The following is a 57671-nucleotide window of genomic DNA, read 5'->3' on the forward strand; positions in this document are numbered from 1 at the left end:
AAGAGATCGACCAGCTTGCGCGCCGCCACCTGGAAGCGTGCCGGGCTGCGCAGCATCAGACCGCGCTCGAAGCCGGCGGTCGCCATGCAGATGTTCCAGCCCTCGCCCTCGCCGCCGAGGCGGTTGAACGCAGGCACACGAACGTCGTCGAGGAAGATTTCGGCAAAACCGGTTTCGCCGTCGATCTGCGGGATCGCCTGAACCCGCACGCCAGGCGCGTTGAGCGGGAAGAAGATCAGCGACAAGCCCTTGTGGCGCTGCGAGGCCGGATCGGTGCGGAACAAGCCGAAAGCCCAGTCGGCGAAGACGGCGCGCGACGACCAGATCTTGTGGCCCTTGAGCACATATTCATCGCCTTCGAGCATGGCTGTGGCACGCACCGCGGCTAGATCTGAACCGGCCTGCGGCTCGGACCAGGCCTGCGCCCAAATCTCGTCGCCGGAAGCCATGGAGGTCAGGAAGCGCGCCTTCTGCGCGTCCGTGCCATATTCCATCAGCGTCGGGCCGAGCAGGAAAATGCCGTTCTGGTTGACACGCAAAGGTGCTGCGGCCCGGTAATATTCCTCCTCGAAGATCAGCCACTGGATCAGGTCGAGGCCACGTCCGCCATAGCTTTCGGGCCAGGTCACCATGCCCCAGCGGCCCTCGTTGAGGGTTCGCTCCCAGGCGCGATGCGCCTCAAAACCCTCGCGGCTGGCATCGAAGGACGGCAACGGCGTTGCCGGCACATGCGCTTCGAGCCAGGAGCGCACTTCCAGCCGGAAGGCCTTCTGCTCTTCGGTGTAGTTCAAATCCACGCTTGGAAATTCCCGTTGGTCGACAGTGGCGAAAGGCTCACGCCTCGCCGGCCTGCTTCTTGTTTGCCGCAGCCATGCTCTTTGCGTCCTGTCCGCCCAGCGTGTTGCCGGTGGTCAGGTCGTTCTGGGCATGGGCGAAATGGTGCATGTGGTAATGCGCGTCCATCGCGGTGCGCTTGCCGCGCAGCTCCTCGACATGGTTGATCGCCTGCTTGGACAGCCACAGGCCAAGGCGCGGATACTCGGCGAGCTTGCTTGCCATCGCTCGGCCGGCACCTTCAAGCTCCTCGCGCGACACGATCTTGTTGACCATGCCGTATTGTTCGGCGCGCGCCGCAGGCATGCGTTCGCCGAGCATCAGGAATTCCTTGGCGACACGCGGCGGCAGCTCGAAGGCATGAGCGAAATACTCGACGCCGGGAATGCCCATGCGCACGACCGGGTCCTGGAAGAACGCATCGTCGGTGGCGACGATGAAATCGCAGACCCAGGCCAGCATCAGCCCGCCGGCAACACAAGCGCCCTGCACCAGCGCGATGGTCGGCTTAGGGATATCCCGCCAGCGCCGGCACATGCCGAGATAGACCTCATGCTCGCGGGTATAGAGCATTTCGGCCGCCGGCTTGTTGGTATGGTCGGCCCACATCAGGCGGCGGTCGAAGGTCTTGTTGACGTCGCGGCCCGGCGTGCCGATGTCATGGCCGGCGGAAAAATGCTTGCCCGCGCCACGCAGGATGATGACCTTGACCGCATCGTCGTCGACGGCGCGCTTGAAGGCATCGTCAAGCGCATAGGTCATCTGCGAGTTCTGGGCATTATTGAACTGCGCCCGGTTCATCGTCACCCAGGCAATCGGCCCTTCGGTCTCGTAGAGAACCGGCTGGTCCGTCTCATAGGTGATATCGGCCGTGCGCGGCTCCACCAGATCGCTCATATCAAGGGTTTCCGCTGACAATTCAATTTCGTAGCTGACGGCAAACTAGGTCTCCCGCCAAGGGATGAAATCGTCCAAAGGGACTAACGGCATTGGCGGCGCGGTGCGCCGTCCGATCATTTGCAGATCGTGTCGATCTCGGCCAGATCCTCCGCCGAAAGCTTCCACGATGCGGCAGCGGCGTTGGCGACAACCTGTTCGGGACGCGTGGCGCCGGCGATGACGCTCGACACGATCGGTTGTGCCGCCAACCACGAAAATGCCAGCTGAAGGATGGTGCGTCCGCGCGCCTCACTAAAGGCGATCAGCTTTTCGACCTTGTCGAGATTTGCCTCGGTCAGGCCGGCCTTGAAGTAGGCCATATTCATGCGGGTGTCGGCGGGCATCTCCTGGCCCTTGCGGTATTTGCCGGTAAGCAGGCCGCTGGCGAGCGGGAAATAAGGCAGCAACGTCATGCCGGTCTTGCGCATGGCCGGGAACAGCTCTGTCTCGGCGCTGCGCGAAATCAGATTGTACTCGGCCTGCGTCGACAAAAGGCTGCTGAGCCCATGGTGGCGCGACGTCCAGCTGGCGTCGACCAGCTGCCATGCCGGCAGATTGGAGCAGCCGAGATAACGCACCTTGCCCTGCTTCACGAGATCGTCGAGCACGCGCAGTGTCTCTTCGATCGGCGTCAGCGGATCCGGGAAATGATACTGGTAGAGGTCGATGTAGTCGGTCTTGAGCCGGCGCAGGCTGTCTTCAACCGCGCCCATGATATAGCCGCGCGAGGCGTTGTAGCGCGTGCTCTTTTCACGGTTGAGCGGCGAGGCAAACTTGGTGGCGAGCACGACATCCTTGCGGCGGTCGCCGAGGATTTCGCCCAGCGCGCTTTCCGAACCGCCATTGACGCCATAGGAGTCGGAGGTATCGAGCAGCGTGATGCCGGCGTCGAGTGCGGCATGGACGACCTTGCGGGCGCCGTCGGTATCGAGGCTTTTGATCATGCCGCCGAAATTGTTGCAGCCGAGGCCGACAACCGAAACCTCAAGGCCGGAACGGCCCAGAACGCGCTTTTCCATCTCGCCTACTCCATCATCTCTAGTCGCTAAGCATATGTATTAGTTGATAGTCGCCTTGATCATATCAGCGGCCTTCTCGGCAATCATCATGGTCGCGGCATAGGTGTTGCCGTTGACCAGCACAGGCATGATCGACGCGTCCACCACCCTGAGCCGCTCGACGCCGCGCACGCGCAGTTGCGGATCGACCACCGAACCTTCATCGGCGCCCATCCGGCAGGTGCCGGCGGCATGGTAGTGGGTCACCGTCGTCGCCAGGATATCGGCGCACAGATCGTCCAGCGAACGGATCGGCCGGGCCGGCAGCAATTCCTTGCCCAGCGAACCCGCGAGCGCTGGCTGATGCACGATGGCCCGCGCTCGGTCTGCCCCCTCTGCCAGGATGCGGAGGTCGCGCGGATCGGAGAAATAGTTGGGCGAAATCGCCGCATGCGCCAGCGGATCGGCCGATTTCAGCGCCACCCGGCCACGGCTGTAGGGCGAGCCGTGATTGAGCAGCAATGTGAAGCCGTGCTCCTTGGGCAAGATGCCGAGCACGCCAGGTCCACGCCTGATCACCAATGCGGGTGCCATGCACACCTGGATTTCGCTGCCGCTGTCGCCGCCTTGAGAACGGAAATATCCACTCGTCGGAAACAGCCCCCGGCTCAACACACCACTGCGCCCGAACACATATTGCGCGCCGGCCTTGAGCGCGCCCCATGGACGGACGTGGCTGTAGGCACTCACCGGCTTGGTCGTCGTATACATCAGCCGATACATAGGGTGGTTCTGAAGGTTCTTGCCAACCTCTGGCCAGTCAGCCACCAGCTTGATGCCGAGTTTCCGCAGTGGTGCTGCTTGCCCAATGCCTGACAGCATCAGCAGTTGCGGCGAGTTGACCGCCCCGCCCGAAAGGATCACCTCCTTGCGCGCACGCGCCAGCTTCGCCCGTCCCGCCTGGACGAACTCCACGCCAGTGGCGATGCCGCGCTCAATGACGACACGCAGCACCGGAGCATCGACGATCAGCGTCAGGTTGGGTCGCTTCAGCGCCGGATGCAGGAACGCCGCCGACGCGCTCGACCGCTTGCCCTTGCCGATGGTCAGGTCGACATGGCCAAAGGCTTCGGGTGCATCCTTGTTAAGGTCGTCGGTGAGCGGCAGCCCCTCCTGCCTGGCGGCGTCGAGGAACATGTCGCAGACCGGAGCGGTGCCCTGCCCCTTGGCAACCTGCAAAGGCCCCTTGTCGCCATGGATGTCGTTGGCGCCACGCTCGTTGGTCTCCGACTTCTTGAAGTAGGGCAAGACGTCGTCATAGCCCCAGCCCTCGCAGCCAAGGGCCTTCCAGTTGTCGTAGTCGCTTCGGTGGCCGCGCATGTACATCATGCCGTTGATCGAGCTCGACCCGCCGACGATGCGCCCCTGCGCCCAATAGAGCCGCCGACCGCCCAATGCCTGCACCGGTTCGGTCTCGTAGCTCCAGTTGTAGGCCGGATGCGTGCCGGTCACCACATTGGCGCCGGGGATCTTGAGCAGCAGAGCCTTGTCTAGCCCGCCGGCCTCGATAACGGCCACACGCATGTTCGGATTCTCGGACAGTCTTGCGGCGAGCACGCAGCCGGCCGCGCCCGCGCCAACGATGACGTAGTCGAATTCGAGATCGACGATGGAATTCACCTCGATTTCCCGAAATCTCGGCGCGCCACGCCTTTTGGCCAAGGCAGGTGCGCATGCTTGGCGGCCAGAACCGACAGGCGGTCGGCGACGTCTGCCATGACGATCCTGGCAGCCTTGCGCACGCGCAGGTCGACATGGATCGACAGGCCCTCGACCGTCGCGGCGCGATAGTTCTGGTCGACGTTCCACAATTCGTGGAAATGATGCACGCGTTTGAGGTCCGTCCACAGCACCACGCTGCGCGCCTCGAGCTTCGCGTCCGGCATCAGTTCGCGCTCGTAGCGAACGCTCTTTTCCAGCCGGAAGAAACTGTAGCTGGTGCTTCTGATGTAGTCGTCATGAATGCCGAACATCTCGAACAGGTCGGTCTCGGCGAGGTCGAACACACGGTCGTACCACGACACGTTCATATGCCGGTTGACGTCGAGCCAATGCGGCTCGACGCTGCCCCGGAAGCTGATATGTGGGCGCGGCGTCTCGCTTGAGGGCGGGTCGAAAGTGCCCGCAGCCGCATCCTCGCCAGCCATTCGTCCCTACTCCGCCGCCGCTGGCGCCGGAGCGTTCAACTTCTCGTCGAGTTCCGAGGCCAGGCAGGAGAATTTCACCTTGCCACGCTCGATGATCATGGCGCGATCGGCGTAAGGTGCCGTCACGGCCAGATGCTGCTCGACGATGACCACCGCCGTGCCGGTCTGCGCCCAGCGGCGCAGGAAGGCGAGGATCGGCGGCAGCAGCGCCTGGGCGAGGCCCATCGACGGTTCATCGCAAAGCAGAACCTTCGGCTGGGCGATGAAGGCCTGGCCGAGCGCCAGCATCTGCTGCTGTCCGCCTGACAGGTCACGGGCGTAGAGCTTGTGCTTCTCCTTGAGGACCGGAAAAACCGCGTAGATTTCCTCGACGGCATTGTTGAAGCCGGCCCGGTCGCCGCGCCGCGCGGCAGCCCCCATGCGCAAATTGTCGAACACGCTGAGTTCGGGAAACACCCGGTGCCCGTCGAGCACCAGCCGCAGGCCCGACTGCGCCACCTTCTCTGGTGCCAACCCGCCGATCGGCCTGCCCTCCAGCAGCACCTGCCCGCTGTCGGGCTTGTTGAAACCGGCGATCGCCCGCATCAATGTCGACTTGCCAGCGCCGTTCTCGCCGCCGATGAGCAGGATTTCGCCTGCCTTGGCCGAAAGCGAGACATCGCGCAGCACCGGGATCGTGCCGTAGCCCGCAACCAGATTCTTGACCTCAAGCATGGCGCGACCCCACGAACATATGCTGCACCGCAGGGTCCTTGGCGACCACATCCGGCTTACCCGAGGAAACCACCCGGCCCTGTTCCAGGACCGTGATCGTATCGGCGATACCCCACACAAGGTCGAGATCGTGCTCGACAAGGATGACGGTCTTGCCCATCTGGCGGCTCAGGAATTTGACCAGATTGGCGAAGTTGGTGCGCTCGCCCTGCGACAGGCCGGCGGCCGGCTCGTCAAACAAAACGATCGTTGCCTCCTTGAGCACCGTGCGCATCACCTCCACCAACCGGCGCTGACCATGCGACAGGAGATTGGCGCTGTCCTGGCCGAACTCGCTCTCCATCGCATTGGCAAGTGCCGTAATGTCAGGGCTCGCAGCCCCCACGCGGGCGTCCATGCCGATCTTCAGATTGTCCCACAGCGACAGCTGGCTGAAGATGCGGGGCGCCTGGAAGGTGCGGCCAAGGCTCATATTGGCGATGCGGTCGGCGGCCATGTTGGTCGCGTCGACACCGTTGATCATGAACGAACCGGAGTTCAGGCGGCTGAGGCCGGTCAGAACGTTGAGCAGGCTGGTCTTGCCCGAACCATTGGCGCCGATCAGGCCATGAACCTCACCTTTACGTACCCTAAGGTTGACGCTGTCGACCGCCACCACCTGGCCGAACTTCTTGGTGCCGTTGATGACCTCCACGGCGATCTCTTCGCTCGGCTCGCGCGTGACCTTGCCCGACTGGAGATTGGCAAGGAAACCGTCGATGCGGAAAGCCTGTTCGCCGCCACCCGTCTGCTTGCGCTTGGCGCGCAGGCGCTCGATCGAGCCAACGATGCCGTCGGGGAAAATCAGCACCGCCGCCAGCGTCAGGCAGCCATACATCAGCAGGCGGTATTCGACGAACTGCGCCAGCAGGATGTTGGGCAGGATGAAGACGATCCAGATGCCGATGATGGGGCCGAGCATCTGCCCGCGCCCGCCGACGACAACGGCGAAGAAGAAGACAAACGACAGCTCGATGTTGAAGCCCTGCGGGCTGACGAATGCGACCGTCGGCAGATAGAGGATGCCGCAGATACCGGTGCCGATCGAAGCGACAATGAAGGCTACGAAGCGCATCACGCCCGGCTTGATGCCCAGCGAGCGCGCGGCTTCAGGGCTGAGCGCTGCGACGAACATGCTGCGGCCGAGCCTGGAGCGGCGGATCAGGTAGTGCGCGGCAAGGGCGATCATCGGGAACACCGCAACCGCGATCGCCAGCGGCGACATGCCGAAGATGGCAGGATCGGTCAGCTCCGGCACGCTCACGCTGATGCCATTGATGCCGTTGGTCCACTTGTCGAGCGTGACCAGCAGCTGCGGGAATACGATCGCGGCACTCATCGTCACGAAGCCGAGATGGAAACCCTGCACGCGCAGTGCCGGCAAGGCGAACAGCAGCCCACCGAGCATGGCCGCAACGATGCCGCCGAGGGCTGCCAGCGCGAACGGCCAGTCATGCAGCCCATAGAGGATCGCCGCACCATAAGCGGCAAGGCCGAGGATCGCGCCCTGGCCGAACGACTTCTGGCCGGCATCGACAAACAGCATGTTCTGGAAGATCGCCGCGGCGATATAGATGTTGACCAGCTGGAAGGTGTGAATCCAGTAGGAGTTGCCAAGGATCATAGGCCCAAAGCCGGTGATGGCGATCAAAGCCACGCCGATCCACACTTGGGTCAAGTCGGAGTTGAAGCGGCCTTTTGGCCTGGTTTGTTCAGTCACGGAAATGGATCCGGTTTGCACGGTTGCACTCGCCTGCATGATCACACCCGCCTTGCGCCGACGCGACCGAACAGGCCCTGCGGTCGGAACATCAGGATGATCACCAGCACCAGAAGCGAGGCCAGGTCCTGGTAGGCGCCGCCCACCTTGTAGGCGGTCAGCATGGCGACCACGCCGACAAGCGGGCCGCCGATCAGCGTTCCCGCGTTGGAGCCGATGCCGCCGACCACGGCTGCAACGAAGCCGTTGAGCACGTATTTCAGGCCGGCGTCTGGGCTCACCGAAATGACCGGCGCAACCAGGAAGCCGACGGTGCCGACCATCAGGCCGCTGATGGCGAACGAGATCAGCTGCAGGCGTCGCACCGGAAGGCCAGCGGCACGGGCCGCGTCAAAATCCTGCGACAGCGCGCTGATGGCGAGACCGATGAAGGTCTTGCGCAGGAAGAAGCGCAGCGCGAAGAACCAGAAGATCATCGCCACAATCGCCAGCGCATAGGCCCCCGGCGTTCGCGTGCCCAGGATGCGGAAGCTCGGCACGACGCTGGAGACGGAATAGGCGAACGGCCCCTGCGTGATCATCAAAAGTGCAGCGACGATGACCGAGACCGAAACTGTCGAGATCAGCCAGCTATCCTGCTCGACCGAAGAGCGCAGCGGCAAAAGCGTGATGTAGCCCTGGAAGGTGACCACGGCGGCAATGAGCAGGCCGGTGAGGACCAGCATCAGCGTCCACTGCCCAAGCCCGACCTGATTGGCCAGGAAGTAAGCGGCGAAACCGCCCAAGATGAACATGTTTCCCTGGGCAAAATTGAAGATATTCGTCGCGCCATGGACGATGTTGAAGCTCATCGCGATGGTGGCGAAGATCGAGCCAATGGCGATCCCGCGTATCACGATGATCAGTATTTCACTGAGCATAAGCTCGCCTCCCTGACACACTTATGAACCCACCCCTGCCGGCGCAGGGCAAGCCCGAACGCATGATGAGGGTGGGGTATTTTGGGACGAGCTTATGCGGTGCGACAGCCGCCGCAACATCGTTCGAACGGACTAACGTAGCGGTGCAAATTCTTGACCAAGAAAACAGGTTCTAGAGCGCCTGATGAGTGGGTTCAAATCCTGTCGAAGCAGCGTCTTGCGCTCAGGAGGGATACCGCCGCGGCCTCTTGCAGCTCGCGTTCCGTCTGCTGTGGAGAAATGATCTCGACACTCAGTGGCACTTGAACCCCCATGCCATCGAGCGTCCCGATAAATGCGTTCAGGTCAAAGGCGCCCTGCCCGCATAGTTTTCGGTTCATCGTGTCGGCGGCAAGCGTTCCACTTGGCTCTGCCTCCGCATCGTTGACCTGAACGCAGAGCACACGGTCGGCAGGGATCCGCTTCAAGTCGCCCAGCGCCACGCCGGCGCGAAAGATGTGCCAGGCATCGATCACCAAGCCGGCGTTGGGAATGCCCTCGATCAGGCGCAATGCGCTATCGACGTCGCGCACATTTCCCCAGGCGACTAGTTCAAGTGCGATCGCAATGTCGTGCTGCGCGGCACGCGCGCAAAGTGCAGCAAATTGCCTCTGCATGATTTCGAGGGAAATGCCGCGTCCACCGAGATCCGGACCGACATTGAGCACCCTGGCTCCAAAGGCATTCGCCGCCTGAAACGCTGATATCTCGTTGCGACGCGCGACCTCGCCTGCGTCCCCATCCATGAACCAGTCGGTCAGGAACTCGACCGACACATGTTTCATGCCGTTGCGCTTGAGGATTTGGCGCAGCTCGGCATCGCCAAATCCCGCCTGACGCTGTTGGAAATAGTCGCGGAAATGCAGGCACATGCCGGTGTAGCCGGCTGCGGCGCACGCTTCGACCCTTGCCGCGAAGGTGTGACGCGAAGCCACCGGCCCTCCCGGCACGACACCGCTGATCGTGTGGGAACTGCAGACATATTCGCGGGGCTTAATCATGGCGGCCTGCGGCTGATCCTTGCAGTATCTCTGCCGCCTAAGATGCCAGCATCGACGCCTGCTCACAGGTCCGTTCGGACTATCCATGCCCGCATTCGCAGTCGCCCTCCTTCAGTGCAGCCCGAATTCGTGCAGCAGTTCCTCGCGGTAGCGGACGAAGCGGGCTTCGCTGCGATCGCGGGGTCGGGGAAGATCGACCTCGATCAGGCGCGCCGCAGCACCCTTTTCCTTGGGCAGGACCAAAACCCTGTCGGCGAGATAGACCGCTTCTTCAAGGTCATGGGTGACCATGATCATGGTGACGTTCTCCTCACCCCAGATGCGGGCGAGTTCTTCTTGCATGGTGATCTTGGTCATGGCGTCGAGCGCGCCCAGGGGCTCGTCGAGAAGCAGGATCTCGGGTTGCACCGTCAGCGCCCGGGCGATGCCGACGCGCTGGGCCATGCCGCCCGACAGTTGCTTGGGATAGGCATCGGCGAAGTCTTCGAGACCAACGAGCGCGATGTAGTCGCGAGCCCGTTCCTCGGCCCGGCCGCGCGCCTCGCCACGTACTTCCAGGCCAAAAGCGACGTTGCCAAGCACGGTAAGCCAGGGCAGCAGACGCGGTTCCTGGAAGATCACCGCGCGATCGGTGCCCACACCTTGCACCGGCGCGCCGTCGATCAGCACCCGGCCGCCGTCAGCCGCCTCCAGGCCGGCAAGCACACGCAAAAGCGTGGTCTTGCCCGATCCGCTGGCACCGACAATGACCAGGCATTCGCCGGCGCGGATGTCGAGATTGAGCCCCATGAGCACGGCCAGCGGGCGACCATTGATGGCGAAGGATTTGGAGAGGTCGCGTATCGACACCTCTCCGCGGCGGTTGCTGACGGTGATGTTCATCATCGTTCTCAGTTCGACTTCGCTTCGGCATTCGGCTGGAACAGAAGATCGGCAGCCTTGAACTTGCCCTTGGGCAGCGAGCCGTCGCGTTCGAGCACATTGATCCAGAAATCGAGGTCGCGCGGGATCGCCTGGGCGCCTTCACGAAGACCGAAGCCTGTCCAGTGCTTGGCAAGGTCGCCATTTTCGCCACGGTCATTCAAAATCTTGGCAAGGACCTTGCGCGCTTCGTCAGGGTTCTGACGCGACCAGTCGGCGGCGCGGGTCGCTTGTTCGACGAAGTGGCGCGCGGCCTCGGGATGCGCCTCGATGAAGTCGCGGCGCAGCACGATGAAGCCGCCGGCGATCTCGCCCAGAACGTCGGTGTCGTCGAAGACGGCACGGACGCCGCCATGCTCCTTCAGCACACCTTCGAAGGTCGCCTGCCAGTAGCCGAGAGCAGCGATGTCGACCTGGCGTGAGCGCAGTATCTGTTCGAGCTGCGGCCCAGGCACCACAACGAGGTTGGCGGCGCTCTGCGGCAGGCCTGCCTGGTGAAGCGCCTCGCGGACGGTGTAGTCGAGATGCGCGCCCAGCGTGTTGACCGCGATGGACTTGCCGGCAATGTCGGCGATGGATTTGATCGGGCTATCGTCGAGCACGTAGAAAACGCTCTGGACCTGGTCGTTGATGCCGTTGCTGGGATAGGCGGCGACGAAGTCGTTGCCACCGGCGATCGAGTTGACAACCGCCGAGGTCGCGGCCGAACCGACGTCGACGCTGCCGGCAGCGAGTGCGAAGAGGGACGCTGGCCCGCCCTGGGCGTAGCCCACATTCTCCAGCTCGACGCCGAGATCTTTGTAGTAACCCAGCTCGTATGCGAGTTCATGCGGGGAGACGCCGCCCTGACTGGCAAGGTAGCGGAACTTCACGGTTTCAGGCGACTGCGCCAGGGCGAAGCTGGGCAGGCCTGCCGCGGAAAGCCCAAGTGCGAGAACGGCGCCGAGGCCGAGGGACCGGCGAGAGAGTGTCATGGTCGGATCTCTTTCATGGTTGATAGGATTGTCGGAACATTGCGATCAGTTGGCCGCACTGCTCCAGCGGCAGAGGCGGCGTTGCAGCAGGACCAGCGCGTAGTTGGAAAGCAGCCCGAGTCCGGCCAGAAGGATGATCGCCGCGAACATCAGCGGGATCTGGAAGTTGTACTGGGCGTTCATGACCTGGAAGCCGACGCCCTTGTTGGCGCCGATCATCTCGGAGGCGATCAAGAGCAAAAGGGCGGTGGTCGCCGACAGCCGCAGACCGACAAAGATCGAAGGCACCGCACCCGGCAAGACAACACGGCGGAACACTGTCAGCCTCGACGCGCCATAGACCCGCGCCATTTCGATCAGCTTTGGGTCGACCTCCTTGACACCGCCGATGGTGTTCAAAAGCAGAGGAAACAGCGTCGCCCAGAAGATGACGAAGACCTTGGAGGCCTCGCCAAGACCGAGCAGCAGGATGAACACCGGGTAGAGCGCGAGCGCCGATGTCTGCCGGAACACCTGCAGGATCGGATCGAGCGCGCGTTCGACCGCCCGAACCTGGCCCATGAACAGGCCAAGGGGGATCGCCACCACGACAGCAGCGGCGAAGGCAGTGCCCGAGCGCTGCAGCGAGATGGCGATGTCGTCGAGCAAGGCGCCGCCGACGACGCCCTTCCACAAGGCCGCTATGATGGCATCGAGCGGAGGGACGACCGCCGGGTTGATCCAGCCCTTGGTGCTGGAAAGCTGCCAGAGCGCGAGGAAGCCGAGCAAGACGCCGTAGCGTGACAGGAAGCGAACCGCTGCCTGGCCGCCGCGCTGCATGAGTTCGATGCCGGCCGTGCCGTCGCTGATGCCCGCGCCGATGACTGTCGGCTGCTCAATGTGCTGCAAACTCATCGTTCTTTTCTCCGGGGTTGAGAATTATTCGGCGGCCTGCAGCGTGTTGCGGCTTGCGGTCCATGGATTGACCGGGCGTGGCAGGCCGAGATTTTCGCGCAGCGTGCGGCCCTCATAGGCGGTGCGGAACAGGCCGCGGCGCTGCAGCTCTGGCACGACGAGATCTACGAAGTCGTCGAGCGCGCCCGGCAGCCATGGCGGCAGGATGTTGAAGCCATCGGCGGCTTCGTTGTGGAACCATTCCTCGAGCTGATCGGCAACCTGGGTGGCGCTGCCGACCACCGTGTAGTGGCCGCGCGCGGTCGCCACCCACTGGTAGAGCTCGCGGATTGTGAAGTTGCGCTCATCGGCGATCTGGCGGATCAGCGCCTGGCGGCTCTTCATGCCCTCGGTTTCCGCGCTCTTGGGCAGCGGCCCGTCGAGCGGATAGCCCCTGATGTCGAGCGTGCCACCGGTCAGCCCGTTGAGCAGGGCGACGCCATCCTCTGGCAGGATCAGCTCGGTCAGCTTTTCGTATTTGGCGCGGGCTTCATCTTCGGTGCGGCCGACGAAGGGAGCAACGCCCGGCATGACCAGCACATGGTCGGGGTTGCGACCCTCGGCCCGCACGCGCGCCTTGATGTCGCGATAGAACTCCTGCGCCGAAGCGAGGTTCTGATGCGCGGTGAAGATGACCTCGGCCGAAAGCGCTGCAAGCCGACGCCCGTCCTCGGACTGGCCAGCCTGGACCACCACGGGATGCCCCTGCACCGGACGCGGCACGTTGAGCGGTCCCTTGACGGCGAAATGTGCGCCCTTGTGGTCGATGTCGTGGACCTTGTCGGGGTCGTAGAACCGCCCCGACGGCTTGTCGCGGATGAAGGCGTCGTCCTCCCAGCTGTCCCACAGCGCCTTGACCGTCTCGACATGCTCCTTGGCGCGGGCATAGCGGTCGGCATGGTCGGGCTGCTTGTCGCGATTGAAATTGCGCGCCGTGTCGTCGCCGGCTGACGTGACGACATTCCAGCCGGCGCGGCCGTTCGACAGAAGGTCGAGCGAGGCAAACTTGCGTGCCAGCGTATAGGGCTCTTCATAGGTGGTGGAGGCTGTGGCGATGAAGCCCAGATGTGTGGTCAGCGGTGCGAGGGCGGCAAACAGCGTGACCGGCTCGAAGCCGGCGATCTTGGCGTTGCCGCCTTCGCGTCCGCCGAGGCCGACTGACAGATTGTCGGCAAGGAAATAGGCGTCAAACAGGCCGCGCTCGGCGGTGAGGGCGAGCTCGGTGTGAAAGGCGAAGTTGGTAGCACCGTCGGCGGGCGAGCCGGGATGGCGCCAGGCGGCGATGTGCTGTCCGCCACCGGGCAGGAAGGCGCCAAGTTTGATCTGTCTGGTCATAACGATCTCCTTGTGAAGACGACCAAGGTCGATCCGGCGGCGAGGGCCGCAGGTTGGTCAGGTCGGGTGATGAGTTTTGCTGGCTTGTGGCCTGGGATCAGGCGGCGAGGTCGACGCTTGTGCGTGCCTGCACGACCCGACAGGCTTCGTCGACAGCCTGCTGGGCACGGGCGCGGATCGCTTCGGACACGAGCACGCCGTCGGCGAAATCCCTGTCGGAAGCGTAGATGGCGGTCGAAATTGTCAGCGCCTCGAAGAAGCCGAAGAGCGGCCGCAACTGGTGTTCGACGATCAGAGAATGACGCTCGCCGCCGCCGGTCGCAGCCAAAATGACAGGCTTGCCTTTCAGCGACGTTGGATCGAGCAGGTCGAAGAAATGCTTGAACAGGCCGGTGTAGCTGCCTTTGAAGGTGGGCGAACCGACCACCAGAATGGCCGCACTCGACAGCTGCTCGACGATGGCCCTGGCGGACGGGTCAAGATCGCTGACGCGCCTTGCCTGGGCGAAGGATGGGCCGAGGTCTTCGATGTCGTAAGTGGCCGAGGCTGCACCGGTGCTTTTGGCGACTTGCGCAACGATGTGGTCGATGAACAGTCTTGTCTTCGACGGACGGGTCAGATTGCCCGAAATTCCCACCACGAGCTGCTTTGGCATGTCCGGCTCCTCACAATCGGCTAACTTCCATTAACTCTACGGAATTTGTGGGGTTTGGAGAGCGAGAGGATTTCAAATCCGGCCTCCCAAGCGGATGGAGTTTGCAAAACAACGCCCGTGATTAGTTCATCTGGCACTGCTACCGCCGTGTCGTCGTATGACTGAGCCAACGCGACCATGACGGCGACGCACTCGACCGCCCGTCAGGAAATGACGGTGCGGATCCAACGCAAATCGATGCGACGGCGCTGCCGCCCGACATGTGGCGCGAGCCAATCAAGCACCTTGGGGTATCAAGATTGACTCTGATGAAACAATATGGCGCCGCTTGACCCGCTACATCAACCCAAGCTGCTTATAGAAGCCGAGCGCGTCGTAATAGTCGCTCTGGGTCGCGATCTTTCCATCCTTGACCGAGAACATCGAGGCACCGGTGATGGCGAACTTCTTGCCGGTAGCCTTGGTGCCATCGGCCCAGTCGCCTGTATTGGTGCCTGAAAATTCCCATTCAAACGACACGCGATCGTCCTGCACCACCGGTGCACCCTTCATCTTCCAGACAGCATCTGGAACGGCGTTCAAGAAATTGTCGATGACGCCTGATTTGGCTGCGTCCTTGCCTTCGACCGGCTTGCCGACCGACGCGTCGTAGTAGACGACATTGTCGGCGAAGTGCGCGGCCGCCTTGGCCGAGTCATGGGCGTTCCAGGCGGCGAGATAAGCCTCTACGGCTGCTTGCGGCTTGTCTTGTGCCCAAGCAGGCGTGATGGCCGGCACGGCAGCGATAAACGCAGCGGCAATGGCTGCGGATGCGAGAAACTGGCGGCGATGCATGTTTCTTCCTCCCTTGTTTCCTTCTCCCCGTTCTGCGCCCGTCGAAGGACCGAGGAGAAGATAGGCAACTGGCCAGCGCCAAGGTCCCCCTCCCCCTTGTGGGGAGGGGTTAGGGGTGGGGGTCAATCACGTACTCACAGGTTCACGGCCTGGTGACGACGCGATCCGTCCAGCTACCCCCACCCTGTATCCCTCCCCACAAGGGGGAGGGAGACGTCAGCGTCAAGCTTCACTCGAATGCATTCATCTCCCACAGGGGGAAAGGCAAAAATTACCCATGCGCGATCATGACGTGGCGCACCGCGGTGTAGTCCTCCAGCGCATAGACCGACATGTCCTTGCCATAGCCGGACTGCTTGAGGCCGCCATGCGGCATCTCGTTGGTCAGCATGAAGTGCGTGTTGATCCAGGTGCAGCCATATTGCAGGCGGGCCGCCGTCGACATGCCGCGCGAGATGTCCTTGGTCCACACCGACGACGCCAGGCCGTAGTCGCTGTCGTTGGCCCAGTTGACCGCCTCGTCGACATCGGAAAAGCGGGTGATCGAAACGACCGGACCAAACACCTCGCGGCGCACGATCTCGTCTTCCTGCAGCGCGCCGGCAATAACCGTCGGCTGATAATAGAAACCACCGCCCTCGCCCGGCTTGCCACCGGTGGTAATCTCGATGTGCTTGAGTTCGGAGGCACGCTCGACAAAGGAGGCAACGCGGTCGCGCTGGCGCCTGGAGATCAATGGTCCGATCTCGTTTTCGGTGTCGTCGACATGGCCGAAGCGGATCGTCGACACCGCCGATGACAGGTCGGCGACGAGCTTGTCGTAGACGCGTCTGCCGGCATAGATGCGGCAGGCGGCGGTGCAGTCCTGGCCTGCGTTGTAATAGCCGAAGGCACGCAGGCCGTTGACCACCGCGTCGATGTCGGCGTCGTCGAAGACGATGACCGGTGCCTTGCCGCCGAGTTCGAGATGGGTGCGCTTGACCGACTTGGCCGCCGCCTGCAGCACCTTCTTGCCGGTGGCGACATCGCCGGTGATCGAGATCATGTTGACTTTGGCATGGTTGATCAGCGTGTTGCCGACACTTTCGCCACGCCCGAGCACGACATTGACCACGCCTTCCGGCAGCACATCTGCAAGAATTCTGGCCAGCTTCAGCGCCGTCAGCGGCGTCTGCTCCGACGGCTTGAAGACCACCGTATTGCCGCCGGCAATCGCCGGTGCGAGCTTCCACGCCATCATCATCAGCGGGTAATTCCACGGCGCGATGGAAGCGACGATGCCGATCGGGTCACGGCGGATCATCGAAGTGTGTCCGGCCAGATATTCACCCGCCACCAGCCCCGGCATCGAACGCACAGCACCAGCAAAGAAGCGGTAACAGTCGACGATGGCCGGGATCTCGTCGTTGAGCACGGCATTGATCGGCTTGCCGCAGTTGAGCGCTTCGAGCCTGGCGAAACCTTCCGCCTCCGCCTCGATCCGGTCGGCGATCTTGAGCAGATAGCCGGAGCGCTGCGCCGGCGTTGTCTTCGACCAGCCGACAAAGGCCTTTTCGGCGGCGGCGACCGCAGCCTCGATCTGCGCCTGCGAGGCCTCTGGCAGGCTGAGGATCGTCTCGCCGGTGCGCGGATTGAGGATCGCTTCTTCTGTCTCGGTTCCTTTTTCGAACTTCGAGCCGATCAGCATTTGGGTGTCCATGTAAGCTCTCCCTGAATTGGTGTTTCAAGAGAGCGAATAGCGAATAGCGAGTAGCGAATAGAAACCATCGGTCATGCTTTCTATTCGCTACTCGCTACTCCCTATTCGCTGTTTTCATTTGCCGGCCCCGGCGATCTGGTCGCCTTCGCGGGTCAGGTAATAGGCAATGAGGATGGGCAGCAGGGTCGCGAGCACCACGACCATGGCGACGACATTGGTGACCGGGCGCTGGCGCGGCCGCACCAATTCTTCGAGCATCCAGATCGGCAGCGTCTGCTGCTGTCCGGCAGTGAAGGTGGTGACGATGACCTCGTCGAAACTGAGCGCGAAGGCCAGCATGCCACCGGCGAGAAGCGCTGTACCGATATTGGGCAGGATCACATGCCTGAACGTCTGGAAACCGTCGGCGCCGAGGTCCATCGAGGCTTCGATCAGCGAACCCGAGGTGCGCCTGAAGCGAGCGACCGCGTTGTTGTAAACGACAACGACGCAGAAGGTCGCGTGACCGAGCACGATCGTCCAGAACGAGAACGGGATCTCGGCCAGGCTGAAGGCCGAGCGCAGCGCGATACCGGTGATGATGCCGGGCAGCGCGATCGGCAGGATGACAAGAAGCGAGATCGCTTCGCGACCAAAGAACCGCGTCTGGCTGACGGCGGCAGCGCACAGCGTGCCGAGCACAAGCGCAATCGCCGTCGAGATCGCCGCAACCTGGACCGACAGGCCGAGCGCATGCCAGACGTCGGGACGCCCCCAGGTGACGGCAAACCACTGGGTGGTGAGGCCGGGCGGTGGCCACTGGTAAGATTTCTCCTCGGTGGTGAAGGCATAGACGAAGATCAAAAGGATCGGCAGGTGCAGGAAAGCGAGGCCTGCGGTCGCGGCAATCTTGATGCCGAGCGGTGCCGATTGCGAACGGTCAGAGCGCATGGGAGGCTCCTCTTGCCTGCAATTTCGACCCCCACTCCGTCGCGCTGCGCGCGACACCTCTCCCCCGATCGACGGGGGAGAGGAAGGCTGGCAACGTCTCCGCCTTTCCTCTCCCCCAGGCAGGGGGAGAGGTGTCGCGCGCAGCGCGACGGAGTGGGGGTGCTTTCACTTGCAACCTGATCGCGATCTCACAGCGCATCGAATGCCCCCATGCGTTTGGCGCCCCAGAGGTAAAAGCCCATGATGACGATCGGCACGACGGTGAAGGCCGCAGCGAGCGGGATGTTGCCGGCCGTGCCTTGCTGGGCATAGACCGCCTGGCCGATGAACAGCCTGGAGGTGCCGATGATCTGCGGGATGATGTAGTCGCCGAGCGTCAGCGAGAAGGTGAAGATCGAGCCCGCGACAATGCCTGGCAGCGCCAGTGGAAACAGCACGTTGCGGAACGTCTGGCCGGGCGATGCGCCGAGATCGGACGAGGCTTCGACGAGGTTGCCGGGCACCCGTTCGAGGGCTGCCTGGATCGGCAGGATCATAAACGGCAGCCAGACATAGACGAAGACGATGAAGGTGCCGGTGAAGGAGACCGACAGCGAGTTGCCGCCGACGACGGGCAGCGACAGCCAGCTGTCGAGTAACCATGACAGATGCAGCTTGCCGAAAAGCCAGGTGAGGATGCCTTCCTTGGCGAGGATCAGCTTCCAGGCATAAATCTTGACCAGATAGCTCGACCACAAAGGCAGCATGACGCCGAGATAAAACAGGGCCTTCCATTTGCCCCGGGCATAACGCGCCGCGTAATAAGCGATCGGGAATGCAACAACGGCGGAGGCCAACGTGACAAGCGCCGCCATCGTCACAGTGCGGACGATGATGTCGACATTCGCCGCCTGAAACAGGTCGCCATAAGTCTTGAGCGTGAAATGGCGGTCGATGAGGCCGGAATACTCGTCGATCGAAAAGAAACTCTGCGCCAGCAGGGCGAGCAGCGAGCCGATATAGATGACGCCGAGCCAGAGCAGCGGCGGCGCGAGCATCAGCAGCAGCAGCAGACCCGGCCGGCGCCACAGCAAATCCGACAGCGAGCCGCCAATGCCGCCGCGCTTGGGCAGGATAGCCGCGGCAGCACCTGCACGGGTGATGGCTTCGACGCTCACGCCTGGTCCTCCATCAGATGGAGTTGGTCGCGGTTGAAGGTGAGCACGACGTGCTCGCCATCGCCGGGCAGCGTTGCGCCGGTCGGCACCGTCGCGTGCAGCCTGAGACCGTCGGCATCGAGCGCGAGCTTGGTGGCCGCGCCGAGATAATGCCGCGACACGACACGCGCGGCGACGCCGTCTCCGGTAGCGCCACGCCCGACGCGTATCGATTCCGGCCGCAAGCTGCCCCAGCGGCGCTGGCCGACATAACGTTGGACGAAATCGGGCGGCAGCACGTTGGACGAACCGACGAAATCGGCGACGAAACGCGACGCCGGTCGCTGGTAGATGTCCTCGGGCGCGCCGACCTGCATGATGCGGCCGTCATTGAACACCGCGACCCGGTCGGCCATCGACAGCGCCTCGCCCTGGTCATGGGTGACGAAGACAAAGGTGATGCCGAGCGCCTTTTGCAGCGCCTTCAGTTCCTCCTGCATACTCTCGCGCAGCTTGAGGTCCAGCGCGCCAAGCGGCTCGTCGAGCAAAAGCACTTTTGGTTTGTTGACCAGCGCACGCGCGAGCGCCACGCGCTGCCTTTGGCCGCCGGAGAGCTGTCCAGGCCGGCGCGAGCCGTAGCCCGGCAGTTGCACCAGACGCAGTGCTTCCTCGGCTTCGCGCAGCCGCTGCTCCTTGCCGACACCCTTGACCATCAGACCGTAGGCGACATTGTCGAGCACGTTCAGATGCGGAAACAGCGCGTAGTCCTGGAACACCGTGTTGACGTTGCGGCGATAGGGCGGCACACCCTCGGCGCGTTCGCCGAAGATCGAGATGCTGCCAGAAGTCGGCTGCTCGAAGCCGGCGATGAGGCGCAGGCAGGTCGTCTTGCCCGAACCCGACGGCCCCAGCATGGCGAAGAACTCGCCTGGCTGTATCTCGAGGTCGACAGCGTCGACGGCGCGCACGACGCCGAAATGGCGCGAGGTTTTTTGAAAGGCGACTGCTGGGGTCATGTGATTTTTGCCGTGGTTCCCTAATCGCTGGGGCGGTGCTTCTTCCAACACCCCTCATCCGTCTCGGCGCCAAGCGCCGATCCACCTTCTCCTGCAAGGGAGAAGGTCAGGCGCGTTTCCTTCTCCCCTTGTGGGAGAAGGTGGCCGAGCGAAGCGAGGTCGGTTGAGGGGTGTTGGCCGAAGCGACGCGCTATCAAAGCCGCGCTTCGGCCATCAACTTACCGCCCGCCGATCACGCCGATATAGTCCGACACCCAGCGATAATAGGGCACGCACTGGTCGTTCTGGGTGGCGCATTTCGACACTGGCGTCTTCCAGAACTTGATCTTGGCGAAGTCCTCGAAACCATTGGTCTTGCAGCCTTCGTCGCCGAGCAAGGCATTGCCTTTGCAGGCGGCCGGCACGGCCGGGTTGGAGCCGAACCAGGAAGCAAGATCGCCCTGCAGCTTGGCGTTCAGCGAATGCTCCATCCACATATAGGCGCAGTTCGGGTTGGCGGCGTCGACATGCATCATCGTCGTGTCGGCCCAGCCGGTGGCGCCTTCTTCCGGAATTGTCGAGGCGATCGGCTGCTTTTCCGACTTGAGCAGATTGACCTGGAACGGCCACGATCCCGAGGCGACCACCCCCTCGTTCTTGAAGTCGTCGACCTGTATCATGGCGTCATGCCAGTAGCGCCCGGCGAGCGTGCGCTGGACGCGCAGCAGCTCGAGTGCCGCCTTGTACTGGTCCTCGTTGAGTTCGTAAGGGTCCTTGATGCCGAGCTCGGGCTTGTGCGCCATCAAATAGTTGGCGGCGTCGGCAATGTGGATCGGGCCGTCATAGGCCTGGACGCGGCCCTTGTTGGGCTTGCCATCGGGCAGGTCCATCGGCTCGAACACGATGTTCCAGCTCTTGGGCGCTTCCTTGAATACGTTGGTGTTGTACATCAGCACATTGGGCCCCCACTGATAGGGCACGCCGTAGTGCTTGCCGTCGACGGTGAACCAGGGTGCATCCTTGAGACGCTCGTCGACAGCCGACCAGCTCTTGATCAGGTCGGTGTTAACAGGCTGGACGCGCTTGCCGGCGACAAGACGAAGCGAGGCGTCGCCCGATGCGGTGACGAGGTCGAAGCCGCCCTCGTTCATCAGCGCCACCATTTCGTCGGAGGTCGCCGCGGTCTTGACATTGACCTTGCAGCCGGAAGACTTCTCGAAATCCGTGACCCAGTCGTAATTCTTGTCGGTCTCGCCGCGCTCGATATAGCCCGGCCAGGCGATAATGTTGACCTGACCTTCGCCTTTGCCGATTTCCTTGACCTGCGCAAAAGCCTGGCCGGAAAAGCTGCACGCCAAGGCGATGGCGGTGCAGGATTTCAAAAACGCCTTCATCTCGATTCTCCCATTTGCAGGGGCCGCTCTCGATCGGCGGCTTTGCCCTGCAACGAAAGGTGCGGCGAAAGCGCTGCTTTCGCAAATTCATTCGAAAGAAGGGTGATATCGGTTTTTCCGATACCGGAAGTCCGATCACAGTTTCTGGCGAACGGTGCGTTGGGCCTGGGCGATGCCGATGAAATCGCGCGCGGCGGGCGGCAGCGACGAGCCGCGCCGCCACACCATGCCGACCTGCACCACCGGCAGAGAACCGGACACGTCGCGGGACTCGATGCGGTCGCCTTCCAGTGACCACGGCCGATAGACGAGGTCGGGCAAAAGCGCGACGCCGGCGCCGGTGGCGACAAGCGAGCGCACGGCTTCGACCGAACGCGTGCGGAAGGCGACATGCGGCTTGGCGCCGATGGCCGAAAGCAGCTTGCCGGTGTTCTCCTCGATCTCGTCGACCGACAGCATGATCAGCGGCTCGGAGGCGATGTCGCCGACGCTGATGATTTCTGCGGAAGCCAGCGGATGGCCGAGCGGCAGCCACAGGCGGTAGGCCGAGACCTCGAGTATTTCCGATTGCAGCGCCATGCGGTCGCGCAGATTGGAGGTGACCATGACAGCGAGGTCGAGCTTGCCGCCGACCAGCAGGTGCTCGAGATAGTCGCCATTGTCTTCGATGGCCGAGATTTCGACAGCCGGATGGGCGCGGCGGTAGCGCGCCAGCAGATCGGACAAAACGTAGCCGGCGACCAATGAGGTGACCCCGAGCTTGAGCTGACCGGTGGCCGTTGCCTGACCGCCGAAGAAGGTACGCCGCGCGTCGGACACGTCGGCGAGGATCTTGGTGGCGTGGCGCAGGAACTGGTGGCCCTTGTGGGTGATGTTGAGCCCGCGCGGATGGCGCTCGAACAGCTCGACGCCTAGATCGCCCTCCAGTTCCTTGATCGCCTCGGTAACGGAGGATTGCGAGATCGACAGGTTCTGCGCTGCACGCGAAATCGTGCCCTGCTCGGCGACGGCAACGAAGAACTGAAGCTGACGAAGCGTGAAGGCCATATCAGGACTAAACAGGGTGGTGAGAGGTTTGGGAAGGGGCTGCCGCATCCGCGCGGCATCAAGCCTGAGCCGATCGACATCGCGTGATGCACCGCGCCCGGCAGTCACGCAACACAAAGCCGCCAGCCTCGTCCCGAGGTCCCTCAGCGCCGGGCGATGATGCGGCTGTCGACGTCCTTGATGTCGCGCAGGCCGCAGAAGGCCATGGTGATGTCGAGTTCCTTGCGGATGATGTCAAGGCAGGTGGTCACCCCCGCCTCCCCGCCAGCACCAAGGCCATAGAGGAACGAACGGCCGATGAACACGCCCTTGGCACCCAGCGCCACAGCCTTCAGAACATCCTGGCCCGAGCGGATGCCGCCATCCATCAGCACTTCGATGCGGTCGCCGACGGCATCGACGATCGCCGGCAGCGCCGAGATCGAGGAGACAGCGCCGTCGAGCTGACGGCCGCCATGGTTGGAGACGATCAGCGCATCGGCTCCGCTCGCGGCTGCCTTCTCCGCGTCCTCGGGGTCAAGGATGCCCTTGAGGATCAGCTTGCCGCCCCACTGATCCTTGATCCATTTGACGTCATCCCAGCTCAGCGCCGGGTCGAACTGCTCGGCCGTCCATGACGACAGCGAGCGCAGGTCGGTGACCCCCTTGGCATGGCCAGCAATGTTGCGGAACGTGCGGCGGTTGGTGCGCAGCATGTTGAAACACCAGCGCGGCTTGGTCGCCAGGTTGATGATGTTGGGGATCGTCATGCGCGGCGGCGTCGACAGGCCGTTGATGATGTCCTTGTGGCGCTGGCCCAAGATCTGCAGGTCGAGCGTCAGCACCAGCGCCGAGCATTTCGCCGCCTTGGCGCGCTGGATCAGCCGCGACACGAAATCGCGATCCTTCATCACGTAGAGCTGGAACCAGAACGGTTTGGAGGTGTTTTCGGCGACATCCTCGATCGAACAGATGCTCATTGTCGACAGCGTGAACGGAATGCCTGCCTTCTCGGCGGCGCGCGCGGCGTGGATCTCGCCATCGGCATGCTGCATGCCGGTCAGACCGGTCGGCGCGATCGCCACCGGCATCGACACCTTCTCGCCGACCATCGTTGTTTCAAGCGTGCGGTTGCGCAGGTCGACGGCGACACGCTGGCGAAGTTTGATCGGCACGAAATCGCTTTCGTTCTCGCGGTAGGTGCTTTCGGTCCAGGCGCCTGAATCGCAATAGTCGTAGAACATGCGTGGCACACGCCGCTTGGCAATTGCGCGAAGATCGGCGATCGAGGTTATCGGACGCGCCATTCCACTATGCTCCAGAATGCTGATGTTGTTGCGACATGCCGGCGGCATGTAAGCCACCTTCACTGAGGATGCCAAGGTCATCTATCGACTAAGCGAAATTCCAAAGAGAAAAGGGGCCTGAAGGCCCCTCTCCCGATTGCTCAAGCCGTTCGTTCAGGCGTTGGCCGCCACAACGGCGCGCTTGGCCATTACGACCACGAGATTGGCGCGGTACTCCGGTGAGGCATGGATGTCGCCCATCAGGTTCTTCGACGGCACTGAAACACCTTCGAGAGCTGCCGCCTCGAACTTCTTGGTGAGCGCTGCCTCGATTTCCTTGGAGCGGAAGACGCCGTCGTCGCCGGCCCCTGTTACCGCCGCGCGTACGCCGTCCTTGCCCTTGGTCACGAACACGCCCGTCATGGCATAGCGCGATGCGGGGTTGGGGAACTTGGCGTAACCCGCCTTGGCCGGTGCCGTGAAGGTGACCGCCGTCACGATCTCGTCGTCCTTGAGCGTGGTTTCAAACAGCCCCTTGAAGAACTTGTCAGCCGCAAGCTCACGCTTGTTGGTGACGATGGTCGCCCCAAGCGCCAGCAATGCCGAGGGATAATCGGCAGCCGGGTCGTTGTTGACGATCGAACCCCCAATTGTGCCGCGATGACGCACGGCCGGATCGCCGATGAGGCTGGCGAGATAGGCCAGCGCCGGACACACCTTCATCAGCTTTTCGTCGTTGGCAACGTCGAAATGCGTGGTTGTTGCGCCAATGGTGACGGTTTTGCCCGACACCTTGATGCCCTTCAACTCAGCAATATGGCTCAGGTCGACCAGATCCGACGGTGCGGCGAGCCTGGTTTTCATCGCCGGGATCAGCGTCATTCCCCCGGCAAGGAACTTCGCGTCGCCAGACTTGATCTTCTTGACGGCGTCCGCGACCGAGGTGGCACGATGATAATTGACGGAATACATTTATCTTTCTCCCTTCGGGGAAAGAGCGAATAGGGAGTAGCAAATAGCGAGTGGGAACTACCCTGCCGCTGTCGCTCTCTCTCCCTATTCGCTACTCCCTATTCCCTATTCGCTTCTCTCAATGCTTCGAGCCGCTGCGCAGCGCCGCCCAGACCTTTTGGGGCGTTGCCGGCATGGTCAGGTTTTCGTGGCCGAGCGCGTCGGTGATGGCGTTGATGACCGCCGGCGGCGAACCGATGGCGCCGGCCTCGCCGCAGCCCTTGATGCCGAGTGGGTTGCCCGGACACGGCGTGTTCGAGGTCGAGACCTGGAACGATGGCAGGTCGTCGGCGCGCGGCATGGTGTAATCCATGTAGCTCGCCGTCAGAAGCTGACCGTTCGTGTCGTAGACTGCACCTTCGAGTAGCGCCTGGCCGACACCCTGTGCGATGCCGCCATGCACCTGCCCCTCGACGATCATCGGGTTGATGATGTTGCCGAAATCGTCGGCGGCGACGAACTGCACGATATCGGTCTTGCCGGTCTCGGGATCGATCTCGACTTCGCAGATGTAGCAGCCTGCCGGGAAAGTGAAGTTCGACGGGTCGTAAAACGCCGTCTCTTTCAACCCCGGCTCCATGCCTTGCGGCAGGTTGTGGGCGGTATAGGCGGCGAGCGCCATCTGGAACCACGGCACGTTCTTGTCGGTACCGGCGACCTTGAGCTGACCGTTTTCGATGACGATGTCGCCCTCGTCGGCTTCGAGCAGGTGGGCGGCGATCTTCTTGGCCTTGGCTTCGACCTTGTCGAGCGCCTTGACGATGGCCGACATGCCGACCGCACCCGAGCGCGAGCCATAGGTGCCCATGCCCATCTGCACCTTGTCGGTGTCGCCATGCACGATCGACACGGAGTCGAGCGGCACGCCGAAGCGCGAGTTGACCAGTTGGGCGAAGGTCGTCTCGTGGCCCTGGCCATGGCTGTGCGAGCCTGTCAGCACCTCGATGGTGCCGACAGCATTGACGCGCACCTCGGCTGACTCCCACAGACCAACGCCGGCCCCGAGCGAACCAACTGCCGCCGACGGCGCGATACCGCAGGCCTCGATGTAGCAGCTCATGCCGATGCCGCGCAGCTTGCCTTTCTTGGCCGCCGCCGCCTTGCGCTTGGCAAAGCCGGCATAGTCGGCCTGCTTCATCGCGGCGTCGAGCGAGGCACCATAATCGCCGGCGTCGTAGCACATGATGACGGGCGTCTGGTGCGGGAAGGAAGTGACGAAGTTCGAGCGCCTGAGTTCAGCCGGAGACACGCCCAGCTCGCGCGCGGCGATCTCCATCGTGCGCTCCACGACATAGGTGGCCTCGGGTCGCCCTGCCCCGCGATAGGCGTCGACAGGTGCGGTGTTGGTGTAGACCGTGCGCACATTTCCGTAGATCGTCGGGATATCGTACTGGCCCGACAACAGCGTGGCGTAGAGATAAGTCGGTGTCGCCGAGGAAAACAGCGACATGTAAGCGCCGAGATTGGCGATGGTATCGACCTTCAGCCCAACGATCTTGTTGTTCTTGTCGAAGCCCATTTCAACCGTGGTGTGATGGTCGCGACCATGGGCGTCGGTGAGGAAGCTTTCGGTGCGATCCGCCACCCATTTGACCGGCACGCCGGTCTTCTTGGACGCCCACAGGCAGACGATCTCTTCGGGATAGATATAGATCTTGGAGCCGAAGCCGCCGCCGACATCGGGTGCGATGACGCGCAGCTTGTTTTCCGGCGCGACATTGTAGAACGCGCTCATCACCAGGCGCGCGACATGCGGGTTCTGCGATGTGGTCCAGCAGGTGTAATGGTCCTCGGCCTTGTCGTAGTGGCCAAGAGCAGCGCGCGGCTCCATCGCGTTCGGAACCAGCCGGTTGTTGACGATGTTGACGCGGGTGATGTGGGCTGCCGTCTTGAGCGCGGCGTCGGTTTTCGCTTCGTCACCGATGCCCCAGTCGAAGATCAGATTGCCCTCGGCCTCGGGATGAAGCTGCGGCGCGCCCTTGGCGAGCGCTTCGACAGCGTCCGCCACCGACTTGCGTTCCTTGTAGGTGATCTCGACCGCTTCGGCCGCATCGCGCGCCTGGCCCTTGGTGTCGGCCACGACGATGACGACGGCATCGCCGACATAACGCACGCGGTCGACCGCCAGCGGCGACCATGCGCCCATCTTCATCGGCGTGCCGTCCTTGGAGTGGATCATCCAGCCGCAGATCAGATTGCCGATACCGTCGGCCTTGAGCTGCCGGCCGGTGAGCACGCCGATGACGCCGGGCATGGCTTCCGCCTTCTTGACGTCGATCTTCTTGATGTCGGCATGCGCGTGCGGGCTACGCACGAACGCCGCGTGTTTCATGCCGGGCACGACCATGTCGTCGACATAGCGTCCCGCGCCGGTGATGAATCTCTTGTCTTCCTTGCGCGCAACCCGCGCGCCAATGCCTTCGATTCCCATCTGAATTCCTCCCGAACCTGAAGAAGCGAATAGCGAGTAGTGAGTAGCGAATAGAGGAGAGGTGACGACGGCAGTGGGCAAAGCCCCTACTCGCTACTCACTATTCCCTATTCGCTCCTTGTCTCACGCCGCCTTCTTCGCCTTGCTCTTGGACGCCTTCGCCATCGTCTTCGAAGCAGCGAGGATCGCCTTGACGATGTTGTGGTAGCCGGTGCAGCGGCAGATGTTGCCTTCGAGTTCCGCGCGCACGGTGGTTTCGTCGAGCCCGTCGGGATGCCTGCGGATCATGTCGGTCGCGGTCATGATCATGCCCGGCGTGCAAAAACCGCACTGCAGGCCATGATGTTCCTTGAAGGCGGCTTGCACAGGATGCAGGTCGGCGCCATTGGCGAGGCCTTCGATGGTGACAATGGTCGAGCCAGAAGCCTGGATCGCGAGCATGGAGCAGGACTTTACAGCCTTGCCGTCGACATGGACGACGCAGGCGCCGCATTGCGACGTGTCACAACCGACATGCGTGCCGGTCAGGTTCAAATTCTCGCGCAGGAAATGAACTAGAAGCGTGCGGTCCTCCACCGCGCCGCTGACTTTTCGGCCATTCACGACCAAAGTAACCTCTGACATGAAACCTCCCACTGTTGCCGCGACCGGCCAGGCATGCCCCGCCCCGTCAGGTGAGCAAATCCTATCCCTGCGAATGCAGGCTGCAAGCGCCTTTTTGAATCCAGACACGCAATGCGTGCAGGCCAGCGCAGAAATGATGCCTTTTGAAGGCGGTTTTGACCTGGAACATCTTGGTGGCCCCCGCCCCGGCCAGCTTCCATCTCGTGATTGGAAGTGGAATGCTCCGGCGGATCATGTCAAAAGCCCTCATCACTTTCATGGGAGGCTGCCTTGGCCACTTTCGTCATCACTCCGCCCGAGCCCGCGTCGGTTGCTGTTTCAGGCTCCAGCGACCGCTTCGCAGTTCGCCGCATCTTCTGCGTCGGGCGCAACTATGCGGCGCATGCGCGCGAGATGGGCAAGGACCCGGACCGCGAGCCACCCTTCTTCTTCGGCAAACCAGCCGACACCGTTGTCGACAGCGGCACGACCATCCCTTATCCGCAGCAGACCAAAGACCTGCACCATGAGATCGAGCTGGTGGTTGCCATCGGTCGCGGCGGTTCCAACATCGAAGTCGAGAACGCGCTCGATCATGTCTGGGGTTACGGTGTCGGTATCGACCTTACCCGTCGCGACCTGCAGGACGTGGCCAAGAAAATGGGTAGGCCATGGGACTGGGCAAAGGGCTTTGACCTGTCGGCGCCGTGCGGGCCGCTGGTTCGTGCATCGGCAATTGGTCACCCGGCCAAAGGCCGCGTCTGGCTCGCCGTCAATGGCGAAACCAGGCAGCAGGGCGACCTGGCCGAACTTATCTGGTCGATCCCCGAAGTTATCGCGATCTGCAGCCAGTCGATGGAGTTGAAGGCCGGAGACCTGATCTATACCGGCACGCCGGCTGGCGTTGGCGCGGTAAAGCCAGGAGACCGCATCACCGGCGGCGTCGATGGCGTGGGTGAGATCGAAATCACCATAGGCGCTTTGCGATAGCAGGCAATGATCGGCGACGGCTCAGGCCGTCGCTTTGCCACGCTGCTCATAGAGCATGATCAGCGTCTCGGCGACGAGCGCGGGCTTGGCTTCGCCCTCGATCTCGATGATGTTTTCGCCCTTGACCAGATACTGCCGCGGGCCCTTGTCCTCCATCGAGATCAGCACTGAGCGCATGCGCACGCGCGAGCCGACCTTGACCGGGGTCACGAAGCGCACCTTGTCCAGCCCGTAGTTGAAGGCAGCCTGGGTATTGGTGGGGATGACGCCCATGTCCTGGATGAACGCACCGATCAACGACAGCGTCAGGAAGCCATGGGCGATCGTCGTACGAAACGGGCTGTGGCGCCGCGCCCGCTCCGGGTCGACGTGAATCCACTGGCGGTCGCCGGTGGCTTCAGCAAAGCCGTCGATACGGCTCTGATCGACAACCACCCAGTCGGACACGCCGAGCTCCTGCCCGACTTTCGAGCGCAACTCCTCGTAGGTCTCAATCGGTTTCGCCACGGTTGTCTCCCCTGCGTCTGATGGCGTTTTGCGACGTTGGGGACCATAAACCGCGCCTGCTTGTCAACCTTTGCAGGCAGATCGAGGCTATTCCGCAGCCTCGCGCTCGACGAGATCGTCGGTCCTTTCGGGATCGCCCGGGGCGGTTTCGCAGCCAAGTTCGGGGAACGCCACCGAGCGCTTGCCATGGAAATCGGTGCGCACGACCACCAGCCCCTGCTCCTCGAAATAGGTGAGCAAGCGCCGCGCCCGGCGTGCCGAATGACTGCCATAGGCGTGCGCGATGGCTGCGTCCGAAGGGCAAGGCGCGCCCTTGACCGCCGCCTGCGCGACGATCAGGAAGACCGCCTGCAGGTCCTCTGGAAGTGCGACAGACATGCCAAGCGCCTGCTGCCAGGTGTCGCTCGACGCCGTTTCGTCATCGATGCCCGAGCGCGCCACGGCATAGCGACGACGGAAGGTGGACAGCGGCGGCGGCTCGCCCTGCATGCGCTTGATGCGGCAGCGCACGAGAAAATCCTGGTAGAGCACGGCATCGGTGCGGAACGCAGCGTCGGGATCCTCGACCATCTCGCGCACGATCGTGTCGATCAATGCTTCGCGTTCGGCCTCGTCGAACAGCGGGAATATCGGTTCGGCGACGGGAGCCGATGCTTCGGCGCGCACCTGGGAAAGCTGGGCGATGATGTCGGCAGTCGGCGTCGGCGTTGGCGGCACGTGCCGCCGCACCGTCTGGCGCGTCTCCAGCGGTGCCGGTGCGAAAATCAACTCGCGCGTATCGTCATTGGCATCAGGCAGCGGCATCAGCTTGGGGCTGACCGAGCGCGCCGACGTCTCCACCGGGCCGATGGCGACAGGCAGCGGCCGGCGCGACATGGCGGGTCCGAGTGCGATGAAATTGCCGCGTGCCAGGTCACGGAACATTTCGGCCTGACGCCGCTCCATGCCAAGCAGGTCGGCGGCACGCGCCATGTCGATATCGAGGAAGGTGCGGCCCATCAGGAAGTTGGACGCTTCTGCGGCGACGTTCTTGGCAAGCTTGGCCAGGCGCTGGGTAGCGATGACGCCGGCCAGCCCGCGCTTGCGGCCACGGCACATCAGATTGGTCATCGCACTCAGCGAGATCTTGCGCGCTTCGTCGGAGACCTCGCCGGCTACGGCAGGCGCAAAAAGCTGCGCTTCGTCGACGACCACGAGCACTGGGTACCAGAAATCGCGCTCGGCATCGAACATGCCGTTCAGGAAGGCGGCGGCGCCGCGCATCTGCTGCTCGACGTCGAGGCCTTCGAGATTGAGCACGACGGAAACGCGATGCTGGCGGATGCGGCCGGCGATGCGGGTGAGCTCGGCTTCGGTGCGCTGGGCATCGACCACGACATGGCCGAAACGGTCGGCCAGCGTGACAAAATCGCCTTCCGGGTCAATGACGCATTGCTGCACCCAAGGTGCGCTCTGCTCAAGCAGGCGACGCAGCAGGTGCGACTTTCCCGAGCCCGAATTGCCTTGAACCAGCAAACGGGTCGCCAAAAGTTCTTCGAGATCAAGCTGAGCCTTCGTCCCGCCGGACGCTGCTCCCATCTCGATGCCTACCTTCATCCTCTTCCCCAGTTGAATCCTGCCACACCGCTCCGCGAATCGGTATCGATTCCCGGAAGGCACAATACCCAGATTCAAAGTGTTAAGCGCCTTTATGCGCCCGAATGGACGCGCAGCGCTCCAGTGGTGATCGGCCTTACTTAGCACCCGAAAGCCGGCAATGCGCGGCCCGTTTGGCGAAACCCACAAGAGAGGTCGAGCCTGCCGCAACGTCAGAATTTGACGGGGAGAAATCAGTTCTTCTTGTCGTAGCTGTCGCGAATTTCCTGCATCGATTGACGAATGCGTTCGCGCAAGATCTCGACCGATTCCGTCCCCGAATTGCGCATGATCTGCGCAACCTCGCCGGCATTCTTGAGCGCAGCCTCGAACGACCGCTTGGCGAAATCGGCCTGCTTGGTGAGCAGTTCCTGCGGATTGCCGGGTGCGCGCATGCCTTGGGCTGCTTCGGTGATTTCGTGCAACGCGCCCTGGATCATCTCGCGCTGCTTGGCGACCAGCGACGAAGCGCCCGACGCACTTGCCTTGATCGATTTTTCCAAAGCCTCGAGGTTCTTGCGGTGATGGCTGACAATAGCGTCGACATCGACCGCGGGCATCTTCAGATCGCGGCCGAACTTGGAAAACATGTCGGTGAAGGTGTCAGGCTCGGGTTTCTTGGCCATGGCTCGCTCCCGTTTGGCTCCGGGCCTTCCCGGAGGTCGCAAGGCCAGAATAGAGCAGCAGCCGGCATGGTCAATTCGCCAGCAACAGCAACTCGGCGGAATAAAGCGCCAGGCCGGCAAGACCGCCGATCAACATGCCGTTGAAGCGGATATATTGCAGGTCGCGGCCGATATTGATCTCCATCAGCCGGGTCAGCTGGCCGAGATCCCAGCGCTTGACCTGTTCGGCGATGAAGCCGGAAACGCCGCTCTTCTGGCTCTCGACGAATGAAGCAAGCGCCACCACGAAACCGGCATTCATATCGGCGCGGATGCTGGGATCGCGGGCAAGATTCTGGCCGACCTCGACAAATAGATTGGTCAGGTGCTTTCGCGTCATCGAGTTGGCCGATGCGACGTCATGTTCGATGAAACCGCGCATGCTTTTCCAGACATCTTGCGCAAGTCCGCGCAGTTCAGGGCGGGCGAGGAAGTTGCGCTTCAGCTGCTCGGCACGCTGGGCATAGTCGGGCGAATGGCGCAACTGGTCGATGAAACCGTGGACGAAGCGGTCGAATTCGCCACGCAGCGGATGGTCCGGGTCGGCCCTGACCTCTTCCAGCAATGTCGCCGCCGACGAAACGATACGCTTGAGAAGGTAGGCGTCGGCGCGAAACAGGTTGAACACCGACGGCAGTTCCTCCCTGATCTTTTCGCGCAGCACGGCCAGCGCCTGCTCGTCGCTCAGGAAATTGCCGATGATCTTGGTGAATTCGTCCAGCAGGCGCTGATGCCGGCGATCGTCAGTGAAGGCTGACAACAGCTCGGCCGCCAGCGGCGCGACTTCGACCTTGCCGATGCGATCGAGCATGCGGCGGGTGGCGAACTCACGCAGGCCCGAGCCTTCGATCGCCTGCAGCATCTGCGGCACAAGCCGGCCGACAAAACGCGACAGCCCCTCCGCCCTGCTTTTATCCGACAGCCAGTCGGCGACGAGCGCGGCAAAATCCACTTCATTAAGCTTCTGGCGCACGGGCTCGGGCGCCAGGAAATTGGTTTCGATGAAGCGCCCGAGATTTTCTGCGATGCGGGTCTGATTGGCCGGGATGATCGCCGTGTGCGGGATCGGCAGGCCCAGAGGTCGCTTGAACAGGGCGACGACAGCATACCAGTCGGCCAGCCCGCCGATGGTGGCGGCTTCGGCAAAGGCAGCGACGAAGCCGAGGCAGGGCCATTGGCCCTGAAGCGATTTCGCGGTCAGGAAGATCGCGACGCAAACGACCAGTGCGGCTGTGGCAATGAATTTGGTCCGCCGCAGGGCTGCGAGCTTTTCGGCGTCGCCGCTACCAAAGGCCATGTTTGCGCCTGCCGGCAAGGCTTGGCTTTGCGGTGAGGACATCGGTCGCCTTCCCTGTTCGTCACAGGGACTATATCGGCAATGCCGTCCGCTGCTTCAATTCGAAATGCGGTTTCAGGCGGCAATCGCCGGGGCGGCGCGGCGGCGGGCGAGCCAATCGGCATCGGCAGCGCCATCAGCCGCAAGCTCGATGACGCCGTTGGCTTCGCCAAATTCGAAGCTGAGCTTGGCATCGAAGCGGCGTGCGAGTGCCTTCATGGCGGCGTTGTTCGAGTGGGTTGTCACCTGAAGCCTGAGATAGCCGAGCCCCCTCGCCTGTGCGACCAGACGCTGGAACAGGCGCCCGCCAATGCCTCTGTGCTGGATTTCGCGTTCGACACTGAAAGCGATTTCGGCAGTCGGTTCGCTCTCTTCGGCTTGCTCGTGCAGTTCGGCGGCAGCCAGGACCTTGTCGCCCTCGACATAGCCGACCACCGTCGCACCTTCGCGGAAGCTGCGTTCGGCATATGAGCTGAGGAAATCGTCGTCGGTCAGGCCGTTGAAGCGGTCGCGCCGGCTTTGTTCGTCCAGTCTCAGGAGATGTTCGGCAAAACGGGGCAGATCGGACGGCCTGAGCTGGCGGATTACGCCCGTCAGCGGCCGTTGTGCGTGTATGATCTGTTCCATGTCGCAGTCCTCTTGGGTTCCTCCCCAGAGTCTTCGACTCCCGACATCCCCAATATTGTGCAATGCAGCATGGAATTCAACCCATAGACCTGCCCACATATGCAAGGCTGGCCTGCGCCATAAACATGACCACATTTCTCACATATATTGACGAACGCTGTCTGGAATTGTTCTAAGGTATGGGCCATATTAGAACCACTCGCGGACTCAACGCAGAGCAAGGAAATCGCAATGCGCCTCACACGCCAGACAAATTACGCCATGCGCATCCTGATGTATTGCGCGGCAAATGATGGACGGCTGAGCCGAGTCCCCGAAATCGCCGCCGCCTACACGGTGTCGGAGCTGTTCCTGTTCAAGATCCTGCAGCCGCTGGTCGAAGCCAAGCTGGTCGAGACAGTGCGTGGCCGCAATGGCGGCGTGCGCCTGGCCAAGCCCGCCGACCAGATTTCGCTGTTCGACGTGGTGCGCGTCACCGAAGAGAGCTTCGCCATGGCCGAATGCTTCGAGACCGATGCCGCTGAGTGCCCGTTGGTCGACAGCTGCGGCCTGAACACGGCCCTGCGCGAAGCGCTGAACGCGTTTTTTGCGGTGCTCGCCGGTTATTCGATCGCTGACCTCGTCGCCGCACGGCCGAATATGCGCGACCTGCTTGGCATTCATTTCCCGGCGCCGCAGGCACTGGCGGGCTGAGCGCCTGTCAAGCTGCGGCGGATTGCGGCAGAACGAACGGAATGTTCGCAGCCGGTAGTGCTCCAACGCGCAAACGGCAGCCAAACACCTTCTCGATAAGATCGTCAGTGAGCACGGTTTGGGGTGAACCCGACGCGGCCAGCTTGCCACTGTGCATGACGCAGATCTGGTCGGCAAACATCGCCGTCAGGTTGAGATCATGCAGGATCGCCACCACGCCACCGCCGCGCCGCGCGAAGTCGCGGGCGATGTTCATGATGATCAGCTGGTGCTTGATGTCGAGACTGGACACAGGCTCATCAAGGAACAGATAGCGCGGCTGACCGTCCAGAACCGGCGCCCAGACCTGGCACAACACACGGGCAAGCTGGACGCGCTGCTGCTCGCCACCCGATAGCTCCTGATAAAAGCGCCCTGCGAACCCTTCCAGGTCGACGCGCGCCAATGCCCGCTCCGGCAGCCGGTCGGCCTCGCCAGCCAGCACGCCGGACCTGCCACCCGTCACGCCAAGCTTGACGATTTCGTGGACCGTGAACGGAAAAGACAACGCCGTCTGCTGTGGCAACACGGCGCGAATGCTCGCAGCTTCCCACGGCTTCATCGAGGTGGCGTTGCGGCCGTTGAGCGAGACGTTGCCGGAATAAGGCAGTTCCCCGGTCAGCGCCTTGAGGAACGTGGTCTTGCCGGAGCCGTTAGGCCCGACAATTGCCGCCAGCTCGCCCGGGCGCACGGTGAAATCGACATCGCTGACGATGCGCGTGCTGCCAATCGACACGGAGACCTGGCGTGCTTCGATCATTTTCTCACCCTCACAACACGCCATCAAAGATCGACGATGCCGCGCTTGCGCAGCAAAATCCACAGGAAGAACGGCCCGCCAACGGCAGCGGTGACGATGCCGATCGGCAATTCGGCGGGCGCTACTATGGTGCGGCTGACAGCGTCGGCGAGCAGCAGCAGGCAAGCACCCAGCAGAGCCGAGGCCGGCAGCAAGTAGCGGTTGTCAGGTCCGATCGCCAGGCGCAGCAAATGCGGCACGACAATGCCGATGAAACCGATGCCGCCGCTGACGGCCACGGATGCGCCGATGGCTGCCGAAACGGCAACGATGGCCACATATTTCAGCCGCTGGACCGGAACGCCGAGGTGGCTTGCCGTCGCTTCGCCTAGCGCAAGAGCGTTGAGCCCCTTGGCCAGGAACGGCGTGGTCGCCAGCGCAAGCACGATGATCGGTCCGGCGGCGGCGATCTTCAGCCAGGTCGCTCCAGCGAGCGAGCCTAGCTGCCAGAAGGTCAGGTCGCGCAACTGCCGATCGTCGGCCATGTAGACCAGGATGCCGGTCAGAGCGATGGCCATGGCACCGAGCGCGATACCGGCCAGCAGCATGGTGGCGATCGAGGTGCGGCCCTGCCGTGTCGCGACATTGTAGAGGATGATCGTCGTGACCAGTCCACCGCCGAAGGCAGCGAGCGGCAGTGCGTAGCTACCGAGCAGAGCCGTGAAAGGCGCCAGAAAAGTCCCGCCCAGCACGATCACAGAAACCGCGCCGAGCCCGGCACCAGCCGACACCCCGACGAGACCGGGGTCAGCGAGCGGATTGCGAAACAGGCCCTGCATGACAGCGCCCGATACGGCGAGTGCCGCGCCCACAAGCACGCCCAGGATGATGCGCGGCAAGCGGATGTCGTAGACGATGATGCTGTCACGCGCCGACAGCGCTTCGTTGGCAGGCGTTGCGCCAAACAGCCAGTTGCCGATGAGCCCGAGTGCCGAGGCGTCTGAAGCGCCCCAGGTCAGGCTGAACAGCGCGGTGACGGCCAGAACCACGGCAAGCACGCCAATGGCGAGCAATGCTCGCGCGGAGCGGTCGCCATTGACATGGCGGCCACCCTTGTCTTCGCCGGTCAGGCCGGCGATCGTTTCATCCACCACTGTCCTGACCTTACTTCTTGACCGCGTCGCCATAGAGCGCAACGGCCAGATCCTTGATCGCACCGGCAGTGCGCGGGCCAAAGCCGAGCAGGTAGGCGCCGTCCATGCGGATTACCTTCCTGGCCTGTCCGGCTGGCGTCGATGCGATGGCTGGGTGGGCGTACAGATCGGCATCGCCGATGGCGAGTTGCCCCCCGCGATCCATCATCAGGATGATGTCGGGTTTGGCGGTGATCGCCGCCTCGTCGGTGAGTTGCTTGTAGCCGGAGAAACCTTCGACCGCATTGACCCCGCCTGCGAGCGCTATGATGCCGTCGGCAGCCGTGCTGCTGCCCGAAGCAAGGATCTTGCCGCCCTGCAAGCTCAGGATGAACAGCACGCGCTTGCGCTCGGCCTGCGGAATATCCTTGGTCAGAGCTTCAGCGTCACTCAGTTGCTTGTCGATCTCGGCGGCAAGCGTTTCGGCCTTGGCGTCGGCACCGAGTGCCTTGCCGACGACACGGACCTTTTCGATGATCCCCTTGTGGGTGAACCCTTCGGGCACCGAGATGAAGGGAATGCTCGCCTTCTTCAGCACGTCGAGCGCTTCCTTCGGACCACTGCCCTCAAGGGCCAGGATGCCGGACGGGTTAACCGACAAAACGCCCTCGGGCGAAAGCGCCCGCATGTAACCGACATCTGGAAGCTTGAACGCCGCTTCCGGATAGACGCTGGTCGAATCGCGGGCAACGAGCGCACCCTGTTCGCCCAGCGCATAGACGATCTCGGTGATCGAGCCGCCAACCGAAGCAACGCGCGAGCGGTCGGGCAGAACCGAAACACCTTCGACAGCAAGACTTGCGATGGTCGTCGAAAGCAATAGCGACAGGCCTAGTGCGCCCGCGCGTGCGAGCCTTTGGGGTGCCGACATCATCATTCTCCTTACGCAGCCTGCGGCTGGGATGTGCGCTGCAGGTTCTCGGCGAGGTTGCGCCAGCTCTCGCGCTCGCCCTCGCCTTCCTTCCGCTTGCCGAAGAACTGGATGATCATCTCGCCATTGGCGTCATAAGCCTCGACCGAGGTGACATGGCCATCCGTGTTCGGCTTGCGCACGGCCCACAGTTCGTGGACGTGATCGAGACGCAGGTGCAGATGGAATGTCTCGTCCATCACGTTGATCCACGGCCCCATCGGCTTGATGTTCTTCACCGGGCCGGAATGTATCTGAATGCAGCCGTGATTGCCGACAAAGCACATGATCGGCTGTTCACTCTCCGCCGCCTGGTTGAACATGGTGGGCAGTGCGTCCTTGTCCAGCGTCCAGGCATAGTCCGCGCCGACCATACGCATCGCCTGCTGGCGGCCAAGCTTGAGCGTACGCAGCATGCCGAAGAACTGGTGCACATCGGTCATCGTGCTCCAGCGCTGGCGCAGTTCATCGACGCTTGCCGAGCCGTCGTTGACAGGCTTTTCGGCGACCGCGGCAACAGTGGCGATCAGCGGGTCCTGATTGTCGGTGCCGAGGGCCTCGACCAGCTTCTGGTAGGCGTAGAGATTGGACGACGGGCGAAGATGCACCTTATGCACGGCAACGCCCGCCGCGTCGAAGAACTGCAAGCTGCGGCGAATATCGTCGCCGTCGCGCTTTTCGACGGCAAAACCATGCGCCCAGGCGCTTGGAAAGACGCGCAGGTCGATGTTTTCGCCCAGCACCATGGCGGCATGCTTGCCCGGCACCACCTTGTCGTAGACGCCGATTTTTTCGTGCACAGCACTTTCGTTACGCGTCAGCGCCATGACCTCGCCAACGGCCTCGAGCCCGGTCAGCAGGTCGTTGACGCGCGGTTCGATGCGAACGACACTCTCGCCGCAATGCGCCGCCACCAGTTCGGCTTCGGAAATGCCAAGGTGGCTGGCGAGATCGCGCTCGCGCATCTTCGGGTTGTCGGTCCGCGCCCGCCGGATGTCATGCGGGGCGGGCTTTACGCGCTGGTCCATTTGCAAATACCTACTTGTTGAGAATGAGCTTGCCCTGACGGGTGATCTTCAGGCGGTACAGCGCACCGCCATGGTCGATGCCGATCTCGAAATCACCGAGAAACAGCGACTCGCTGGTCAGCGTCCTGGCGAGCGATCCGGTGATCGGACGCGCCGCGACCTGGCCTTCCGGCCTGCGGTATCCGTGCCGAATTTGGCCAGAACGGAAATGGTTCGGATTGTGTGAATTCATCTCATTCCACTCCTTCATCCGTCCGCCGCGCCGGCTCAGTCCGGTCGAGGCCACGATGTTCAAATCAATTAGTTGACTCGAACATTCATGTTTACTAGTCAGTGCAATACCGGACAGATTGAGTCAAGATTTAAGACGTACCGGGCGGACGAAAAAATGCAAGCGAGCACCAGGCAAGCCAGCAAGGGACATTTGGAGTTGGGATATGGGGCTTGTTGCTCGGAACAAGGCTGCTCTGTTGGGCGGAGCGGCGATCGCGGTGCTGGTGGGATTGCAGGGCGCCAAAGCGCAGGAAACGCAGACGAATGAACAGGATAAGAAAGGGCGCGTAACCGTTTTGCAGCGCCTCGTGCTCGGCGCGGGTGCGGAAAAGGTGGCGATCGACACGCCGCAGGCCGTCTCGGTGCTCGAGCAGGCGGACATCGACCAACTGCAGCCCGAGACGATCGGCGAGATCATTCGTGCGATACCGGGCGTCAACGTCACCGGCTCCGACAGGCTGCTTGGCCAGAGCTTCAACATCCGCGGCATCGGCGCCCCTGAAAACACCGGCGACGGCGGCCGCATCATCGTCAATGTCGATGGCACCCAGAAGTTTTATGAGCAGTACCGGCTCGGCTCCTTCTTCTCGGATCCGGAGCTCTACAAGCGCGTCGAAGTGCTGCGCGGCCCGGCCTCGTCCACGCTCTACGGATCGGGCGCCCTTGGTGGCGTGATCAATTTCGAAACCAAGGACGCCTCCGACTTCATCGCCGATGGCCAGAGCGGCGCGCTGCGCCAGAAGGTTTCCTGGAACAGCAACGGCAACGGCTACCTGACGTCGACGGTGCTGGCCCAGCGCATGGGCGAAAATGCCGAATTCCTGCTCACCGGCAATTATCGCGGCTCCAGCGTCTACAGCTCGGGCGATGGCACCGACGTTCTCGGCTCAAACTTCAGGGCCTGGTCGGGTCTCGCCAAAGGCACGTTCAAGGTCGGAGACGAAGGCACGTTGCGCGCCTCGTACCAGCGCTGGGATTCCGATCTCGACGACCAGCAATTGTCGCAAACCAGCACCGCCTCCTTCTTTGGCCTTGTCGACCGTCACGTCGTCGACCAGACGGCCGTGGTTTCCTACGAGAACCCGTTCGCCGACAACGACATGCTCGATGTGAAGGTGTCAGCGTCCTATTCAAACACCCACAACGAGCAGCGCAATGCCGACCTGCGCTCGGCCTGTAGCCCAGGCTCCTTCGCGGTGGTCTGCGATTCGAACTACGGCTACGAAACCTGGCAGTTCAATGCCCAGAACACGATGGAGTGGACTGGCGACAACTGGACGAACCACTTCACATTCGGTTCGCAGACGACCTACCAGACACGCGTCGCCGAAGCCTTCTTCAACAACGGCCGGCAGTTCCCCGTCACCTTCCATCCCGAAGGCACCGATCTCAAGACCGGCGTCTTTGCGCAAAGCGAATTCGTCTACGACGACCGCCTGACGATCATACCCGGCGTGCGCCTCGACTGGCACAGGTTGACGCCTGACACGGCACTCAATGCACCATCGACCGACGACACCGCCTTCTCGCCCAAGGTGGCCGCGCTCTACAAGTTCAACGATACCTTTTCAGTGTTCGGCTCCATCGCGCATACAGAGCGCTTCCCGACCATCGACGAGGTGTTTTCAACCGCGAGTTCGTCCTCGACCTTCCGGCCGAGCCTTGGCCTGAAGAAAGAGCAGTCGAACAATTTCGAGGCAGGTTTCGCGCTGTCCGGGTCCGATATGCTGCAGGCGGGTGACGCGGGCCAGATCAAGGTCACGGGCTTCTACAATGACGTGAAGGACCTGATCGCGCTTAATCGGCCGTTTGCTTCGGGCTTCAACAACAAGCCCGGTTTCGTCAATATCGAAGAGGCCGAACTGTACGGCTTCGAGATCGAGACCGCCTACGATACCGACTACGTTTTTGCCAACGCCGCCTATTCCTACGTGGTCGGCAAGAACAAGATGACCGACGCCTATCTGACGACGGTCGCACCGCACGAACTGGCTCTGACGCTCGGCGGCAAGGTGCCCGACTACGACGTAACCTTCGGCTGGAAGGCGCGCATCGTGGCCGGTCCGCAGGATGCCGCGCGCGATCGGGACACGGCCCCCGTCGCGGATCCAAACTCGACGCGCTTTGCCACAGCCTTCGACGTCCACGACATCTTCATGACCTGGAAGCCGCAGGACGGCCAGCTTGCCGGTTGGGAGGCCAATCTTGGCGTCGATAATCTGTTCAACCGTCAATACAAGGAGTTCCTGATGAACGACGACGCCAAGGGCCGGACGTTCAAGATCTCCCTGTCCAAGCAGCTCGGGTGGTGACAATGCCGCTCGGCCGCACAAAGCCTGTAGTTATCGCAGCCGCTCTTTTGGCGGCTGCGGGCGCGGCGGGGGCGCAAAGTGCCCCGCCACCCCCTGCCCTGGTGCTCGAACTCAATGCGGCACAGCCCTCCGACAAGGGCTGTCGCTTCACCTTCGTGGTGACCAACAATCTCGGCGCCGAACTTTCAAAGGCGGCGTTCGAGATTGCCTTGTTCAACCAGGCGGGTGTCGTCGACCGGCTGACCGTGCTCGACTTCAAGGAACTGCCCGCCGGCAAGACCAAAGTGACCCGTTTCGATCTGCCGGGTACTGAATGCGCAAAAGTCAGCCGCGTGCTGATCAACCACGCCACCGAATGCGTGGGCTCAGGCGTTGAGCCGTCGGCCTGCCTGAAGTCGCTGCGCACCGAATCCAAATCCGGCGTCGCATTCGGCATCTGAGGAACAGTTCGTGGGGATCGAGCCAGCCTTCGCCAAAAGCACCCTAGTCTGGCCGTTGGCCGGCTTTGGTGCTTGGCCCGTCGAGCCCGACGATCCCAAATTCGCGATCCCGCGTGATGCGTTGAAGATCGGCGCGCGCGACACTACCGAGCGAACCTACATCGCCGATGCCAGCCCGCTGCTGTCGGTTCGCGCACGCGAGCCGCTGGCGCCCAAGACGATCATGGCCAAGGCACGCAACCGCAAATGGCTGGCTGCAATCATGGCCTCATGCGCACTGCACGTAGCGGTCGCGATGTTCTTCATCATGCGTGGCAACGAAGACCAGGTGCTGATCGAAGGCAGTGCCGACGCTGGCATTACCCTGCTCGGCAACGCGCCGGAGGATCAGTCGGCGGCGGGCGAGATATCCGAACTCGACCCGGTCGATGTGACGATGATCACGCTACTTGACGCCAAGCCGGTGGAGACAATCGAGGCACGCACTGTCACTAAGCCAGAAACGATCGAAGCTGTCGAAACTGCGGCCATCGAAACGCCTGCGGCGGAAACCATCCAGCCTGTTGCGGAACAGCCGCTCCAGCCAGCCGTGACCAGCCCGCTTCCCGAAATCCTGGCCACCGATAGGCAGGAGCCGGTCGAACACGACAATGTCGTCCAGAAGCCGGCTGAGCTGGCCAAGACCGAGCCCGTCGAAATCGAAAAGCCCGCGCCTTCGCCCGAAGCTGAGAAAATTGTCGCAGAGGTCGAGCCGAAGCCCGAGCCAGTGACAAAGCCGGTCAAAAAAGCGGAGGCAAAACCGGTCAAGAAGCCGGAACCAAAGGCCGAACAGCTCAGGAAGGCAGACAAGGCCCCGACGAAGAAGCAAAAGCCAATCAAGGCGGGCTCGGCCGGCAGCGGTCAGGCGGACGCCAGGAAAGGCGAGGCTGATGGCGCTGCCAACGGCACCACTACGGCCAAGGGCAAGAACGGCAGCAGCGCCATGTCAGGCAATGCTTCGGCGTCGAATTATCCGGGCAAGGTTGTTTCCAAGCTGCGCCGGGCGCTGCGCTCGATCTCGCGCTCGGCCCGGGCCAAGGCTCAAAACGACGTTCATGTGAGCTTTGTCGTCAACGCGTCCGGAGGTGTCGGCGCCGTGCGCATCGTCCAGAGTTCGGGTTCCGACGACCTCGATCGTGCCGCGCTCGAAACCGTGCGGCGCGCGGCCCCTTTCCCGCCCATTCCGCCAGAATCTGGCCGCTCAAGCTGGCAGTTCACGCTGCCGCTCGGGGTCGCCCGCTGACGACCTCGAATAGCAAACGAAAGGCACTCGAATGCTGGAACTGAGCGCGCTTGACCAACTGGCCAAGCGGCATGGCGATGGTCTGAGGCCGGAACTGCGAGAATTTCTTGGCCGGATAGCCGCTGACAACGTCACCGAACTCGCGCGCTTTCGCCGCGACGGAATTGTCCAGGCTGGCCCGAACCCGCCAGGACGTTTCATGTTCTGACGGAAACAGAACCCGGGTGTTGTTGCACGCGCTGGGTTGTCGATGGCCGATGGTGGCCTTTGTAGAACAAGGCAGCGGGCCGACTAGTTGCCCTTGGTCAGGATGTCTTCGGCAAGCGAGATCGCCGTGCGCCGGTCGGATTCGTCGGCAAGCGCAAAGGCCTCTTCCTGCATGCCCCTGATCCAGGGCTGGTCGGAAGGTGTCGCGCGTTCAAGCGCTGCGGTCATCATGGCGAGACCGCGCACCACCTTGCCGCTCTCAAACAACAGATTGCCGAGCGTCGCCTGTGCGCCGGCATGGCCCTTTTCCGCAGCGAGCTGCAGCCAGCGGCCGGCCTGCTTGACCGAAGCCTTTACACCGCCATCGCCCCTGAGGAACATCTTGCCCATCTCGTACTGGGCGTCGGGATTGCGGTAGTTGGCTGCGGCGCGCATGTAATATTCCTGCGCGGCGACCTGGTTGGCAGACACCGGGCTGCCGGGAATGCCTTCCTTCATGTAGCCACCAAGCGCCACCAGCGCGTCGGAGACGTAGCTCTCCTCGGGCGAGCCGGGCTCGACATCCTGCTCGGCGATCTCGGTGAAGAACTTGAAGGCTTCGTAATCGTTCTGGGCCACGCCGTCGCCTTCGGCATACATGCGCGCGAGCTTCCAGGTGGCGCCGATCTGGCCATTTTCGGCGGCATAGCGATAGGCCTCGACAGCCTGATCCTTGTGGCCGCTCTTGTAGGCGGAGAAACCGAACTGGAACACGGCCCAAGGGCTCGACTGCGGCTTCACCCCTGTTTTGTCGTCGAAGACCTTGTCGTCGAACGCCAGCGCCTCGCCAGCAGCGCCCATGAGGGCTGCCGCGACAAGCGCCGAAAAGGCTGATGCTCTTACCAATTCAGATATGCGCATAGCAGTGTGCTTCTTTCGCCCACCAAGGCGGGTGACCGCGCCATCACGGCTTGGCCGCGCGGTTCGGACATAATTCCAGGTCGCGCCCAACCGACCGCCGGTTGAGCACGGTTTCAACTCTTTCACCCTCTCCGCCAATTCGGGCTCGGGCCGTGCCTTGCCAACATTTTTGGCCGGGCGCTTCATGTCCTGAGCATCGATAAGGCCACGATGCTCGCTGTTTTCGACCAAAGTACGGCCAATTTCGTGCAAGCAATCGTGATCGAGTGACGTCCTCGTCGGCCGAGCCAGTCCGCCGACAATGTCAAGATTGCTTCCGCAGCGAGCCCGAAAACTCATCGGCAAATAGGAACAGGCAAGCGCATGCGCCAGTGCCGCCGTCTTGCGGTGGCTGGGCAGCTTGGCCTTGAGGATTGCCTTGGCGTTCATTCCTGTTCCTGCCGCACCATCGCGGGCCTACTTCATGTTCCACCCGAAATCCGGGCACTCGTCAAAAGACCTATCCGGGGTGCGCCGGGTTTATGGCGGGAAATGGGCAATTGTCCCGCTTGGTTCCTTAGCCGAAAGCTTGCTGGAAAAGTGTTGCTGAATCATCACAACCGTTGCGGACTTGCCGCGCCATGGTTTCCGAAATGGAAATGGGCCGTAGCCAACAAAAAGCCGGGCGCGAGGCCCGGCTCAATTGCCCTGCTCCCAATGGTTTCTACCAGGAGGGCGGGTTCATGGCGTTTTGGTCAGAACTTGATCTTCATTGACGCAGCACCGGCATAGACCGGATCGCTGTCAAATTCATATATGACGGCATTCGCAACGTCGCCGACGCCATTATAGGCCGACTCTCCGCCGGTCATGATGCCGATCGACCCACCCAGTCGGAACTCGATGTTCTGGGTCGCCGCCACGGATATGCCAGCACCAAAATTCCAGGTGTCCGACTGATAGCCAGAGATGGTGGATGTACCGCGATCCCAGGTGATCTGGGCGGCACCGCTGATCATGTCATTGAACTTATGGCCGACACCGCCGGCGATGGTCCAGCCGTCACGATAGAGGGGATCGAAGGACACCTTCGAATCTGGCGAGCCGGGAATACCACCGGTAGCCGGGCTCCGAACGCCTTTGATCGGTATAACGCCAAGCTTGCTCCACTCCTGCCACCGGACGGAGCCGAATGCCAGCCAGTCAGGCGCGATACCCGTCTGGAACTTGAACTCGACTGCCTGCGGAATCTCGGCGGACGCAGTCACCGGGAAGACCCCGGTTGAACCAGGAACCGCGTCAGCGGGGGCCCCACGGCCTCTAAATCCGGTCGTGTCGACCGTGCCCGAGAGCCCGTCATACTGATAGCGCGAATAGTACATCAGGCTTGCCCGGAAGGCGATCTCGGGCATTTCGTAGGCGCCGCCGATGCGCCAGCCCCAGGACGAGTCCGAGAGCTTGAAAACGCCGAGGCCCTTGTTTCCGAAACCGAGAAGTGTCTGGCGCGACAAGAACGCGTCAACATCCTGATAAGACACGCCACCGATGAAGCGGACCGATCCCTTGCCTACGTCCATCTTGTACGAGCAAGTCAGGCCGAAGTCGTTGGTATCGATCGAATACTTTACCGCAGTCGGAGAATAGGCGTTGTTCATGCCATAATTGGCGTCGGCGCCATATGGCTTCGAATAGGAAGCCAGGCAGTCGACCGGATCGACAACGTTGAACTTGAGCCCCACCCTCGGCACGGCATAGTCACCGTCAACTTTGACTTCAGGAGATGCCAGTCGCGTGCCGTCAAGGCGGCGAACGTTCTTCAGCGTGCGCTGAGGCGACACATAGGTCACGCCGGCTTCGAAGGAATAAGGTGCTGCATCAAACAACTGGTCGATGTTCACACCGCCGCGGTCAAAACCACCGGCCTGTGCCGCACCTGCTGCTACGATCGTCAGCGCCGTTGCCCCCAGCAGCGCTTTGAGACGCGAAATATTCATTGTGTCCTCTCCCGAAATGCTCGTGAGCCGAATTGAACGATTTCATTCTCATCACGCAACATTGATTTTTTACAAACGCGCGTGCCGAAGCCGTCTCTCCAAGAGATCGCCGCAGACCTTCCGCTTACGCAAACGTCAATTTTAGTGGTTTCGCTGTTTTCGCGAACAGAGTTCCAGGAAAATCCATGGATGAATGCCCCGGAAACACTCATTTTCCGGGCATTTCAGCCCCTTGTTACATTATGGCAACAATCAGGCGGAAAATGGTTACACTGCCGCAATTTACGTAGCGGCATGCTTGTTCCGGCGGCAAACGAAGTTGCTGCCGCAGCGTAAAGCCGCGGCAGCGCTTTAGCTTCGAATCGTCAGCCGGCGTCCCTGACACGGGAAAGTGCCGTGTCGAGCTTTTCCTGCGTCTGGCGGTAGTCTTCGAGTTTTTCGCGCTCGGCAGCGACAATATCCTCGGGAGCCGAAGCGACGAATTTTTCGTTCGACAGCTTCTTGTGCAGCCGGGCGATCTCTTCGGTTGTCTTGGCGAGTTCCTTTTGCAGGCGCGCGGCTTCCGCCGTCAGATCGATCAGGCTGCCGAGCGGCAGGCATGCGGTCGCTTCACCGGCAACGATCTGCGCGGCCCCCTTGGGTGCCGCTGCCGCATGGGTGATCTCGCCGACACGGGCCAGACGGGCGATCGCCGACTGATGGCGCTTGAGGCGCGCCAACGTCTCGTCATTGGCGCCGACAAAGACCAGCGGCGCGATTGCCGCCGGCGGCACGTTCATCTCCGAGCGCACCGAGCGGATGCCTGAGACAAGATCGACAAGCCAGTTGATCTCGGCGGCAGCGCCCGCATCCTCGAAGTCAGGCGACGGCCAGGCCGCGTGGCAAAGCAGCGACGACCGCTCCTTGCCCTCGCCCGCCGTATGCGCCCACAGCTCCTCGGTCATGAACGGCATCATCGGGTGAAGCAGCTTGTAGATCTCGTCGAGAACGAAGGCCGCGACCGCCTGGCTTTCGGCCTTGGCGGCCTCGTCTTCGCCCATGAAGATCGGCTTCAGCAGTTCGAGATACCAATCGCAGAAGGTGTTCCAGACAAAACGATAGGCCGAACCCGCCGCTTCGTTGAAGCGGTAGGTGGTGATCGCCGCCGTGACCTCGCGCGTGGCGCGGGTGAGCTCGGTCAGGATCCAGCGGTTGACAGTCAGCTTGGCGTCGTTGAGCCAGAACTCGTCATTGCGCGCAACACCGTTCATCTCGGCAAAGCGCGTGGCGTTCCACAGCTTGGTGCCGAAGTTGCGGTAGCCGGCGATGCGAGCCGGGTCGAGCTTCACGTCGCGCCCCTGCGCCGCCATGATGGCCAAGGTGAAGCGCAGCGCATCCGCCCCGTACTCGTCGATCAGTTCGACCGGATCGATGACGTTGCCCTTCGACTTCGACATCTTCTGGCCGCTCTTGTCGCGAACCAGCGCATGGACATAGACAGTGTGGAACGGCTCCTCGTCCATGAAATGCAGGCCCATCATCATCATCCGGGCGACCCAGAAAAAGATGATGTCGAAGCCGGTCACCAAAACGTCGGTCTGGTAGTAGGTATCGAGTTCCGGCGTCTTGTCTGGCCAGCCGAGCGTCGAGAACGGCCAAAGTGCTGACGAGAACCAGGTGTCGAGCACGTCCTCGTCGCGGGTCAGGATCTTGCCGGGCTCGAAATTCTCAAGCTGCTCCTCCACCCAAGCCTTCCAAGGTCCGGCAAGGGCGAGATAATGCTGGATGGCCGCATCGAGCGCCTCTTCTTCGGTGCGCTCGACAAAGACATGGCCGTCGGGGCCATACCATGCCGGGATCTGGTGTCCCCACCACAGCTGGCGCGACACGCACCAGGGCTGGATATTCTCCATCCAGTCGAAATAGGTCTTCTCCCAGTTCTTGGGCACGAAATTGGTGCGGCCCTCGCGCACGCTGCGGATCGCGGGCTTGGCCATCTCGGCGGCGTTGACCCACCACTGGTCGGTCAGATACGGCTCGATCGGCACGCCGCCACGGTCGCCATGCGGCACCATGTGCTTATGCGGCTCGATCTTGTCGAGGAAGCCGCCCTCCTCCATCATCTGGACGACCAGCTTGCGCGCCGCGAAGCGGTCGAGGCCGTGTAGCTGCGCCCACACACTGTCGCGCGTCTCGTTGCGTTCGACACCTTCGAGGAATTCCTCGTTGTCGACAATGTTGATGTTGGCCTCGACGGTCAGGATGTTGATCGCCGGCAGATTGTGGCGCTTGCCAACCTCGAAATCGTTGAAATCATGCGCCGGCGTGATCTTGACCGCGCCCGAACCCTTTTCCGGATCGGAATACTCGTCGGCGACGATCGGAATCTTGCGGCCGACGATCGGCAGCACGACGTTCTTGCCGACCAGCGCGGCATAACGCTCGTCGTCGGGATGGACCGCGACAGCCGTATCGCCAAGCATCGTCTCCGGCCGCGTGGTCGCCACAGTGATGTAGGTGCTCGGGTTCTCCGGATCGTAGACCTCGCCCTCGACCGGATAACGGAAGTGCCAGAGGTTGCCGTTGACCTCGTGCTGCTCGACCTCCAGGTCGGAGATAGCGGTCAAAAGCTTCGGGTCCCAGTTCACAAGGCGCTTGTCCTTGTAGATCAAGCCCTGCTTGTGCAGCGTGACGAACACCTCGATGACCGCCTTGGACAGGCCCTCGTCCATGGTGAAGCGCTCGCGCGACCAGTCGCAGGATGCACCCAGCCGCTTGAGCTGGTTGAAGATCATGCCGCCCGACTCGTCCTTCCACTCCCAGACGCGCTCGACGAATTGCTCGCGCGTCAGGTCGCGGCGATGGATCTGCTTTTCCATCAGCTTGCGTTCGACCACCATCTGGGTGGCGATGCCTGCGTGATCCATACCCGGCTGCCAGAGCACGTTCTTGCCGCGCATACGCTCGAAGCGGACAAGAATATCCTGCAGCGTGTTGTTGAGCGCGTGCCCCATATGCAGCGAGCCGGTGACATTGGGCGGCGGAATTACGATCGTGAACGGTTCCGCGCCTTCGGCAGCACCCGCGCCGGCCTTGAAGGCGTCGGCGTCTTCCCAGGTCTTGGCAATCTTGGGTTCGACGGTCTTTGCGTCGTAGGTCTTCTCAAGCATCGGAATTGGTTCCGTTTGGTCCGGATTTACTGGTCCGGTGTAAATCGGATGGGTGGGATCGAGTCAACCGTCGGGGCTGCAAGTGGCGCGAACAGCGCGTGCAGCTTCATTGTTGCCGAACCGGATGGCAAGCTCATGGCAGGCGCCAAACGAACTCATTGCTGCGGCCCGTAGGTAGCATAGCGCGTGACGCGGGCCAAGGCACTTCATCTTCGACATGCACTGTTCAGCGCAAGCCATTGGCCAAGAATCACAATTTCTGCGGGATGAAGGCCTATGGATATCTGATGGAGACTTAGCCTGTCAGGCGCCGCGCGCCACGCGCTCGATCTCTTCACGTACCAGCCGCTCGACAAGCGTCGGCAGGTTGTTGTCGAGCCAGTCCTGCAGCATCGGCCGCATCATCTCGGCGGCGATGTCGTCAAACGACTTTCGGCTGCGCGCCGCATAAGCATCGTTGAGCTCGCCGAAGGCCGCCGACACCTGGCGACCTGCCTGCTCGGAAATGATCACGGGCTTCGCCGAAAGCAGTTCGTCAGCAGTTGCCGGCTCGGCGGGTACAGCCGTGACCGGCGCTTCGACCTTTTCCGGTTCGCGTGCCGGGCCAGCCAGGCGTTCCATCTGCTCGACGGCCAATGTGGATTTGGGCGTCCAGCTTGCCGCGGACGCGCGCACGGCTGCCAGGGCTTCGGCCGCAGGCGCGGGCGTCTCTGTCACCACAGGCGTCTTCGTGACGACAGGCGTCTTCGCCTCGATCGACGGCCAAAGTGCCGAGCTGCTGGCATCGTCGCGACGCGCGGTCTCGAGCTTGACTGGAGTTGGGGCGATTTCGGGCTTCACATCGACAGGCACGGCCTTGGTCGCCTGAAGTTCGGCCCGGAATGCTTCGACTTCGATGACATTGCGGTCGCCACGGTCGTCTTCCGGCTCCGGGCGCATCTGCTCGAAATCAACGGCCGGACGGCGTCCGGTGTCGTTGTCTTCGATGATCCTGCGGATGGAAGCGAGAATCTCTTCCATCGAGGGTTCGCGCTGAGCGCTGCTAGCCTGGGCCATCGTCACATCCGCCGCCTTCGTGACAGGTTACAAAACCCGCCCGTCGAAACGGGCTTCGAATCAGAGCCCAAGCGTAGCCTACTGATTCCCCTTCGAGAATCCCCAATCGGACAGGTCCGCCGATTTCAACAGATTACCGCGCGGCGCCCTGGCTGGCTTGGCCGGCGAATGAAAACGGGCGCCTGCTCCATCGAAGCGGACGCCCGTTTGAACTTCTGCGGTCGCTCTGACGGTCAGCGGCCGTCCGGCGTCCTGAGCCCGAACCACTTGTCCTTGACGGCGTTGTAGTGCTCCTGCGGCTGGTACTTCGCCACCTGCAGCCCAAGCCGCTCGGTCGACAGGTAGCCCGTCGCCGAAAGGATGGCATAGCTCGCCACGACAGTGTCGCGCTCGGATGTCGCGAGGTTGATCTGGGCGTCGATGACATCCTTTTGCGCGTTGAGCACGTCGAGCGTGGTACGCTGGCCGACATTGCGCTCTTCGATGACGCCGTTGAGCGCCAGCTGCTGGGCCGCTACAAGCGCGCGATTGGCGGTCACGCTTTCCATCGCCGCCGTATACTGCGTCCATGCAGCCGTCACTGCCGCGCGAACCCGATCGCGGCTGACGTCGACCTCGATCCGAGCCTGGCCCAGCGTCTCTTTCTGCTGGCGCACCGTCGCGGCAACACGGCCACCCTGGTAGATCGGCACGGTCAACGTGGCGCCGATGGTGGCCGAAGTGGCATTGCCGTCACTGAAGGCGGTCGGCGAGGTGTCACGATATTCCTGTGCAATGCCTGCTGAAGCCGACACTTGCGGCAGCAATTGGCCTTCCGCAGACTTCACCGAAAACCCTGCCGCATCGACAAGATATTCAGTCGCGAGAATTGCCGGGTGCTGTTTCGCAGCCAGCGCGATCGCTGAATCCAGGCTTTTGGGCAGCAACTTGCTGAGTGGCGAGGCCGCCTTCAAGCTCTTCGCCTCGTCGCCGACGATCTCGCGGTAAACCGCCGCACTGGACAACGCAGCCGCACGCGCGGCAGCCAGCGATGCGATCGCAGCGGAACGCGAAGCATCCGCCTGCGCCACGTCGGTGCGCGTGCCTTCGCCCACGTCGAAACGCGAGCGCGCCGCGCGCACCTGTTCCGTCAGGAACTTCAGGTTTCGCTCGGTCAAGTCTGCCACCTGGCGGTCGCGGATGACATCCATATAGGCTGCGGCAGCATTAAACAGGATGGTCTGCTCGGTGTTGCGCAGGCTCTCATTCGATGCCCGTACGCGCGCCTCGGCTCCGGCAACGTTGTTCCTGGTCTGGAAACCGTCGAACAGCGTCTGGTTGATCTGAACGCCGAACGAACCGACCGACAGATTTGTGGTCGCGTTCGAACGCCGCGTCGACGAATAATCGACGCTGGCGGTGCCTGCTATCGTCGGACGCCAGCCTGACTTGGCGATGGCTACGCTTTCATCGGTAATGCGCACACCGGCGCGGGCCGAATTGAGCGATGAATTGTTCTGATACGCCTTTGAAAGGGCACCAAGGATTGTTTCCGCCGAGGCCGACAGCGGCGAGAGCGCCGTGGCTGAAACCAAGGCTACGGCAAACAAGCTTTTACGGAAAAACGGCAACACGCGTCCCTCATTCATTCTGCGGCGGACTGCCTGAAGGCAGTCTGGATGCCCCTCGCCGGATCAGACCTAAAGCGCCAATTCCAGACCAAATCAGTCCGGAATCAGTCGCACTCGTTCGAGCGTTAGATCATCACGACACTCGATGCGCCGCAAGAAAAAGGAGATCAGAACTCAAATTCGCGTGTTCGATTGAAGCCGGGTAGTGGCTTAACTGCCGCATTGAAGGCTTTGCGGGCTGTTACTGTCGCGGCGTTCTTGAGATAAACTGCGGCCACACCAGCATTGCCTCGCCCCTCGACGGCGACCAGGCGGCCGCCTTCCTTGAGCTGGGCAAGCAGCACTTCGGGCACCTGCTCGACGCTGCCGCCGATGAAAATGACATCGTATGGCGCCTGCGACGGATAACCGGCAGGCAGTGCCCCGGAGACGACGACGACATTGTCATAACCGAGCGAAGACAATGTTTCGGTGGCACGCGCGGCAAGTGTTGCGTCGCTTTCCAAGGCGATCACCGAGCTTGCGAGGCGCGACAGCACGGCTGAGGAATAGCCTGTACCGCAACCGACATCGAGCACAAAGTCACTGGATTTGATCTCGGCCAGTTGTGCCAGCTTGGCGAAGGGCGACGGCTCCATGAGATAACGCGGCTGATCGGCAGCGGCCGTCGCCGCGTAGCGCAGGTCCTCGTCGATATAGGCAAGCTCGCGCTGACCGTTCTCGACGAACGCCTCGCGCGGCACCGAGAGCATCGCGGACAAGATGGCGGCATCGGTCACATCGGTGGTGCGGATCTGACCGTCCACCATCTTCACGCGACGTTCGGAAAATTCAGCGTTCATGTTCAAACCGGGCCCGCCTTCGGCGCGTGACGCGCAAAAATTCGTGGGTGACCCCGAAAATTCGATGTGATTTTCGGAAAGGACACGCACTGACTCTTTAGTGCTACAGCGTCCTTGCGCAGCCGAACAGCGCGCGCGGCGCTGTAGTGCACCCGAATGCGGTCCTCGGCGGCGGTTGCCGAGGAAGCTGGAGGCCTCGCCCGGAATCGAACCGGGGTGCAAGGATTTGCAGTCCTCTGCGTAACCACTCCGCCACGAGGCCTCGCCGCTTCGGGCGTCTACACGGCTCCAATAGGTTGCCAGGAATCCGCCGTCAAGCGGGGAAGATTGTTTCCCGCTGGTTTTGGATCAGACGAGCTTGCGGGAATCGATGGAGCACATGTTCAGGCGCCCCCACTGAAACGAAGCCCGAGGCCCCGCCCTTCACCATACGTGTGGTGGCAGTGCTGTTTCATGCCGGCCTGATGCGCACGAACAAGGCTGACGCCCCCCCCCCAAGCCGTGTCGCGAATCCTCCACCCGTATAGAGTGGCTAGTTGTTCGCCGGGCGCTTGCGCCTTTCCCACCAGACGATCAGCTTGCGGCGCACACGACGCACGATGTGGAACTCGTGCGAAAGAATCAGCAGGCCAAGCGGAATCATCCAGAAGCCGAGCACCGGCAGGAAACCGAGCAGGCCGAAGAAGCAAAGCAGGATCCCCAGCCCGATCCGCACGCCGCGCGAGCGCGGCATGGCGAATTCGCGGCCGAAGACCGAAATCTTCCGCCTCGGGGGCTGCTGAGGTTTCTGTGTGATCATTATCCCTGCATATCCGCTGATCCGTCTGCGCCCGAATGCCGCGCCAAGCGCGCGAAGGTCCTTGCGAAGCCGTCATATGAGCGCGCTTGAAGGCGATTACCAGAAAGGTCGTGGGGAAAAACTTCGAAAAAGAACGATTACGGCTTTGCAAATCGCAAACGCGTTTGCTATAGCCCGCCTCGTTCACACGAGCCCTGTTCCCCGGTAGCTCAGTGGTAGAGCAACCGGCTGTTAACCGGTTGGTCGCTGGTTCGAATCCGGCCCGGGGAGCCACCTGCCTTTCGAGGCAACTCGCAACATAGAAAACGGCAATTTCAGGGACCCTACGCTGCGATTGACCAAATGCGATCCTGGTTCAGCGTCGAGCCGGCCACCATAGGCGCCCTGCCCGCGATTGCGACACGCGCCATCTGGAGCCGGGTCGAACCACCGCTCAACAACGCTCAAGCGCGTCCTCTCGCCCTCAAGCTCTTCAGATCGCTTTTCCGATTCAGGCGGGCAATGGCGCGGCAGTCCAGAAGACGCCTCGAGATAGACCAGCCATAGACCTTGAGTTGAAATTCCTTTGCGAGCCCGTCAGTTTTCGACACATATATTAGAAATTTCGCAAACAGCCTGCATCCACAAGAGCGAATCCAGGCATATATTTTCCTAAATTCCCCACATGAGAAAAATATTCTTGCTCATGTGGATACCTATGATCATCATTCATGTTGCCGCTGCGTCAAGTGGTAGAAATTACTGCCCATGGTCAGCGGCGAATGTCGATCAATGGGAGATTTTCATGAAACGCATACTGATGTCGCAAATAGCCCTAGCCACCTTCGTGGCAGCGTCAGCCTCGACGTTTGCATTGGCCAATGAACAAAAGGCCGTCAGCGCCGAGCAGGTCAGCGAGCTCAAGAAACGCGCGATAGAGGGCATCGAATCCCGCGCGAAGCTCGCCCAGGAGATGACGGATTCGATTTTCAGCTTCGGTGAACTGGCGTTCCAGGAAATCGAAACGTCGAAATACATCACCGGCATCCTCGAGAAGAACGGCTTCACCGTCGAACGTGGCGTCGCCGGCCTGCCGACCGGCTGGGTTGCCAAATGGGGATCTGGCGAGCCGGTCATTGCGCTCGGCAGCGACATCGACGGCCTGCCGAAGACCTCGCAGAAGCCTGGCGTCGCCTATCACGAACCGATGATCGAAGGCGCGCCCGGACATGGCGAGGGCCACAATTCCGGACAGGCGGTGAACGTGGTCGCGGCACTGGCGCTGAAGGACATCATGGAGAAGGACAAGTTGCCTGGCACCATCATGCTGTGGCCAGGCGTCGCCGAGGAACTGCTCGCCGGCAAGGCCTACATGGTGCGCGACGGCGTTTTCAAGGATGTCGACGCCGTGCTCTTCACCCATGTCGGCAACAATCTTCAGACCACCTGGGGCCAGCCCAACGGCACCGGCATGGTTTCGGTCGAATACACGTTCAAGGGCGAGTCGGCGCATTCGGCCGGGGCGCCGTGGCGCGGCCGCAGCGCGCTCGACGGCGTCGAACTGATGAATATCGGCTGGAACATGAAGCGTGAGCACCTGCGCCCCGAGCAGCGGTCGCATTATGTCATTCCCGACGGCGGCGACCAGCCCAATGTCGTGCCGTCAGCCGCAACGGTCTGGTACTTTATTCGCGAGCTGGATTTCGACAACATTTCCAAAAACTTCGAGACCGCCAACATCATCGCGGACGCGGCGGCGAAAATGTCGAACACGACGGTTTCGCGGCAGATCGTTGGCACCGCAGCACCTCGCCACTTCAACAAGCCTATCGCCGAGGCGGCCTACGCCAACATCCAGCAGGTCGGCCTGCCGACATGGAGCAACGACGAGCAGACCTTCGCCAAGGCCGTGCAAAAGACGGTCACCGCCAAGGAGGAAGGCCTCGCGGTCAAGCTCAAGGAGCTTCTGCCGCCGCTGGAGAAACCCGAGAGCGGCGGATCCGACGACATCGGCGACATCTCCTGGGTGGTGCCGACGATCACGCTCAACTATCCCTCGAACATTCCCGGCCTGCCCGGCCACCATTGGTCGAATGCCATGGCGATGGCGACGCCTATTGCCCACAAAGGCGTCATCGCCGGTTCGAAGGTGGTCGCCATGACGTCGATCGACCTTTTGACCAACCCCGAATTGTTGGCCAAGGCGACGGACTACTTCAACAACGAGCAGCAGAAGGGCCAGAAATACGTTCCCATGCTGACCGCCGATGACAAGCCGCAGATCCAGAAGAACGTCGAGATCATGGCAGCCTTCCGACCTGAAATGCAGAAATTCTACTACGATCCGTCGAAATACCCGACCTATCTCGAACAGCTGGGCATCAAGTTCCCGGTTCTCGAAAAGAAGTAGGGCCTTGGGGCCTTTTGCGCATCAGCCGCGATAGCTGATGCGCGCAGCCATGCGGCGGGCAACAGCGCCGCCGCATGGAAGATGTACAGCAATCATCGCCGGCGGTTGACGGCTGCCGACTCGCATCACAGGCCGACCAGTTCCAGTGCCGCGCGTCCCTTTGGTCAAAGGACGCTACAGCACTGGTCGGCACATGATTTGGCAGGCGCGGCCGTCCAGTCGTCCCTACGCCCGACGCCCCCCATTGGCGCGCACTATGGCGAGGCGAGCGTCAACACCTCGCTGGAGAACTTCGGCGACAGCTAGCAGCTCAAGGGCATCGCGGGATTCAGGGTCAAGTGGTAGGGGGCAGAGAAAAGGCCTGCCGGGAGGGGATCGCGGCAGGCCCTGTCGGGAGCGCGGTTGTGTGTGTGCATCAACGGAGCGCTCGACGGTAAAACGCGGTGGACGCCCGCAGGTTCCAAGTTTCCATCGCTTAAGGGGCCAAGAAGGCCCGCGTCCAGAGACGAACCCATCGATCTATCCGAACGATTTAAGTGATATTACGCGTTGGATCGATCAAAAGCCGGCGAATAGCTTGCGCCTGAAATACGCAGGACCAAGCCATGAACGCCCTCACCCCGACAAAAACCGCCGTTGCCGTCGCCATCAACCCGCGGCACGCGGTGCCCCATGCAGTTCACGGAAAACAGCCCAGCCTGTTGCCCGGCCTGCTGCTCGTCGCGACAATCGCTGCTTGCGCCTTCGCGCTCAGGCTGCTTCCCGGCCTGTCCGCCTTCAGCCCGATGATCATCGCCATCGTCCTCGGCATGGCCTTCCACAACCTCAAGGGCACCCCAGCGCGTGCCAAATCAGGCGTTGCGTTTTCGATGCGCAAGGTGCTGCGCTTCGCCATCATCCTGCTTGGCCTGCAGCTGACCGCCAGCCAGGTCGCCGAGGTCGGCGCCATGGGCATCGCCATCATCGCGACGACGCTTGGGGCGACCTTCGCTTTCACGCTTTGGCTCGGGAAACTCATCGGCGTCGATCAAAAACTTTCCGAGCTGATCGCCGCCGGCACCTCGATCTGCGGTGCGTCCGCCGTCATTGCCACCAACACGGTGACCAATGCACCCGATGAGGATGTCGCTTATGCTGTCGCCTGCGTCACCGTCTTCGGCTCGGTGGCGATGTTTGCCTATCCGCTGCTGGCGGGTCAGCTTCACCTTGCCCCCCATGCCTACGGGCTGTGGGCGGGTGCTTCGATCCATGAGATCGCCCAGGTCGTTGCAGCAAGCTTCCAGGGTGGCCAGCAGGCGGGCGAGTTCGGCACGGTGGCGAAACTCACCCGCGTCATGATGCTGGCGCCCATGGTGATCGCGCTTGGCGTGGCCGCCCGGCAGCGCGCGAGATCGGCCGGCAAGGCGCACAATGGTGGCGCTGCACCCATGCCGTGGTTCGTGCTCGGTTTCGTCGCCATGGTCGGCCTCAACAGTCTCGTCGACCTGCCCTCCGAGGCAAAGGCATGGGTCGTCACATCAACCACCTTCCTGCTGACCATGGCGCTTGCCGCCATGGGGCTTGAAACCGATGTCCGCAAACTTTGGGCACGCGGCGCCCGTCCCCTCTTTCTTGGACTTGGCGCGTTCCTTTTCATCGCGACTTTCTCTCTAATGCTGATCAAACTTCTGGGCTGACGACCGAAAGGAAAGCCGTGACCCTCGAACAGCTCAGGATCTTCGTCGCGGTGGCCGAACGCGAGCACGTCACGCGGGGCGCCCAGGCGCTGAACCTGACGCAATCGGCGACAAGTGCGGCGGTGTCGGCGCTCGAAGCGCGCTACCAGACAAAACTGTTCGACCGTGTCGGCCGCCGCATCGTGCTCACCGATGCCGGCCGCATCTTCCTTTTGGAAGCACGCGCGGTACTTGCCCGTGCCAGTTCAGCCGAAATCGTGCTTGCCGACCTCGCCGGTTTGAAGCGCGGCGCACTCAAGCTCGCCGGCAGCCAGACCGTCGCCAATTACTGGCTGCCCAAGATCGCCCACCGTTTCCAGACGAGCTATCCCGGCATTTCGCTGGGCATCACCATCGGCAACACCGAGACGGTGGCAGCACAGGTCCATGACGGTACGGCCGATCTCGGCTTTGTCGAAGGCGAAATCGACGATGCGGCGCTCGCCATCGAGCCGGTAGCCCAAGACGAACTGGTGCTGGTCGCGGCTCCTGGTCATCCGTGGACGGTCACGCCGCCGGCCTCGCCGCGCGATCTCAAGACCGGGCGCTGGATCCTGCGCGAGCAAGGTTCGGGCACGCGCTCGAACCTCGAGGCGATGCTGGCGACCCTTGGCGTCGAAGCAGGCAGCCTCGATGTCGCGCTCGAAATGCCCTCCAACGAATCGATCCGCACCGCTGCCGAGGCCGGTGCGGGCGTTGCCGTCATGTCGCGGCTCGTTGTCGAAGGCGCGCTCAAGGCCGGCACGCTGGTCGCCATCGACTTCGCCCTGCCCAAGCGCAGTTTCTTC

51 protein-coding genes and 2 tRNA genes (2 of these 53 only partly in view) are annotated in these 57671 nt (G+C 62.2%); 10 read left to right on the forward strand and 43 right to left on the reverse strand.

What is annotated here, in order from left to right; genetic code table 11:
- The 25 genes from AC1RTB_RS01920 to AC1RTB_RS02040 form a co-directional block, all read right to left on the reverse strand.
- A protein-coding gene (locus tag AC1RTB_RS01920) for an acyl-CoA dehydrogenase family protein (protein ID WP_492876632.1) crosses the window boundary here: on the reverse strand, nt 1–797 show its 5' portion. It extends 367 nt beyond the left edge of the window; only the first 797 of its 1164 coding nucleotides appear in the window; the start codon lies at nt 795–797; its stop codon lies off the left edge, out of view.
- Nucleotides 798–834: 37 nt separating this feature from the next.
- The gene (locus tag AC1RTB_RS01925; RefSeq protein WP_492876630.1) at nt 835–1731 is read right to left on the reverse strand and encodes an enoyl-CoA hydratase; all 897 of its coding nucleotides are present in this window, start codon (nt 1729–1731) and stop codon (nt 835–837) included.
- A 116-nt stretch (nt 1732–1847) separates the two neighbouring features.
- On the reverse strand, nt 1848–2792 hold the full coding sequence (locus AC1RTB_RS01930) for an aldo/keto reductase (RefSeq protein WP_492876628.1): 945 nt from the start codon (nt 2790–2792) through the stop codon (nt 1848–1850).
- A gap of 39 nt (nt 2793–2831) precedes the next feature.
- On the reverse strand, nt 2832–4451 hold the full coding sequence (locus AC1RTB_RS01935; RefSeq protein WP_492876626.1) for a GMC family oxidoreductase: 1620 nt from the start codon (nt 4449–4451) through the stop codon (nt 2832–2834).
- A complete protein-coding gene (locus AC1RTB_RS01940; protein WP_492876624.1) occupies nt 4448–4978 on the reverse strand; it encodes a thioesterase family protein in 531 nt (176 codons plus the stop codon). The genes AC1RTB_RS01935 and AC1RTB_RS01940 overlap by 4 nt, the downstream gene beginning before the upstream one ends.
- A gap of 6 nt (nt 4979–4984) precedes the next feature.
- Nucleotides 4985–5692, reverse strand: coding sequence for an ABC transporter ATP-binding protein (locus AC1RTB_RS01945; RefSeq protein ID WP_492876622.1), 708 nt, complete (start codon nt 5690–5692; stop codon nt 4985–4987).
- Nucleotides 5685–7451 carry a branched-chain amino acid ABC transporter ATP-binding protein/permease gene (locus AC1RTB_RS01950; RefSeq protein ID WP_492876620.1) on the reverse strand — a complete coding sequence of 589 codons (1767 nt, stop codon included), beginning with the start codon at nt 7449–7451 and terminating at the stop codon, nt 5685–5687. Before AC1RTB_RS01950 ends, AC1RTB_RS01945 begins: the two co-directional genes overlap by 8 nt.
- Nucleotides 7452–7492: 41 nt before the next feature.
- Nucleotides 7493–8371: a branched-chain amino acid ABC transporter permease gene (locus AC1RTB_RS01955; RefSeq protein WP_476801103.1), complete on the reverse strand. Its 879-nt coding sequence runs from the start codon at nt 8369–8371 to the stop codon at nt 7493–7495.
- Nucleotides 8372–8565: 194 nt separating this feature from the next.
- On the reverse strand, nt 8566–9498 hold the full coding sequence (locus AC1RTB_RS01960; protein ID WP_492943785.1) for a sugar phosphate isomerase/epimerase family protein: 933 nt from the start codon (nt 9496–9498) through the stop codon (nt 8566–8568).
- A gap of 24 nt (nt 9499–9522) precedes the next feature.
- On the reverse strand, nt 9523–10296 hold the full coding sequence (locus AC1RTB_RS01965) for an ABC transporter ATP-binding protein (protein WP_492876615.1): 774 nt from the start codon (nt 10294–10296) through the stop codon (nt 9523–9525).
- A 5-nt stretch (nt 10297–10301) separates the two neighbouring features.
- Nucleotides 10302–11306 carry an ABC transporter substrate-binding protein gene (locus AC1RTB_RS01970; protein WP_492876613.1) on the reverse strand — a complete coding sequence of 335 codons (1005 nt, stop codon included), beginning with the start codon at nt 11304–11306 and terminating at the stop codon, nt 10302–10304.
- 45 nt (nt 11307–11351) lie between these two features.
- Nucleotides 11352–12200, reverse strand: a complete 849-nt coding sequence (locus AC1RTB_RS01975; RefSeq protein WP_492876611.1) for an ABC transporter permease — start codon at nt 12198–12200, stop codon at nt 11352–11354.
- 24 nt (nt 12201–12224) lie between these two features.
- Nucleotides 12225–13574, reverse strand: a complete 1350-nt coding sequence (locus AC1RTB_RS01980; RefSeq protein ID WP_492876609.1) for an LLM class flavin-dependent oxidoreductase — start codon at nt 13572–13574, stop codon at nt 12225–12227.
- Nucleotides 13575–13671: 97 nt separating this feature from the next.
- Complete coding sequence (gene msuE / locus AC1RTB_RS01985) at nt 13672–14229, reverse strand: FMN reductase (RefSeq protein WP_492876607.1); 558 nt, start codon at nt 14227–14229, stop codon at nt 13672–13674.
- A gap of 336 nt (nt 14230–14565) precedes the next feature.
- The gene (locus AC1RTB_RS01990; RefSeq protein ID WP_492876605.1) at nt 14566–15063 is read right to left on the reverse strand and encodes an ester cyclase; all 498 of its coding nucleotides are present in this window, start codon (nt 15061–15063) and stop codon (nt 14566–14568) included.
- A 271-nt stretch (nt 15064–15334) separates the two neighbouring features.
- Nucleotides 15335–16762, reverse strand: coding sequence for a gamma-aminobutyraldehyde dehydrogenase (locus AC1RTB_RS01995; protein WP_492876603.1), 1428 nt, complete (start codon nt 16760–16762; stop codon nt 15335–15337).
- A gap of 114 nt (nt 16763–16876) precedes the next feature.
- Nucleotides 16877–17692 carry an ABC transporter permease gene (locus AC1RTB_RS02000; RefSeq protein WP_492876601.1) on the reverse strand — a complete coding sequence of 272 codons (816 nt, stop codon included), beginning with the start codon at nt 17690–17692 and terminating at the stop codon, nt 16877–16879.
- Between the two features lie 188 nt (nt 17693–17880).
- Nucleotides 17881–18849: an ABC transporter permease gene (locus AC1RTB_RS02005; RefSeq protein ID WP_492876600.1), complete on the reverse strand. Its 969-nt coding sequence runs from the start codon at nt 18847–18849 to the stop codon at nt 17881–17883.
- The gene (locus tag AC1RTB_RS02010; protein ID WP_492876598.1) at nt 18846–19844 is read right to left on the reverse strand and encodes an ABC transporter ATP-binding protein; all 999 of its coding nucleotides are present in this window, start codon (nt 19842–19844) and stop codon (nt 18846–18848) included. Before AC1RTB_RS02010 ends, AC1RTB_RS02005 begins: the two co-directional genes overlap by 4 nt.
- A gap of 218 nt (nt 19845–20062) precedes the next feature.
- On the reverse strand, nt 20063–21217 hold the full coding sequence (locus AC1RTB_RS02015) for an ABC transporter substrate-binding protein (RefSeq protein WP_492876596.1): 1155 nt from the start codon (nt 21215–21217) through the stop codon (nt 20063–20065).
- Between the two features lie 135 nt (nt 21218–21352).
- Nucleotides 21353–22264 carry a LysR family transcriptional regulator gene (locus AC1RTB_RS02020; protein WP_492877295.1) on the reverse strand — a complete coding sequence of 304 codons (912 nt, stop codon included), beginning with the start codon at nt 22262–22264 and terminating at the stop codon, nt 21353–21355.
- 143 nt (nt 22265–22407) lie between these two features.
- Nucleotides 22408–23550, reverse strand: coding sequence for an alpha-hydroxy acid oxidase (locus AC1RTB_RS02025; protein ID WP_492876594.1), 1143 nt, complete (start codon nt 23548–23550; stop codon nt 22408–22410).
- A 153-nt stretch (nt 23551–23703) separates the two neighbouring features.
- Nucleotides 23704–24501 carry an FAD binding domain-containing protein gene (locus AC1RTB_RS02030; protein ID WP_492876590.1) on the reverse strand — a complete coding sequence of 266 codons (798 nt, stop codon included), beginning with the start codon at nt 24499–24501 and terminating at the stop codon, nt 23704–23706.
- 118 nt (nt 24502–24619) lie between these two features.
- A complete protein-coding gene (locus AC1RTB_RS02035) occupies nt 24620–26971 on the reverse strand; it encodes a xanthine dehydrogenase family protein molybdopterin-binding subunit (RefSeq protein ID WP_492876588.1) in 2352 nt (783 codons plus the stop codon).
- A gap of 123 nt (nt 26972–27094) precedes the next feature.
- Complete coding sequence (locus AC1RTB_RS02040; RefSeq protein ID WP_492876587.1) at nt 27095–27595, reverse strand: (2Fe-2S)-binding protein; 501 nt, start codon at nt 27593–27595, stop codon at nt 27095–27097.
- Between the two features lie 270 nt (nt 27596–27865).
- On the opposite strand from AC1RTB_RS02040, the gene AC1RTB_RS02045 reads away from it, so the two are divergent.
- Entirely contained in the window at nt 27866–28564 is a 699-nt protein-coding gene (locus AC1RTB_RS02045) for a fumarylacetoacetate hydrolase family protein (protein WP_492876585.1), read from the forward strand.
- A gap of 21 nt (nt 28565–28585) precedes the next feature.
- Here the strand turns inward: AC1RTB_RS02045 and AC1RTB_RS02050 are convergent, their stop codons facing one another.
- The 5 genes from AC1RTB_RS02050 to AC1RTB_RS02070 all read right to left on the reverse strand — a co-directional run bounded on the left by AC1RTB_RS02050 (nt 28586) and on the right by AC1RTB_RS02070 (nt 33334).
- The gene (locus AC1RTB_RS02050; RefSeq protein WP_492876583.1) at nt 28586–29071 is read right to left on the reverse strand and encodes a MaoC family dehydratase; all 486 of its coding nucleotides are present in this window, start codon (nt 29069–29071) and stop codon (nt 28586–28588) included.
- A gap of 87 nt (nt 29072–29158) precedes the next feature.
- Nucleotides 29159–30667: a helicase HerA domain-containing protein gene (locus AC1RTB_RS02055; RefSeq protein ID WP_492876581.1), complete on the reverse strand. Its 1509-nt coding sequence runs from the start codon at nt 30665–30667 to the stop codon at nt 29159–29161.
- Nucleotides 30668–30900: 233 nt separating this feature from the next.
- Nucleotides 30901–31332, reverse strand: a complete 432-nt coding sequence (locus tag AC1RTB_RS02060; protein ID WP_492876579.1) for a phasin family protein — start codon at nt 31330–31332, stop codon at nt 30901–30903.
- A gap of 70 nt (nt 31333–31402) precedes the next feature.
- A complete protein-coding gene (locus AC1RTB_RS02065; protein ID WP_492877293.1) occupies nt 31403–32668 on the reverse strand; it encodes a DUF445 domain-containing protein in 1266 nt (421 codons plus the stop codon).
- A gap of 114 nt (nt 32669–32782) precedes the next feature.
- Nucleotides 32783–33334 (reverse strand): GNAT family N-acetyltransferase, encoded by a 552-nt coding sequence (locus tag AC1RTB_RS02070; protein ID WP_492876577.1) that lies wholly within the window; start codon nt 33332–33334, stop codon nt 32783–32785.
- A 231-nt stretch (nt 33335–33565) separates the two neighbouring features.
- Here AC1RTB_RS02070 and rirA point away from each other — a divergent pair, with 231 nt between their 5' ends.
- A complete protein-coding gene (rirA, locus tag AC1RTB_RS02075; RefSeq protein WP_492876575.1) occupies nt 33566–34027 on the forward strand; it encodes an iron-responsive transcriptional regulator RirA in 462 nt (153 codons plus the stop codon).
- A 7-nt stretch (nt 34028–34034) separates the two neighbouring features.
- On the opposite strand, the gene AC1RTB_RS02080 is transcribed toward rirA, so the two are convergent.
- From AC1RTB_RS02080 to hemP, 5 genes are read right to left on the reverse strand one after another with little or no spacing between them, the layout of a single operon-like run.
- The gene (locus tag AC1RTB_RS02080) at nt 34035–34826 is read right to left on the reverse strand and encodes a heme ABC transporter ATP-binding protein (RefSeq protein ID WP_492876573.1); all 792 of its coding nucleotides are present in this window, start codon (nt 34824–34826) and stop codon (nt 34035–34037) included.
- 23 nt (nt 34827–34849) lie between these two features.
- Entirely contained in the window at nt 34850–35959 is a 1110-nt protein-coding gene (locus tag AC1RTB_RS02085; RefSeq protein WP_492876571.1) for a FecCD family ABC transporter permease, read from the reverse strand.
- 10 nt (nt 35960–35969) lie between these two features.
- On the reverse strand, nt 35970–36872 hold the full coding sequence (locus AC1RTB_RS02090) for a heme/hemin ABC transporter substrate-binding protein (protein ID WP_492876569.1): 903 nt from the start codon (nt 36870–36872) through the stop codon (nt 35970–35972).
- A gap of 8 nt (nt 36873–36880) precedes the next feature.
- Nucleotides 36881–37936 carry a hemin-degrading factor gene (locus AC1RTB_RS02095; RefSeq protein WP_492876567.1) on the reverse strand — a complete coding sequence of 352 codons (1056 nt, stop codon included), beginning with the start codon at nt 37934–37936 and terminating at the stop codon, nt 36881–36883.
- Between the two features lie 10 nt (nt 37937–37946).
- Complete coding sequence (gene hemP / locus AC1RTB_RS02100) at nt 37947–38168, reverse strand: hemin uptake protein HemP (RefSeq protein WP_492876565.1); 222 nt, start codon at nt 38166–38168, stop codon at nt 37947–37949.
- Nucleotides 38169–38373: 205 nt separating this feature from the next.
- Between hemP and AC1RTB_RS02105 the strand changes: the two genes are divergently transcribed.
- From AC1RTB_RS02105 to AC1RTB_RS02120, 4 genes are read left to right on the forward strand one after another with little or no spacing between them, the layout of a single operon-like run.
- Nucleotides 38374–40521, forward strand: coding sequence for a TonB-dependent receptor domain-containing protein (locus tag AC1RTB_RS02105; protein WP_492876563.1), 2148 nt, complete (start codon nt 38374–38376; stop codon nt 40519–40521).
- A 2-nt stretch (nt 40522–40523) separates the two neighbouring features.
- Entirely contained in the window at nt 40524–40961 is a 438-nt protein-coding gene (locus AC1RTB_RS02110; protein WP_492876561.1) for a hypothetical protein, read from the forward strand.
- Nucleotides 40962–40971: 10 nt separating this feature from the next.
- Nucleotides 40972–42243: a TonB family protein gene (locus AC1RTB_RS02115; protein WP_492876560.1), complete on the forward strand. Its 1272-nt coding sequence runs from the start codon at nt 40972–40974 to the stop codon at nt 42241–42243.
- A 31-nt stretch (nt 42244–42274) separates the two neighbouring features.
- Nucleotides 42275–42451: a hypothetical protein gene (locus tag AC1RTB_RS02120; RefSeq protein ID WP_492876558.1), complete on the forward strand. Its 177-nt coding sequence runs from the start codon at nt 42275–42277 to the stop codon at nt 42449–42451.
- Nucleotides 42452–42534: 83 nt separating this feature from the next.
- On the opposite strand, the gene AC1RTB_RS02125 is transcribed toward AC1RTB_RS02120, so the two are convergent.
- From AC1RTB_RS02125 to AC1RTB_RS02160, 8 genes are all read right to left on the reverse strand, one after another.
- Nucleotides 42535–43350, reverse strand: coding sequence for a tetratricopeptide repeat protein (locus tag AC1RTB_RS02125; protein WP_492876556.1), 816 nt, complete (start codon nt 43348–43350; stop codon nt 42535–42537).
- 734 nt (nt 43351–44084) lie between these two features.
- A complete protein-coding gene (locus AC1RTB_RS02130) occupies nt 44085–45323 on the reverse strand; it encodes an outer membrane protein transport protein (RefSeq protein ID WP_492876555.1) in 1239 nt (412 codons plus the stop codon).
- 365 nt (nt 45324–45688) lie between these two features.
- On the reverse strand, nt 45689–48472 hold the full coding sequence (locus AC1RTB_RS02135; RefSeq protein WP_492876553.1) for a valine--tRNA ligase: 2784 nt from the start codon (nt 48470–48472) through the stop codon (nt 45689–45691).
- 303 nt (nt 48473–48775) lie between these two features.
- Nucleotides 48776–49528, reverse strand: a complete 753-nt coding sequence (locus tag AC1RTB_RS02140; RefSeq protein ID WP_492876551.1) for a PopZ family protein — start codon at nt 49526–49528, stop codon at nt 48776–48778.
- A 233-nt stretch (nt 49529–49761) separates the two neighbouring features.
- A complete protein-coding gene (locus tag AC1RTB_RS02145) occupies nt 49762–51138 on the reverse strand; it encodes a TolC family outer membrane protein (protein WP_492877291.1) in 1377 nt (458 codons plus the stop codon).
- 167 nt (nt 51139–51305) lie between these two features.
- Nucleotides 51306–51980, reverse strand: a complete 675-nt coding sequence (locus tag AC1RTB_RS02150) for a protein-L-isoaspartate O-methyltransferase family protein (protein WP_492877289.1) — start codon at nt 51978–51980, stop codon at nt 51306–51308.
- 188 nt (nt 51981–52168) lie between these two features.
- Nucleotides 52169–52242 (reverse strand) — tRNA-Cys (locus AC1RTB_RS02155).
- 270 nt (nt 52243–52512) lie between these two features.
- Nucleotides 52513–52779, reverse strand: a complete 267-nt coding sequence (locus AC1RTB_RS02160) for a hypothetical protein (protein ID WP_492876549.1) — start codon at nt 52777–52779, stop codon at nt 52513–52515.
- 198 nt (nt 52780–52977) lie between these two features.
- Between AC1RTB_RS02160 and AC1RTB_RS02165 the strand changes: the two genes are divergently transcribed.
- From AC1RTB_RS02165 to AC1RTB_RS02180, 4 genes are all read left to right on the forward strand, one after another.
- Nucleotides 52978–53052, forward strand: a tRNA-Asn gene (locus tag AC1RTB_RS02165).
- Nucleotides 53053–53563: 511 nt separating this feature from the next.
- On the forward strand, nt 53564–55168 hold the full coding sequence (locus AC1RTB_RS02170; protein WP_492876547.1) for an amidohydrolase: 1605 nt from the start codon (nt 53564–53566) through the stop codon (nt 55166–55168).
- 701 nt (nt 55169–55869) lie between these two features.
- Complete coding sequence (locus AC1RTB_RS02175; RefSeq protein ID WP_492877287.1) at nt 55870–56844, forward strand: YeiH family protein; 975 nt, start codon at nt 55870–55872, stop codon at nt 56842–56844.
- A gap of 17 nt (nt 56845–56861) precedes the next feature.
- Nucleotides 56862–57671, forward strand: partial view of a LysR family transcriptional regulator gene (locus AC1RTB_RS02180; protein WP_492876545.1) — the 5' portion only. Its footprint extends 75 nt past the window's final position; 810 of the gene's 885 nt are visible here — the first part of the coding sequence; it begins with the start codon at nt 56862–56864; the stop codon falls past the right edge of the window.

Source organism: Aminobacter sp. GW821-FHT11F06 (genome assembly GCF_058808215.1).

Coding starts and splice junctions, on each gene's coding strand:
- AC1RTB_RS01925 (WP_492876630.1), bottom strand. CDS start 1,731: ATGAGCGATCTGGTGGAGCCGCGCACGGCCGATATCACCTATGAGACG.
- AC1RTB_RS01930 (WP_492876628.1), bottom strand. CDS start 2,792: ATGGAAAAGCGCGTTCTGGGCCGTTCCGGCCTTGAGGTTTCGGTTGTC.
- AC1RTB_RS01940 (WP_492876624.1), bottom strand. CDS start 4,978: ATGGCTGGCGAGGATGCGGCTGCGGGCACTTTCGACCCGCCCTCAAGC.
- AC1RTB_RS01945 (WP_492876622.1), bottom strand. CDS start 5,692: ATGCTTGAGGTCAAGAATCTGGTTGCGGGCTACGGCACGATCCCGGTG.
- AC1RTB_RS01955 (WP_476801103.1), bottom strand. CDS start 8,371: ATGCTCAGTGAAATACTGATCATCGTGATACGCGGGATCGCCATTGGC.
- AC1RTB_RS01960 (WP_492943785.1), bottom strand. CDS start 9,498: ATGGATAGTCCGAACGGACCTGTGAGCAGGCGTCGATGCTGGCATCTT.
- AC1RTB_RS01965 (WP_492876615.1), bottom strand. CDS start 10,296: ATGATGAACATCACCGTCAGCAACCGCCGCGGAGAGGTGTCGATACGC.
- AC1RTB_RS01970 (WP_492876613.1), bottom strand. CDS start 11,306: ATGACACTCTCTCGCCGGTCCCTCGGCCTCGGCGCCGTTCTCGCACTT.
- AC1RTB_RS01975 (WP_492876611.1), bottom strand. CDS start 12,200: ATGAGTTTGCAGCACATTGAGCAGCCGACAGTCATCGGCGCGGGCATC.
- AC1RTB_RS01980 (WP_492876609.1), bottom strand. CDS start 13,574: ATGACCAGACAGATCAAACTTGGCGCCTTCCTGCCCGGTGGCGGACAG.
- msuE (WP_492876607.1), bottom strand. CDS start 14,229: ATGCCAAAGCAGCTCGTGGTGGGAATTTCGGGCAATCTGACCCGTCCG.
- AC1RTB_RS01990 (WP_492876605.1), bottom strand. CDS start 15,063: ATGCATCGCCGCCAGTTTCTCGCATCCGCAGCCATTGCCGCTGCGTTT.
- AC1RTB_RS01995 (WP_492876603.1), bottom strand. CDS start 16,762: ATGGACACCCAAATGCTGATCGGCTCGAAGTTCGAAAAAGGAACCGAG.
- AC1RTB_RS02000 (WP_492876601.1), bottom strand. CDS start 17,692: ATGCGCTCTGACCGTTCGCAATCGGCACCGCTCGGCATCAAGATTGCC.
- AC1RTB_RS02010 (WP_492876598.1), bottom strand. CDS start 19,844: ATGACCCCAGCAGTCGCCTTTCAAAAAACCTCGCGCCATTTCGGCGTC.
- AC1RTB_RS02015 (WP_492876596.1), bottom strand. CDS start 21,217: ATGAAGGCGTTTTTGAAATCCTGCACCGCCATCGCCTTGGCGTGCAGC.
- AC1RTB_RS02020 (WP_492877295.1), bottom strand. CDS start 22,264: ATGGCCTTCACGCTTCGTCAGCTTCAGTTCTTCGTTGCCGTCGCCGAG.
- AC1RTB_RS02025 (WP_492876594.1), bottom strand. CDS start 23,550: ATGGCGCGTCCGATAACCTCGATCGCCGATCTTCGCGCAATTGCCAAG.
- AC1RTB_RS02030 (WP_492876590.1), bottom strand. CDS start 24,501: ATGTATTCCGTCAATTATCATCGTGCCACCTCGGTCGCGGACGCCGTC.
- AC1RTB_RS02035 (WP_492876588.1), bottom strand. CDS start 26,971: ATGGGAATCGAAGGCATTGGCGCGCGGGTTGCGCGCAAGGAAGACAAG.
- AC1RTB_RS02040 (WP_492876587.1), bottom strand. CDS start 27,595: ATGTCAGAGGTTACTTTGGTCGTGAATGGCCGAAAAGTCAGCGGCGCG.
- AC1RTB_RS02055 (WP_492876581.1), bottom strand. CDS start 30,667: ATGAAGGTAGGCATCGAGATGGGAGCAGCGTCCGGCGGGACGAAGGCT.
- AC1RTB_RS02060 (WP_492876579.1), bottom strand. CDS start 31,332: ATGGCCAAGAAACCCGAGCCTGACACCTTCACCGACATGTTTTCCAAG.
- AC1RTB_RS02065 (WP_492877293.1), bottom strand. CDS start 32,668: ATGGCCTTTGGTAGCGGCGACGCCGAAAAGCTCGCAGCCCTGCGGCGG.
- AC1RTB_RS02070 (WP_492876577.1), bottom strand. CDS start 33,334: ATGGAACAGATCATACACGCACAACGGCCGCTGACGGGCGTAATCCGC.
- rirA (WP_492876575.1), top strand. CDS start 33,566: ATGCGCCTCACACGCCAGACAAATTACGCCATGCGCATCCTGATGTAT.
- AC1RTB_RS02080 (WP_492876573.1), bottom strand. CDS start 34,826: ATGATCGAAGCACGCCAGGTCTCCGTGTCGATTGGCAGCACGCGCATC.
- AC1RTB_RS02090 (WP_492876569.1), bottom strand. CDS start 36,872: ATGATGTCGGCACCCCAAAGGCTCGCACGCGCGGGCGCACTAGGCCTG.
- AC1RTB_RS02095 (WP_492876567.1), bottom strand. CDS start 37,936: ATGGACCAGCGCGTAAAGCCCGCCCCGCATGACATCCGGCGGGCGCGG.
- hemP (WP_492876565.1), bottom strand. CDS start 38,168: ATGAATTCACACAATCCGAACCATTTCCGTTCTGGCCAAATTCGGCAC.
- AC1RTB_RS02105 (WP_492876563.1), top strand. CDS start 38,374: ATGGGGCTTGTTGCTCGGAACAAGGCTGCTCTGTTGGGCGGAGCGGCG.
- AC1RTB_RS02110 (WP_492876561.1), top strand. CDS start 40,524: ATGCCGCTCGGCCGCACAAAGCCTGTAGTTATCGCAGCCGCTCTTTTG.
- AC1RTB_RS02120 (WP_492876558.1), top strand. CDS start 42,275: ATGCTGGAACTGAGCGCGCTTGACCAACTGGCCAAGCGGCATGGCGAT.
- AC1RTB_RS02125 (WP_492876556.1), bottom strand. CDS start 43,350: ATGCGCATATCTGAATTGGTAAGAGCATCAGCCTTTTCGGCGCTTGTC.
- AC1RTB_RS02130 (WP_492876555.1), bottom strand. CDS start 45,323: ATGAATATTTCGCGTCTCAAAGCGCTGCTGGGGGCAACGGCGCTGACG.
- AC1RTB_RS02135 (WP_492876553.1), bottom strand. CDS start 48,472: ATGCTTGAGAAGACCTACGACGCAAAGACCGTCGAACCCAAGATTGCC.
- AC1RTB_RS02140 (WP_492876551.1), bottom strand. CDS start 49,528: ATGGCCCAGGCTAGCAGCGCTCAGCGCGAACCCTCGATGGAAGAGATT.
- AC1RTB_RS02150 (WP_492877289.1), bottom strand. CDS start 51,980: ATGAACGCTGAATTTTCCGAACGTCGCGTGAAGATGGTGGACGGTCAG.
- AC1RTB_RS02160 (WP_492876549.1), bottom strand. CDS start 52,779: ATGATCACACAGAAACCTCAGCAGCCCCCGAGGCGGAAGATTTCGGTC.
- AC1RTB_RS02170 (WP_492876547.1), top strand. CDS start 53,564: ATGAAACGCATACTGATGTCGCAAATAGCCCTAGCCACCTTCGTGGCA.